Here is a 57,671-nt window from a genome sequence, read left to right on the forward strand (position 1 = left end):
TTCGTTCTAAAATCTTTCACTTGCTTCAATTGTTCAATCAGAGAAGTACCCATAATTTTCCTCCCCTCAACACTTGCAATTTTACCTGTTTTAGGGAATGAAACAGCCCTGCCCACACTCCCCTCTCTCTCCACACCCGCTACCCATACGTGAGAAATTCGGGTATTAACCCGCCCTCACGATGAGTTATATCGCAACCTTGTCAGTTGACAATTGTCAACTGATAAAAGCTGGAGGTCAAACAGCACTCATGGAACTCACTTTAAATCAAATAGGAGGATTTCTGCGCTCAGGTTGGTGCTAATTTCGAGTTTTTCCTCGCCACTGATTTGTACACCGTCACCGGCTCTGAGTTCTTCGCCGTTCAGTGTGGCTATACCTTGAGCTATTTGCAACCAAGCATAGCGATCGCGTTTCAGGTGATAATTCACCACATCACCGCTTTCTAAAACAGAGGCGTATAAATCCACATCTTGATGAATTGTTACCGCACCGTCGCGGCCATCTTTGGCGGCGATTAAGCGTAATTGACCGCGTTTTTCTTCTACAGAAAATGCTTTTTGTTCATATCTGGGAGCCAAGCCTTGCTCATCTGGTAAAATCCAGATTTGCAGTAGGTGGAGTGGTTCGGTGGGTGAAGGATTAAACTCGCTGTGCATAATTCCTGTACCTGCACTCATAATTTGAGCATCACCAGGACGAATGACTGAACCTGTACCCAAACTATCTTTATGCTCAACAGCGCCAGACAGCACATAAGTGAGAATTTCCATATCTCGATGTCCGTGGGTAGGAAAACCCGCACCAGGCGCAATGCGATCGTCGTTAATCACGCGCAGAGACCGGAATCCCATCCGATTGGGATCATAAAAATGGCTGAAGGAAAATGTGTGGTAACTATCTAGCCAGCCGATTTGGCTCCGACCGCGATTGTTTCGATCATGAATTAAATAGTTAATTGTATTTTGAGACATAAATTTACCTCAGTTGATTTAGTTTTGGTAATCTCAATAATTAATATTCTTGTGTACAGAAATATGCAAATTAATGCAGTTAATTAATTACCAAATCGATGCGCTAGATTTTAACTGCCAATTAATCACTAATCTCAGAGAGAATTTTGATTTATCTAGCTGGCTTTTGACTTATTTAAATATTAGAATATCTACCTATAAAATGAAAAGTACGCACTAAAAAGTGGCGTACTTACCAAAAGGATACTATGAAGTTTGCCAGGAATTATCTAACTGTAGCTGGTGTTTTAGCAGTAGCAGAGCCATTCTCTGCTTTAATTTCTGCTACTTGCAAATGAGCTTCTAAGAACCACAGTCGTTTGTCAATGGTGCGAGAAATTTCGGTGTAAAGGTCTGCGGTATCTGCATCACCTAAGTCGTCAGTTTTGGCGATCGCTTCTCGGATATGTTTAGCGTAAGGTGCAAAACGGTCGGCTAATGCGGTTACATGGTCTTTGCCATCCAAAATATCCAGAGGATATTCTGGCAGGATGGAGTTACTAGCCGCTAGTCTTGCGGTTCCGAAAGCATAGCCACCTAACGCGGTGACACGTTCAGCCACTGTATCAACATATTCTTCTAATTCGCCTGCAATCTCATCAAACAATTCGTGCAACTGATAAAAGTCTGTACCTTTAACGTTCCAGTGTGCTTGCTTTGTCTGGGTTTTCAAATCTAAGGTAGCTGCCAATGTTTGATTCAGAATGGCTACGATTTGAGAACGTGCTTCGGCAGGAATATCAATACGAGAGGGATAAAGACGGGATGTCTGCTTATTGTCGCTCATGGTTCTAAATTTGTTGATCGACACATTGAGTCTACAAATAGTGATGGAGTTTGGGGAACTTCCGAAAGACAGATGGTTTTTCCGCAGGAATGATTTATTATCTTGATTACTCTTGCGGATACTCAGTAATTCAAAGGCGGTGGTTGTCGATCGCATTGAATGTACCACCAAACAGGCGATCGCGGATGATGTCATTTTGCAAGAAGTCGTGGGGAAAACCTAGTTCAATTTGACTCACTTCGTTGAGGCGTTGCAGGTGTTCCGGCGATAAGGTGATATCTAAACAAGCCAAGTTATCTTGAAATTGGCTGAGTTTGCGTGCGCCGACGATAGGAATCATTACACCACTTTGGGCGCGTAACCAAGCTAATGCGACTTGCGAAGGTGAAGCGCCAATTTCCGTAGCAACTTGACTCACTACTGCTGCGATCGCTAAACTGCGTTCTGATACAGTTCCAAATGCAGTGCTGGCAAGTCTGCCCTGTTCTTCTCCTGGTTGTAGAGGCTGATTATACTTACCTGTCAGTACACCACCCGCTAAAGGCGACCAAGGTGTGACGGCTAAATCAAAGGCTTTAGCCATTGGGAGCAAATCTCGTTCTGGTGTTCGCTGAATTAAATTATACTCAATTTGCAAAGCGACGAACTTTGTCCAGCCTTGATATTGAGCGATAGTATTAGCTTGAGCCACAATCCACGCTGGTGCATCAGAAATCCCAATGTAAAGAACCTTACCTTGGCGCACCACATCATCAAGCGATCGCATTACCTCCTCAACCGGAGTGGTAAAATCCCAAGCATGTAACCAAAATAAATCAATATAGTCTGTATTCAGGCGTTTTAAACTACCTTCTAAGGATTGCACCAAATTCTTGCGATGATTGCCGCTACCATTGGGATTACCTGTATTTTCTCCCATCCGCGAGGGAAAAGAGTATTTAGTTGCAACTACAAAACGTTCTCTGTCTTGAGCAATTAATTCACCAACAATTTTTTCACTACTACCGTTGGTGTAACCATTGGCGGTGTCAATAAAATTCCCACCGGCTGCTGTAAAAGTCTCAAAAATTTTCCGACTTTCATCAACAGAAGCACCCCAACCCCAGTCTTCACCAAAAGTCATCGTTCCTAAGCAGAGTTCCGAAACTCTCAACCCACTTTTGCCTAAGAGTTTGTATCTCATATCACTCGCAATTGGTAGTTTTTAATTACCTTAGCAGTGAAAAATTAGCAGTAACAATTGACCAATGGTAGATGACACTGATTTAAAAAGGTGTTGTTGCTTGTAAATGAAGAGTTTTGGCTAATTGGGGATGGTAAAAACTGATTTCCCTGGCGTGGAGATGTAAACGATTTGCATTAGCATTACATCCATAAAGGCGATCGCCCAATATTACCACGCCTAATCCTACCGCCGCATGAACCCGCAGCTGATGGGTGCGTCCGGTGAGGGGGATAAATTCTACGCGGGTGTATTCGCCTTCTTTGGCAATTACCTGAAACTTGGTGACACTGGGTTTACCATGTTGCCAATCAACTTGTTGATAAGGGCGATTTTGCGGATTTCCCCAAAGTGGTAATTCAATCACACCGTGATTTTGAGTCACCGCACCTGCCAAAATTGCTTCATAAACTTTATGCACCTGTCGCTGTTGGAATTGTTGACTGAGGTGATAGTGCGTATTGCGATCGCGTGCTATCAACAAAATACCAGAAGTCTCCTGATCCAAGCGATGCACAGGTAAAAGATTCATCCCATCAGCTAACAAATTCCGCAAACGACTCAGCACACTATCTTGGGTGTCACGATAACGGCCGGGAACTGATAATAGTCCCGCAGGTTTATTCACAGCAATTAGCCATTCGTCTTGATAGATAATCTCCTCTCTAGTAGCGGAGGGACTGACAACTCCCCTTGAACTATTAGGTTTAATACCCGACAGCAAAAATCCCATCAACGGCTGACAACGTTCTGCACAAGCTTCATAAAATTCCCCCTGAACTTTATCGCCTGAAGATTTCCCCCACCAAAATTCCGCCATTGCGAGGGGTTTAAGGTGATGGGTGGCGGCGTAATGCAATAACTTTGGGGCGCAACAGTCGCCTGTACCCGTGGGTAAACCATCCGGCATTAATTGTTGTAAGGTGAGAGATTGACCGAAAAAATTCATCAGCGAATAAGCAGCGTGCATTTGGGCTTGGAGTTGACGAGATAAGGTTTTACGCTGTTGTTTTAATTCTCTGATTTTGGTATCTGCGGCGGTAATTAATTGTTGAAGCGGCTGTAAAACTTCATCTCGCTGACGTTTGAGTTGTCGCCGTTCAATCCCATCTTTGCGACTGGCTGCGTCAAGTTCTGCAAGTGCAGTGGTGAGAACTTCACCTGTGAGTGTTTCGCCCAGTATTTGGCGTTGGGCTTGGCGTTGATATCTGCATTCACGATGGCGATCGCTCATGACTTGCAATTGCTGTGTAAATTCAGCAGATAATATTTCATACTGCTGTCGTTCTGGTAATTCTTGTAAATTAATAATTTCTTGTTTAATTGTCTCTAATTTTGCTAAAGTCTCCGCTTCTGATAAAGCAATTGCTTCTCGTCCCGGAATTGGTGGAACCCAGCCCTCAACAACACTTTGACCGTTTAATAATCCTGAGAAAGCTTGAATAACTTTTTGTTCACCACTGGGCAATTCAACTAATAAAACACCATACATCTTGCCTTCCCTAGCATAACGCTCATCTCTAGCGAGATAGTTCATTAAACCACGGGCAATTGCTTCTATCAAAGCAGTGCGGGGTAATCTCAGCAGTTCGCCAGTTTGGGGACAACGCCCTTCATAGTAATAGTTAATTTGACACAAACTAATTTACAATCCCATTTGTGAAAGAGTTTCTCGATAAAAATCTCTCTACTTCATTGACCCTGAATGGGTAGCGTGAGGACAAAGGTAGTTCCGCATCCAAGCTGGGAGTAAACATCGATATTTCCTTTGTGTTTCTCCACAACAATTTGGTGGGCGATCGCTAATCCTAACCCTGTTCCTTTCCCAATCCCTTTTGTCGTAAATGAATGGTCAAAAATCTTTTGTTTTACTTCTTCATTCATGCCATTGCCATTATCAGCAATCATGATTTTCACAAATTTATCTATCATTGTTGTGGTAATTGTAATCTGGTTGGGATTGGTCTTGATCTCATTAAAACTACGTCCATGATTGAACTCCTCTAGTGCATCGATGGCATTCGCCAGAATATTCATAAATACTTGATTAATCTGTCCAGGGTAACATTCTACTAGAGGCAATACTCCATACTGCTTAATAACTTGGATTGCAGGTCGTTCCCCTAGTGCCTTCAGTCGATGCTGCAAAATTAGCAACGTGCTGTCAAGCCCTTGATGCAAATCAAATGGGATTTTGGATGTATTGTCCATCCGAGAAAAGGTGCGTAGGGCAAGGGATATCTCCTTGATGCGATCGGTGCTGAGGTGCATTGAACCCAACAGCTTTGGTAAGTCTTCTGCCACAAACTCTATATCTAAATCTTCTAGGGACTGCTGAAGCGACTCAGAGGGCTGCTTGACTTCAGATTGATAGAGTTCCAAAGCTTGTAGCAAAGCGGTGACATGCTCTTTAGCCGCAGGAATGTTGTTGATTAGACAGCCAATCGGATTGTTGATTTCATGGGCTACGCCTGCAACTAATTCCCCCAGTGTCGAAAGCTTTTCTTGCTGCACTAGGCGTATCTGAGCTTGCTGAAGGGATGCGGTTCGCTCTGCGACTTGCTCTTCCAGGGTCTCGGTCAGATGTTGCAATTTCTGCGTCAGTTTGTGCATACGCCAATGCAACATGACCCGCGCCAAGACTTCCTGCTGCTCAAAAGGTTTGGTAATGTAGTCCACTGCTCCTAGGGATAGCCCCTTGAGCTTGTTACCGATGTCAGACAGTGCAGTTGTAAAAATCACGGGAATATCGCGGGTTTTGGGATTATCCTTGAGGCGGGAACAGGTTTCAAAGCCGTCCATGACAGGCATCTGCACATCTAACAAAATTAAGATCGGAGGGGCGAGATTAACCTGCTCAATTGCGCTCTTCCCATCTTCTGCTAACCGCACTTGAAAGCCTGCTTCTTTTAAAACTTGCCTCAAGACTGATAAGTTAGTCGGATTGTCATCCACAACCAAAACAAATTCATTTTTTTGATTGTTGCTCATCTGATGGTCGGTTGTCATTGCTGTCCTGCATGAGTAATATATGGAATTGAGAAGATATGTATTTCAGGTGTCCTAGCGCATTTTCCTAACAGCAATAATCAAGGACTCTTGTAGCAATTCACGCATCTGTTTGATCTGACAATCTTCAGACATTTGAATCAACTTTTTGGCAAACTCAAATGATGTTGGATGAGACTTTTGAATCTGTTCGCATAAGTTAACCACTGTATCTATATCACCTTCCTGAACATGCTTTTGCAGCTGATGAAGGATTTCTATTGGTGGAGGAAACAGTTTTGTCACAGCAGGGGTATCGCGCTCTTGGCTGTAGGATTCTATGGTTGTAGTTGGTTCTTCATAAATCCAGGTCAACTTGAGATGGGTTTGAATTATCTCCAGTAGCTCATCCACTTGGATGGGTTTGGATAAGAAGCAGTTGGCTCCTGCTTCCAAGCTTTGAAATTCATCTTGGGCAAAAATGCTGGCAGATGAAGCGATCGCCAAGATGTGCGACAATTCAGTGGACTGGCGCAGTTGTTTAAGCAAATCAAAGCCGTGCATGACGGGCATCACCAAGTCAGTAATCAGTACATCGGGTTTGTGAGCCATGATCTGCTCCCAACCTTCTTTACCATTGCTGGCTTCAACCACATCAAATCCAATCGGCTCTAGCAAGCTGACAATCAGCGATCGATTTTCCCATTTGTCATCCACCACAAGGACTGTGCGCCTCTGCCCACCATAGCCCACAATGATGTTTTTCCCGTCCTGACGCTCTTGAATTGACCAGTTCAGTGATGCTGGGAGATCAACTTCAAAGCTAAATAGACTACCTTGCCCCAAGGTGCTTTCTACCTGAATTTTACTGCCCATGAGAGAGACGATTTTGAGACTAATCGCCAGTCCCAAGCCACTCCCCTCATCTTGCTTTTTCACATCCCCCACTTGCTCAAACGGCAGAAAAATCTTTTCTAGCTGTTCAGGGGTCATCCCCACACCCGTATCTTCAATTTCAAAACGGATTTTGTAAGAGTCGAGGGATTCATGATGCTGATGAGCCGTAATCCGAAAGTAAACACTCCCCTTCTGTGTGAACTTGATAGCGTTGCCCAATAGGTTAATTAACACTTGGCGCAATCGTTTTTCATCGGCATAAATGCTTTGCGGTAAATCTGCCGCAGGTTCGCACGCAAAAACAATTTTCTTTTGTTCAGCCCTGACTCGGTTCATCTCCGCAATCCCTTGCAGAAACGATGGCAGATGAATGTCTGACGGATTTAGCTCCAGTTTTCCGGCTTCGATTTTCGCCAAATCCAGCACATCATTGATCAGCATTAACAAATGGTTGCCGCATTGATAAATAACACTGATCCCCTTTTTTTCGGATGGTTGCAACGAGTTAGAACGCTGCAAAATTTGGGCATAGCCGAGAATGCCATTGAGAGGCGTACGCAGTTCGTGGCTCATATTAGCCAAAAACTCACTTTTAGCCCGATTCGCCGAATCAGCAGTGAGTTTTGCGGCTTCCAACTCAGTAGTGCGCTCTTGCACCCGATGTTCCAGTGTGGCAAAAGATTCTTGCAGTTGCTTGGCCATGTGATCAAAAGACTTAGCCAAATCACCCAACTCATCATTGCGATCGCTTGGTAACACTTGCTGCCACTGTCCGCTTGCCAGCTGTTTAGCCGCCTGATTTAATTGCAGAACAGGACGAATCACCAATGACTGAGACAGCCACCAAATCACCACTAGGGTCAACAGCAAGACTAAACAAAAAATTCCCAACGCAATAACAGTGGCTTGCCGTTCGCTTTGAATGACCGAGATGGCATTTAGTTCAATCACTAATACGCCATTAGTGCGCCCAAACTGATTTTTGATCGGGGCATAGCCGTACAGAACAGGTTTACCTAACGGACTTGACAGAATATCGGGTTCAACAAGCGGTTCCTCTAAGTCTGCAATGTCGCCTTTTAGCCCAGGGGTGATGAATTGCAAGGGGTCTCCCACCAGCGCACTAAAACGCCCTTTGTTGTCGTAATCCAACACAAAAACCAGTTTCCCGTCCGACTGTTGCCGCAGGGTGTAGATGTGGTTGATGGAGGGGCTGGCAGCTTGAATATTTTTGAGCCGTTCCTGATTGATTCTGTAAAACGGCTCCTTCATACTGTCGGGTGTTACTGTCAAGGCCAGATAATCGCTGTCGATTTGGGGGACAGATAGGCGCAAAAGTTCCATCAGGCGATCGCGCATTTCCTGACGCTGGACGGTGCGGAGTTGCCAGGACAAACCTGTAGTCAACAGCCCAGCCGCTAGGGTCACTAGCAGCGAATAGGCTAAAACAATTTTGCGGCTGAGGCTTTGTTTACGCATTCTTTTTTCCTCTAAGATTCCAATCCCAAGCTGTAGCGATACGCTGTTTTTTGGGATTCCCGTCCTACCTGATCCGTAATTTTTTCCCAACCCTGCTCAACCCGCCCCATTGTCTGTTCGCGGCTGATTTTTCCTGCCATGAAATCTTTTAGTGCTGGATCAAGAACTTCCAATTGATAACGTTTGGCGTGGGGTAATTTCAAATCTAAGGCCATGTTGGGATTGCTCAAGGTAATGCCAATCGCTCCTAAATAGTTATTGGCTGCTTCCTCTGACATCCCAGACTGAATCCAGGGCGCTACGTCCTTAAACTGTGAAACCCGATAGGGGTTAAACCCGGTTGCACCAATTGTCACATCCACATTTGCCTGGGCGGGCTGACTCATATAGGACAGAAAGGCGTAGGCAGCGTCTTTTACCTTGGGTGCGGCTTTGGCGGAAATGACTCCGGTGTAGCCCAGGTTAGCCGCGAAAGGGGCATGATTAATGCCGTCAATGGCGTAGGGACAGATAAACTTATCGCAGACCGTGAATTTACCCGTGGTTTGATCAAGCACTTTAGAGCTACCGGGTGTCATGGCTGCCCCAACCTTATTCGTGACTTTTGAAACAGTTGAATCAAGTGCCAGCGTGGGAATGTCGCCCCAGTCGATCATCAAGGCACACCGCCCGGCGAGAAAAACATTGCGGGCTTCAACAAATTGCAAGTTGGCATCATCAGGCACTCCATAGGTCATCGTTTGTTTGTAAACATCCAAGGCCTTGGCAAACGCCTCATTTTTCACCTGTGGTTTCATGGTTGCCGCGTCAAAAAATGCCCCCTGCCCTGTGCCTTTGGATTGTAGATAGGATGTGGCGATCGAGCTAAACATGAAAAATCCGACGTGTCCCGGCTCTTTGGCAATACAAGAGCCGTAGTCTGGGGTTCCATCCCCATTCAGGTCTTTGCCATGAAAGTTTTGCGCTACTTTCAAATAATCATCCCAAGTCAGGGGCGGCGTTAATCCGGCTTTTGAGAGCAAGTCGGTGCGATAGTAGAGTAGATGATAATCCCCATCTACCGGAACACCGTAAATGCGCTGATTGTGAATGGCATTGGCATTGCGAAAGAACGGTGCAATGTCTTCCCACTGCAACGCTGCATCAGCCTCGACACGAGCGGTTAAATCTTCCAGATAATCAGCATTCACAAAATCAATTAACCACTGCGGCATAGCCACCGCCATGTCATATTTAGGAGATGCACTCGACCAGTCAGCTTGCAACATATCATAGACCTTGCCAAAGTCGTGCATCGTCAAATTGACTTTAGCTCCCGTCAGCGATTCAAACTCAGGAATTCGTCGTTTTAGCCCTGCACCAATTACGCCTGAACGAGTGACAACATTGACTGTTATCCCGTCAAATCGTTGTACAGGGGCTGTAGTTTTTGTGGATTGAGTGGAGGCATTTGGAGATACATTGGCTGGGAACAAGCTGCATCCGGGAAGAGAAATGCTGAACCACAGTGCTGTCAGCAGTATTGTTAGATATTTAAGGAATTTCCAGCCAGCGCGTAAATGTTGCCGGAATGAGAGGTGCATATTTGATTAACCTTTTAATGAGTACATTCAGTTGGCTTGGTGTATCTCAGATGAGTGGAAATTTCCACAGAGGTTGTCAGCTTTTATATAGGGTTTAGGAAATTCATGGGATTATTTTTTCTGTAAGCATTAAAAATAGAAAAGCTGTTTTTAGTGCCATATAAAAACTGAAAACCTTGTCTCACAAAGGACTCTAGAAGACAGCACAACAAACAAGGCTGTCCATATCTACCTTGCGTTTATAAAACTCTTTGCAGTATCATTTAAAGTTCCTGATTATCTGGTGTCACCCATTAGTATTCCAACAACAGACGGCATTCTAACAGTCCCAGGAAAGCAAGATAAAACTCCTTGCTGCATCGTCTAGAACACTTGGAGTGGGTGTCACTGTAAGCATAAGATGAGCAACTTGCCCACTTTATGCTTACAAAAAGGAAAGGGAAGCACAGTCCAGTAGTTCTGGTCTGGGTTCAACTGAGTACATTCGGTATAATTAAGAGAATTTCCAAAACCTCAACAGGATTAATCAAGACTTACGCATAAAGATTAAAGGTTCGTAGTTGCGCTAAATCGCAACTACGAACCTTATGCACGACTTTAGTCTAGACACGCAACTAGTCCGAGGGGTTTATGAGTCAGGACTTACGCACAAAGATTATCTGTGGAGATTGGGTGTTAGGGTGAAAGGGTTTGGGGCTTCGCCGTGAGCGTCAGCCGAACGGTGTAAGGATTTTGAATAAGTACACACGCCACTTGGCTTAATTCGGGAAACCCGCCCACGCCAGTGGCTCCCCTATACCCTCGCCGAAACCATTGATTTTTCGTTTTGATGCGTAAGTCCTATGAGTGAACCTCAAGCTCAAAGTTAGCTGTAACTGTCTTCATTTCCAAGGTATGAGGACTCTTAAATGAAAGTTGTGCATTAGTTTGTTGGCAAGCTTCCATAGTTCTGACGTGTTCCATTTCATCATCTCGAATTGCCACAAACACATCATAAAGATGATCAATTTGAGGACGGCGTTCAGTGGGTTGATGAGATGTTTGAAACTCATCAAACATATATAAGTCGCCATCACGATAGTAACGGATTGCTACTAATGGAGCCGGTTGGGCTTTCAATTCCACTTCATTTGCTGTCAAGAATTTGTGATAACTGCTGTATGCGTGTTTTTCCACCAGTTCCATAAAATGATAGGCAGAACGCGGTGAAAAGAAATACACACAAGTAATAATCCAGTAATAAATTAATGCTGTAGTTTTGGCTAATAGTCGATCGCCCCAAAATGCGTCTCCACCTAAAGATTCCATAATTAATAGGTGATGCAATTCATTCCAAGATTCGGCAAAATGAACCTTCAGCCAATCAGCTTTGCGCCATAATCCCAAAGTTTCATAAAGATGCAACACTGAGAGATAAGAAAAGTAAGGTACACGCGCTACTGTTTCTAAAACATAAAAACGAGGATAAGGGCGATCGCGATAAACAGTATTGATCACAAATACCAAAATATTCACAAGCAAACGAATCATAGCTGTCTCCATGTATGCTTAAAAGATTAGGAGTAGTTGAGATAGCTGGGTTAGTTATCTTACCTGTGCAATTTTTTATACAGCTAAAATTTGAGGAACTTGTGAGGAATATTGAAATTGAACATAGTAAAATGCGATCGCTCAATTGTGGTTCATTACATCAAGCGATCGCATTTGTTTGACTCAACTAATAGCAGATATTAAAAACTGTTTTAAAGTTCAGATCCCCGACTTCTTCAAGAAGTCGGGGATCTTGTTCCTCATGGCTAAATTTCAACCTAATTGTCAGATTTTGGCGCGAACTACCGGATAAGGGAACAGTCGCTTAAATCCTTCCTGACGTTCTGCTACTGTTTCAGGAGCAACATCCCACAAACTTTCGTAATAGAAAAAGGCTACACCTAAACCCCGTTCTTGAGTAGCCCGTACTTGAGCCTTAATTTGTGGCATTGGGACTGGGTTATTGCGTAACCCTGCCATAATTCCGATTCCGGTGGGAATTTTTTGTTGTGCTTCTTGAATTTCGCTACGGCCGATATTGGCAACAAAACTCTGGAAATCAGGACGATAAACTTGCACAATTAGCTCATCTACAATATTTTGCCGTATCCAAGCCAGCCAATCTTGCAGGTGGAACTTATAAGCAAAATCATAATAATTTGGTGATACAGAAAAAATGCTATTGGGTTTTCTGGCTTTCACTGCTTGGTTCAGTCTCACCATGAAAGCTGTAATTTTATCTGCCCGCCATTTTACCCAAGCTGAATCATTAGGGTTTGCAGGAGGATTGTTTTTGGTTTCTTGGGTATATAAAGCTACTGTATATTTGTCATAACCAAATTCATGGGGCAAACTCATGTGGTCGTCAAACTGAATACCATCAGCATCATATTGGGTGACGACTTCTAACACCAAGTTAGTAATAAACTGTTGTACTTGGGGATGGAAAGGATTTAGCCAAACAACTTCACCCGCCGCGCTGATAGAAGTTTCACTACCATTGCGCTTTTGCGTTAACCACTCTGGATGATTTAATGCTAACTCGGATGTTGGCGGAGCCATGAACCCAAACTCAAACCAGGGTATAACTAACAAACCTTTACGATGGGCGTGATTAATTAAGTCTGCGAGGATATCTTGCCCCTCTAAACCACGGGTAATAAAAGGCTGAATACCTGCACCTTGGGCGGTTGCACTGGGATACATCGCATAGCCAGAGTTCCACACCACAGGATAGATAGTATTGAAATTGAGGCGTTGTAGGTGTTTTACAGCGTCCCGCACCTTGACGCGATCGCGCAAAACATTAAAATCATTGTTAGTCATCCACACACCGCGAATTTCTTGGCGTGGTAGTTGAGCGATCGCAGGTTTTAGCCCATCTACTACCAATACTGCCACAAAAGAAACTAACATCAGCACAGGCACTAGCCGTTTTAGCTTGCGCCCCAAACCTAAGAAAGTCAAGAGTTTCATCGGGTTGAATGATTTGTCACCTACCCACTCACGCCATCGCCTATTTTTGTGATGGAATTTATTAGCCATATAGCCTTGAAGTATTGATGTTTACTAGAGGAATGGTTAATTGGTAGTTGTTCATTCAATGCTGCACATCGAACTTCTGCACCGGGGAAACTCAAATAGAATTCATACCGTCAATTCAGGATGACGTAACCAGTATCCATTAGTGTCCAATATACATCGCGTCTAACAGGTAGTTTACCAAGTCTTTATCTTACCTGACATTCGTGGAATCATTACCAAAAATTACTGATACTATACTGTGTTATTAATAACTTAAGATAATGAAAATAGGAAGCGATACTGCGTTTTATGACAATCGACTACAGCAATAATACTCAGATTTATCTTGAATGAGAAAATTGCTGTGATGAATTTTAATCAGCCTTTACAGGTAGTTATATAACAAACTCAAACCTATACCCTTGGGTTTCTTGAAAGATGTGTTTTAGCTGAGTCCGAAATTTATCATCCCTCAATATGTCCATCAAAGCAACTGCATTCCACCTAAGACTGTTGTTAATCAGCTAATTCTGTGACAATGATTAACAATAAGCCAGAATACTTAATCTCAGCTACTCATGCGCCAGAGTTCTCAAAACAGCCTTTTAGCAAGCAAACCGCAGCCATTTAATTGGTTATATGCCTTTTGGAAGTTTTCTCGTCCACACACAATTATTGGCACCAGTCTGAGTGTTTTGGGTTTATATGTGATTGCCATTGCCATTAATCATCGAGTTGATTTTCTATTGCCAATTTCTAATTCCCTTTTACCAGTTTTAGGTGCATGGATAGCTTGTTTATGTGGCAATGTTTACATTGTCGGCTTAAATCAGCTAGAAGATGTAGAGATAGATAAGATTAATAAGCCGCATTTACCACTAGCATCTGGGGAATTTTCTCGACGTATAGGACAATTGATTGTCATTACAACAGGGATTTTAGCTTTAGTAATTGCCTGGTTAAATGGCCCCTTTTTATTTGGGATGGTAGCATTAAGCTTGGCAATTGGTACAGCTTATTCCTTACCACCAATTCGCTTGAAACAGTTTCCATTTTGGGCAGCACTGTGCATTTTTTCGGTACGTGGAACAATTGTGAATTTGGGTTTATTTTTGCATTTTAATTGGGTACTGCAAAGCAAAGAATTAATTCCGCCAGCCGTGTGGGTACTGACGATATTTATCTTAGTGTTTACCTTTGCGATCGCCATTTTTAAAGACATCCCTGATATCGAAGGCGATCGCTTGTACAATATCTCTACTTTTACAATTCAACTCGGAACGCAATCTGTATTTAACTTAGCACTTTGGGTACTCACCCTCTGCTATTTGGGGATGATGTTGGCGGGTGTATTGCGGCTAGAGGCTGTCAACTCAGCATTTTTGGTGATTACCCATTTATTATTGCTGTGTGGGATGTGGTTTCGCAGTTTAACGGTAGACTTACAAGATAAACGTGCGATCGCCCAATTTTATCAATTCATTTGGAAACTCTTTTTCTTAGAATATTTAATATTCCCCATCGGTTGTTTGTTGGCTTAACACAATGCTAGACACCCCTCCAGTAATTGATATTCTTGCCACGTTGGTAGTGATTGCGAGTGTTTTTCTACTGATTTATTTTGCTGTGAAAACCTTAATCACCTCCAACTACTTTCAAAAAGGCATCAATCTTTATCAGCAAAAAGACTATGCAGGCGCAGAAGCAGAGTTTCGCAAAGTGATTGCTATCAACTCTACGAATGATGTCGTGCGTCTATTTTTAGGAGATGTTGTATATCAGCAAGATAGAATTGCCGAAGCCACAGAATTATTCCAAGAAGTCATTCGCCGCAGTCCCAAAAACCCCGAAGCTTATTTACGTCTAGCTAATGTCTTAATGCAGCAAAATCAACCAGAAGCAGCTAAGACTAATTTGCAAACAGCCCAAAAGTTATTTCAAAAACGCCAACCAGAAAAAGCCCAAAAAGTTGCTCAGTTATTGGCAAAAATCAACGCCAAATCAACTTGAATATTGATTAATCATTTTAAATTGAGTCTCTATGGTACAAACACCAAAGAAAACATTCACCTTAGAAGAGTTTCTCACACTACCAGAAACTCAGCCAAGCTCAGAATACATCGACGGTCAAGTAATTCAAAAACATATCCCGCAAGGAAAGCATAGCACTATTCAAGGAGAACTCTGTCCCAAAATTAATGCTGTTGTAAAAGTCAAAAAAATGGGTTGGGCTTTTCCTGAATTACGCTGCACATTTGGCGGAATTTCTCTAGTTCCTGATGTTGCTGTGTTTTCTTGGGTAAGGCTTCCTGTTGATGAAAATGGTGATATTGCTAATACGTTTACTATCGCACCCGATTGGATGATCGAAATTCTTTCCCCAGAACAAAGCCATACGAAAGTTACAAAGAAAATCTTACACGCTCTCAATCACGGCACTCAAATGGGTTGGTTAATTGACCCTGACGAGCGATTTATTGCTGCTTATCCTGCGGAAAAACAACCTTTAGCATTTGAGGCAATTGATAGTGTTTTGCCAGTGCCAGATTTCTGCCAAGGTTTACAGTTAACAGTAGGTGAAATTTTTGGCTGGTTAAAGGTAAATTTGTAATAAAAATTAATAATTTTTAATTGCGGATATCCTGAATAAATTGCTGTACAGCATCGTACTGGTCAGGTATGGTTATATACTTTAGCAGTATGCTTGGATCTAAATTAGGAAAAAAGCCACTTCTTTCTACTTCCTCATATTCACCCTGTTCGCTCAGGCGAAATATTTTGATAGAGTTAGATTTCCAAAACCAAACTTCTGGTACTTTTTTAGGTTTATATAACTCTTTTCTATTAATAGTTCCACTGGTGATGATAACTTCAATAACTATATCTGGGACTTCTTTTTTCGTGCCAATGCTATAGGATTCATCTGGTGTACCTGAAGCATATCCAGGTTCTTCTAAAGTGTAGCCACCACGACCATAAAAACGTATATCCAACTCTCTCATATAAGCTTCTAATAAATAACCGAGAGTTCTTTTCACATATTCATGTTCTTCACCAATTGGCGACATAATTTCTAACATTCCTGATAAATAAGACAATCGAACATTGTGGTTGTCCAAGAGCTGGGCTTCAATTCCTTTAAACTGCTCCCAAGAAACATCTTTGAGAGTTATCAGTTTTTCTTCTGCGGACTGTTCTACAAGTGGGATACTCATATCAACACTTCCTTAAAAAACTAAATTAGACGGGGCATACCTTAACAAAACCTTCTGTAAATAGTAATGTTATTTCTTGAGGGTTAAGGATTTCGTCTTTGCCGAAGTAATCTATCTGTATATGAATTATTCTACGATCACTAACTCATCGCTAATTATCTTGCCTTCTGGGATGAAATTTTTATGCCCGATCGCATTAATCTCAGATCATGACTAAACAACAAGGCAAAGTTTACCTCGTCGGTGCAGGGCCGGGAGATGTGGCGTACCTGACAGTTAAGGCTTATCATCTCTTGGCTGTGGCTGAGGTGCTGGTCTATGATGCTCTGGTGGATGAGCAATTGTTAAACTGTGTACCAGCGAATTGTTTAAGGTTAGATGTGGGTAAGCGTGGTGGTAAACCAAGTACAACCCAAGGGGAAATTAATAAATTATTGGTGCAGCACTGTCAAGCTGGTCAACAAGTTGTCAGGTTAAAATCAGGCGACCCGTTTATTTTTGGACGCTGTACTTCGGAAATTGAAGCTTTAAAAGCAGCAGGTTGTGAATTTGAAGTTATACCGGGAATTTCCTCCGCTTTAGCCGCGCCGTTGTTTGCGGGAATTCCATTAACAGATGCGGCGATGAGTCGGTGTTTTGCTGTGTTTACCGCCCACGAACCAGATACTTTGGACTGGGAGGCGCTGTCAAGGTTAGAGACGCTGGTAATCTTGATGGGTGGACAACATTTGCCGGAAATCATACATCAATTATTGCGGCGTAAGCGATCGCGCCTCACTCCCATTGCCATTATCCGTTGGGCAGGAACACCAAATCAACAAGTTTGGACTGGTCAATTAAACAATATCCTCGAAAAAATCACAGGATTATCCCTCTCGCCAGTGGTAATTGTAATTGGTGAAGTGGTCAGGCTGCGGCAGTACTTACAATCTGAGAAAATAAATGCTGAGGATTCCACTACAGCAATTATTCCCAGTCTGCCAACTATGTCCAACCACCTCCCCCTCGCTGGAAAAACTATCTTAGTCACTCGTTCTGTGGGACAGTCAAGCGAATTTAGCGATCGCCTCCAGGCGGTTGGTGCTAAAGTCATTGAAATGCCAGCTTTAGAAATTGGCCCGCCTGCGAGTTGGGCAGATTTGGATCATGCGATCGCTAGTTTATCTGACTTCGACTGGTTAATTCTGACTTCTACCAATGGTGTGGAATACTTTTTTGCCAGATTAACCGCATTGGGTAAAGATTCTCGCGCTTTAGCTAATGTCAAAATTGCCGTTGTTGGTGAAAAAACAGCCCAATCTCTCAAACAACAAGCACTCAAACCAGATTTTATTCCACCGAACTTTGTAGCCGATTCTTTAGTAGAACATTTTCCCGAAACCTTGTCTGGTAAAAAGATTTTATTCCCCAGAGTTGAAACCGGTGGTCGAGAAATTTTAGTCAAAGAATTAACCGCCAAAGGTGCAGAAGTTATCGAAGTTGCAGCTTATCAATCTTGCTGTCCTAGTAGTATTCCCGAATCAGCCAAGTTAGCCTTACAAAATCACCAAGTCGATATTATTACCTTTGCCAGTTCTAAAACTGTGCAGTTTTTCTGTCAAATTATTGATCGCACATTTGCGAATCATGCTGTGATCAATTTAGCAGATGTTTGCATTGCTTCCATCGGCCCCCAAACTTCTAAAACTTGTCACGCTTTATTTGGCCGGGTAGATGTGGAGGCTGAAGAATATACCTTAGAAGGACTAACTCAAGCTTTGGTGAAATGGGCGGAGGGAAGTAGGGAGTTTCGATGAACATAATTATTGATGTCTAGGCAACATCAAAGTTGATACGCCGAGGATCACAGGAGGTTTTTTGACCGAAAACAAGTTAATTGACTTTCGTCTCTGTTTTTAAAGCAGTAGATGATTCTGCGGATTTGGTAATTCTTCTACCCCAAGGTTTCAATACAGAAACAGCAATAATCGCCAGTATAAAGCCAGTTTGAATAGCACCACCGATTAAAACACCTTTGATATCAAAATTGTACAGGGGATTACTCAAGGCTTGCGATCGCTCAATATCTGAAATACTTGTAGCAGCATTCAACCAAGGCCCTAACCACACAGTTCCAGTCGTAATCAAACTAACTGTCACCACCCATTTGAAGATTACCCAGTAATGTTTAAAAAATCCCCAAATGGTTAGCCAGCAAAGCAGTCCACCAGTTAGTAAAGACAAGTTTGCCGAAGGAATAATTACAAAATCATCCAGCAATTTCAAAGCAGCATTAACCGCATACAATTCATCGCCGTTAGTAGTATGACTATTTTTTAAGGCGATCGCGATCATACACACAGCCGTACCAAACCAAATACTACCGAATGCAACATGGGCTGAAAGTAACCAGTTTTTCTGTTTAACGTTGAGCTTGGGCATAAATTCTCCAAATTTTACTATTTTTGAGGAATAATTGCTGTTTATGTCTAGATTTTATCAACTTATCTGCTACAGCCGTTCACATGATGACACTACAAGAGAATATCATCAATTGTAAAGAAAAATTACAGTTAACGTAATTATTACTTAATAAGCAGTATTTAATGACAAGCCACAAACATACAGCAAAATTCAGAATCAAATGAGATTCTGAGAAGTTATCTCAGCACAGCATATTTTTTTCGGCGTGTTCTGATTCATCAGCACACCCTCAATTCCTATTGTTTATCAAGCACAAACATGACAAACTTAAAATTGAGATTTAAACCTGTTTCCTTTAGCTGGGTAGCACTACATCCCCAACCTAAAGGCGTGATTCAATTCATTGGTGGAGCTTTTTTCGGCACATTTGGGCCAATGTTTTTTTATCGCTATTTGCTGGAATGTTTATATCAGCAAGGCTATACAATTATTCTCTTACCGTTTAACTTTACCTTTGACCATTATAGAGAAGCAGGTTTTCTCATTCGAGAACAATATAAGATCATCCCAGAATTAGTCAGAATGGCAGAAGTAGCAGGTTATGACTATAAAATCTATCTAGATGATTCTAACTTTTCTTGGATAGGTCACAGTATTGGTTGTAAGTATATTGCACTTTTAGAAGCGTTTAGTGCTTTGCCGAAAGAGCCAGAAAAAATAGAAGCTTTTGTTTGGAAAATCGTCAAAGAAACTTCAGGAAATTTACCGCCAGAAAAACAAGCCAAAAAAGTTAAAAGTATTGTCAACGATTTATTAAACCTGATTCGTGACTTAGAAAAGCAACGTACCAATGCTAAAGAGTTAACTTCCTATTACGTTAATCAAGATGTAAACCAGAATCAAACAGATTTTGATTCCTCAAATGTCAAGATTAACAGCATCTTTATTAAAAGCCAAGCATCTCTATTATTAGCACCAGTTAATACTGGATTAGACAGCGCCATTAAACCCAAAGCCTTAGCAGATTTTATTATCAGTCTGGGTTTTAACGTTAAACCAACACCCCAAGAAACTGAGGCTTTAATTAAAAACAGTAATTTGTTTAATTTGCTGGGGTTAATTTATTTTCCTTTAGACAATATCGGCAAATCTACCAGGGAATGGTTCTTTAATAGCTTGCAAAAACCCCCAGAAAATTTCCGCGACAAACTCAAGGGTGGACATTTAAGACCATTAGGAATACGTATCGGTGATTTAGTTTTTAATTTTCCCGATACTCTTTCTGTACCACCTATTGAAGCCGTCAAAAAGAGAAATGCTGAATTTGAAGCGCCTGTGCTGAAACTACTGGCTGCTTTAGAACAAAAGCGCCGAGAAATGCAGAACAAATAAGGTAAGTATCGAAATACTATTGGTATTGTTGAATGCGGGGATAATTTTTTGCATCGGTTCACACTGCTTTCAGCAATACCAATAGATAATCTATCTTATTTCCCTTGTCTCCCTTCTCACCCCTGTTATTCTACATACCTACACCCATTCTCAAAAAACAGTAAGTTCTGACAATTATTGGATTTGCTAGGAGTCTGCGCTGAGAAATAGCGTTGAAATCTAATGATTTTTCCCCCTGTGGAACAGGCAGGCAGGTTTACAATATTAGGAAAAACTTGATTGCAAACCTCAAACAGCCGTGAATCAAAACGGGGCAATGCCACAAAGTAGTGAAACCTCCTACTATTCTTTATTAGGACTGCATCCCTCAGCATCGGTAATCGACATTCGCCGTGCTTATCGGGAAATGAGTAAACGCTATCATCCAGACACTACAGAATTACCTGCGTCCCTTGCTACTGCTAAATTTCAGCAAATTAATGAAGCTTATGCTACGTTAAGCCATCCAGAAAGGCGACTCAGTTATGATTTGAAAATTGGTTATTCCCGCTTTGGTGTAATTCAAGCGCCTGCGGATTTGCATCGTCCGGTGCGTTATTCTTATGATTACTCGAAATCGGCTTACCTGGATGCCAGCGATCGCCCTCTTTCTTCTGGGGAAATTTTCGCTTTATTTATTCTGGGGCTGACTTTTGTGGGATGTTTATTACTGGCGATCGCTATTGGCTTCGCCCGTGGTGAGGCGGCTTTTCAAACTCAATCACCCCAACTAACCCCAAAAGTTCAACAGCAAATTTCTTCTCTCTCCCACTTCCCTAGTTCTGGGGAATGCCAAAACTATAACTTTCCCATCTTCAAATCAACCATTTCTTAACGCACCATCTCAAATTCTTATGTCTCTTCTGCCAGCCGATACCCCTTTATATAATCATCCTCTGCCACAAATTGAGCAATGGTTAAAAGACCAAGGTTGTCAACAAGATGAAACACAACTTCATTGTTGGCGCGTGCAAAGACCTGATTGGCAAGCTGAACTGTGGCTAGATATTGAACAAATCGTAGTGAGATATCTCGAAGCTGGCGAAAATCGCCAAGAAATCCAACGCTCATTCAAGTATTCTCTCAGCCGGGAAGATATCGAACAAGCCGTATTTTCTGGCCCGTGAACTGGGGAGTGGTAAGAGGAAATGGGGCTGGGGACAGGGAGAAGAGGGAAAATCTCTGCCTTTACCCCATGTACCTTATCTCCCTTGTATCTTCTTTCACTACTCCCTATTCCCCATTCCCTACTCCCTTTGCTACACTTTCCCAAATCTCCGGTCGCGTTGCTGATATGCACACAAAGCCCGGTGAAATTCAGCCCGGTCAAAATCTGGCCAAAGCGTATCAGTAATGTAAATTTCACCATAAGCCATTTGCCAGAGCAGGAAATTTGAAAGACGCATTTCACCACTAGTACGAATTAATAAATCAGGGTCATCAATTCCAGCTGTATACAAATGGCTTTCAAACACCGCTTCATCGATTTCATCTGGTTTGAGGATACCTTGCTCGACTTTTTCGGCGATCGCCCGACAAGCTTGTAAAATTTCCTGCCGTCCGCCATAATTAGTTGCCACAGAAAATTTAATACTGCGATTATTCTTTGTCGCTTCCATTGAACGGGTAATTTCTTCTTGCAGTGACTTTGGTAAAGCCTGCAAATTGCCCACAAACTGAATTTGCACATTTTCCTCGACCATTTCCCGCAGTTCTTGACGTAAAACTACTTGGAATAAAGTCATCAAAAAATCCACTTCTTCCTGCGGTCTTTTCCAGTTTTCCGTAGAAAAAGCATAAGCTGTCAGTGCCTCAATTCCCCAGTCTTTGCAACAACGCAGCAAATCCTTCAAAGCATCAACACCACGCTTATGTCCCATAATTCGCGGTAAACCTTGACGTTTAGCCCATCGACCATTGCCATCCATAATCACCGCAACGTGTTTGGGCAGTAGTTCCCGTTTCAAGTCGGGAGGCAAATATAGCAGTTCAGTTGGTTGTACAGTCATTTTTTGTCTCGTGAAGCGGTCGATGGTAATCCAAGTAAACGTGAAAATAGTACCAGTCCCTTACTACCAATCTGACGCACCCAGCTTAACAGACCCGGAGCAACTGCTTCCCGATCTACAGTTGGAGATAATCGAGCCTCTAAGGACTCTTTTAGTTTTCTAATGGTCAGTGGTCTATTTAGAGTTCCCCGTTCCGCTAAGGAAATAGAACCTGTTTCTTCTGATACAACTACACAAATACAATTTTCGACCCGCTCAGTAATTCCCATCGCTGCCCGATGGCGTGTACCCAACTGGCGCGAGGCTGTGCGTCCCGAAAGTGGTAGAATTATACCTGATGATACAATTCGTGAGCCGCGAATTAACGTTGCTCCATCATGTAACAAAGTTTTTGGCTGAAAAATTGTTTGTATAAGTTCCTTAGATACCTCAGCATTCAGCTTAACTCCAGGCACAGAAAAATCTCGCTCGTCAATTGGGCCTGTGGTTTCCAGAATTAGCAAAGCTCCAATGCGATTTTTGGAAAGTTCTTTCACTGCATCCACAATTTCATCAATCACACTATCAGATTTGGGGATGGATAAACTTGATGTTTGAAACAACTGGCGTAACTCTCCCCGCCCTAGTTGTTCCAAAAAACGCCGAAATTCTGACTGTAAGGCTACCGCCATCGCCACAGCGCAACCAATCACTAATTTTTCTAAGACAAAGTTCAGCAGTGGTAAGCCCAATCTACCACTGAGAGCCGAGGCCAACATTAAAATAATAAATCCTCGCACCATCCAAAGTGTCCGGCGCTCACTAATAATCACTAGTATCATGTACGTCAGCGCCAGCACTAATACTATATCCAGAGTCCCAAGTAGCAAGGACTGCGACCATCCTAGGTTTGTCAGCCAATGCTTTGACCAATCTTTCATGACATCTGGAATCAAGTATGAAGTATGAAGTATAAAGTATGAAGTGTAAAGTGTGAAGTATGAAGTATGAAGTGTGAAATATAAATTTCATCATTGAGTTTTTAACCTAGCCTGGGGCAATTTCCTTTGGTCTACAACCTTTAAGTTTTCAGACTTCAGACTTCACACTTTTTCAGACTTCAGACTTTTTTAGTCTTTCTGGTAGACAATCTTGCCGAATTAAGTCTTGATAAGTTTCGCGTTGCAAAATCAAATTTGCTTCGCCATTGGCTACGACTACGGCTGCGGGTCGGGGTAAGCGGTTGTAGTTAGATGCCATACTGTAATTGTACGCACCAGTCGCCATAACCACGAGAATGTCGCCTGGTTCAGTTTTGGGTAGTTGGGCATTTTTAATTAGGATATCTCCTGATTCACAATGTTTACCAGCTACGGTGACTGTTTCTGTTACATTAGCAGACATTTTATTAGCAACTACCGCCCGATAAACAGACTGGTAAGTGATGGGGCGGGGATTATCGGACATCCCACCATCAACAGATACGTAGGTACGAATGTCTGGTACTACTTTGGTTGCGCCAATAGTATAGGCAGTAATACAAGATGTGGCAATCAGCGATCGCCCTGGTTCACATAATAGCTTTGGTAAAGGCAAATTTTCCGCCGCACAAGTTTCTTGAACAGCTTCACAAATTATTTTTACCCAATCTTCAATACTTGGGGGATCATCTGATTCTGTATAACGAATACCTAATCCACCACCAATATTGAGTTCCGTTAAACTTAAACCATACTTAGCAGTATCGCGGAACCACTGCACCATAACAGCCCCTAAATCTTGATGGGGTTGCAGTTCAAAAATTTGGGAACCAATATGGGCGTGCAAACCTACACAGTTTAAGGAAGGTTGCTTGCTGACAAAGGTAAATACTTCGTCTAAGTCGTTGGGATCAAAGCCAAATTTACTATCTAAGTGTCCGGTGCGGATATATTCGTGGGTATGGCATTCAATACCTGGGGTTAGCCGTAGCATGATCCTAGTGCTGAGTGCTGAGTGCTGAGTGCTGAGTTCCACCAAGGTTTTTAACTCATACCAGTTATCGACAACAATTGTCACACCAGATTCAATTGCTAAAACTAGCTCTGGCTGGGATTTATTATTACCGTGGAGGTAAATTTTTTCAGGACTAACGCCAGCAGCTAAAGCTGTGTAAAGTTCGCCACCAGAGACGACATCAATTCCCAAACCTTCCGAGGCAGCGATCGCACAAACGGCTAAACAATTCCAGGCTTTAGAAGCATATAATACTTGAGATACACCAGGGTAATATTGCTTAAAAGCATCTCGGTACTGCCGACAAGCCGCACGCAGAGTTTCTTCATCTAAAATATATAATGGCGAACCAAACTGCTGGACTAGGGTTGTGACATCACACCCACCAATTTCCAGACAGTCATTACTGTTAACCTTAGCTGTTAAAGGTAACAGTTCCTGATTCGGCGAAATAGTTTCGTTTGGGTTGCGCTTTTGAGGCAAATACTGAGTTCCAGCATGTTGAACCTCAGTGGGGTGAGTCGATACCATAACTATGTAAGTTGTCCTTATACAAATTAAGAGCTTGAGGAAGTGTCCCGATTTTCAGTTTACCAACTCAGTGCTGAGTAAAAAGTACAAGAAAAGTTTCCCATAGCCGGAAATCAACTCTTAAGGTCAGTTAGTTTGAATGCAGCACTTTTGATCAACGCTGTTTCAGTTCACCATAATTCTTTTAATCTATTGATTATTAGGGTTTATGGCTCAAAGTCGAAGTTTTGGAGAAAAAATTATGACCCTTAGTTCTCCTATGACTCTTTTAGTAACTCTGCCACCTTTGGAAAACGGCGATAAACTCACCCGTGGAGAATTTGAGCGTCGTTATCATGCTATGCCGGCAGTGAAAAAAGCGGAACTGATTGAAGGAATTGTGTATATGGCATCTCCCTTACGTTTTAGAAGTCATGGTAAACCCCATGCTTATGTTATGGCTTGGTTGGGCTTATATGAATCTGCTACGCCTGGGATAGAATTGGGAGATAATGCCACTGTCCGCTTAGATGCAGATAATGAACCTCAACCAGATGCTTGTTTGCTAATTACTCATGGAGGACAGGCAAGTGTCAGCGATGATGATTATATTGAAGGTGCGCCAGAGCTAATTGTAGAAGTTGCCGCTAGTAGTGTTTCTTTAGATTTACACGATAAGTTAAAAGTATACCGCCGTAATCAGGTGCAAGAATATTTAGTCTGGCGCGTGTATGACGGGGAATTTGATTGGTTTAAGTTAGAGCAAGGGGAATATATTAAACTTGCGCCTAATAGTGATGGTGTGATTTACTCTCGTGTCTTTCCGGGTTTATGCTTAGATAAAGCGGCATTATTAGCCGGGAATTTAGCAAAAGTTTTAACAGTTTTGCAGCAAGGTTTGGCTAGTGCGGAACACCAAAGTTTTGTGGAAAAACTCGCTACCAAACACTCATCATAAAAATATGATTACACGTCCTAGTGCAATTATCACTCTTCTATCAACCCTGCCACCTTTGGAAAACGGCGACAAACTCACCCGTATAGAATTTGAGCGTCGTTATCATGCTATGCCGGAAGTGAAAAAAGCGGAACTGATTGAAGGCATTGTTTATATGGCATCTCCGTTACGAGTGACAGGTCATGGTGAACCCCATGCTGACGTTATCATTTGGTTGGGACTTTATAAAGTAGCTACACCTGGAGTTAAACTGGCTGATAATTCCACTGTCCGCTTAGATGCCGATAATGAACCTCAACCAGATGTATGCTTGAGAATTGCCAATGGCGGACAGACGCGCGTTAGTGACGATGATTATATTGAAGGTGCGCCAGAGTTAATTGTAGAAGTTGCCGCTAGTAGTGTTTCTTTGGATTTGCACGAAAAGTTAAAAGTATACCGCCGCAATCAAGTGCAAGAATATTTAGTCTGGCGTGTGTATGATAATGAATTTGATTGGTTCAAGTTAGAGCAAGGGGAATATATCAAACTTGCGCCTAATCAGGAGGGTGTGATTTATTCTCATGTTTTTCCGGGTTTATGCTTAGATAAAGCGGCATTATTAGCCGGGAATTTAGCAAAAGTTTTAGCAGTTTTGCAGCAAGGTTTGGCTAGTCCAGAACACCAGAGTTTTGTTGAAAACCTTGCCACTAAGTCCTCCTTATAATTTTGATCAGTTAAATGTGATTTCATCAGAATTAAAATTGCGATCGCTCACAACCGATGACCTTAGTACCATCCTCGAACTCGATCAAACTTGTTTTGGTGGTCTTTGGACTTTAGCCGGTTATCAACGCGAATTAGAAAGCCCAAACAGCGAGTTACTGGGTTTGTTTGCGCCATTGTCGAGCATTAAACTTTTGGGTATGGGCTGTTTTTGGTCAATTGTTGACGAAGCCCACATTACTATATTGGCGATTCATCCCCAATATCACCGTCAGGGTTTGGGGCAGGCTTTATTGTACGCTCTCTTGAAGGCAGCCTGCGATCGCGGTTTAGAACGCGCCACCCTGGAAGTGAGAGCTTCTAATATTGCAGCCATATCCTTATATGAGAAATTTGGCTTTAAAACGGCGGGGCGGCGACGGCGTTATTACAAAGACAACGACGAAGATGCTTTGATTTTGTGGTTATCAGAATTGCAATATCCACATTTTCAACAAACTTTAGACCAGTGGCACACCATTGTCAGCCAACAGTTGAGCGAATTTTCTTGGCAATTGATTTAGTTAGAGGCTAGTCCCTAGCCTCTAACCTCTAGTTAATTCATTAGAATTTTTAATAAGAAAAATTTTTATATTTTAAATAAAAAATACTTTTAGAAAAATTTTGACTTTTAGATTCAAAATGTGCTAATAATTAGTATTTGTGACTGGTAAAATTAAACTATCATAACAACGGCTAACTATTTACAACTCAAGCTGAAAAGCCAGTAAATCAAAGCTCCTCAAGTCAGTAGCCGTAGCAAAATTCATCAACAGTTGACAAATCCACCCATCAATTTGAGTAGTCTCCCTTGGATGTCTATTATCTCTGATACAGACACCCAAAACCTTAGCCTGTGCTAAAATCAGCGTACCGGCACGACGCAGGTGATGGGAAAAATGCCATGTTTGAACGCTTCACAGAAAAAGCCATTAAGGTAATCATGCTGGCCCAAGAAGAGGCCCGCCGTTTAGGTCACAACTTTGTGGGAACCGAGCAGATCCTCCTGGGTCTGATTGGGGAAGGCACAGGAGTTGCGGCCAAGGTGCTGAAATCAATGGGTGTCAATCTCAAAGATGCCCGTATTGAAGTAGAAAAAATCATAGGCCGGGGTTCAGGCTTTGTGGCCGTGGAAATTCCGTTTACGCCACGGGCAAAGCGGGTTCTGGAACTATCCCTAGAAGAAGCGCGCCAATTAGGGCATAACTACATTGGCACCGAGCATCTGCTGTTGGGCCTGATCCGGGAAGGGGAAGGTGTAGCAGCCAGGGTGCTAGAAAACCTTGGGGTGGATCTATCTAAGGTAAGAACCCAAGTCATCCGAATGCTGGGAGAAACAGCAGAGGTTTCGGCGACCGGTCAATCGGGACGCACTAAGACTCCTACCTTGGATGAATTCGGCTCGAACCTAACCCAGATGGCGACGGACAACAAACTTGATCCAGTCGTAGGACGCGCAAAAGAAATTGAGCGTGTAATTCAAATCTTGGGTCGCCGGACAAAAAATAACCCAGTGCTGATTGGTGAACCAGGGGTTGGTAAAACCGCGATCGCCGAAGGTTTGGCGAGCCGCATTGCCAACAAAGATGTCCCCGACATCCTGGAAGACAAGCGTGTAGTCACGTTAGACATCGGTTTGCTGGTAGCAGGTACCAAATACCGGGGTGAATTTGAAGAACGCCTGAAGAAAATCATGGACGAAATTCGTCAGGCGGGTAACGTCATTCTCGTAATTGACGAAGTTCACACCCTAATTGGTGCAGGTGCAGCCGAAGGTGCGATCGACGCAGCAAATATCCTCAAACCCGCCTTGGCAAGAGGTGAATTGCAGTGTATCGGTGCCACCACCCTCGACGAATACCGCAAACACATCGAGCGCGATGCAGCCTTAGAACGCCGCTTCCAGCCAGTCATGGTAGGTGAGCCGTCAGTCGATGAAACTATAGAAATATTGCATGGACTACGCGATCGCTACGAGCAGCATCACAAGTTGAAAATTTCTGATGAAGCTTTGATTGCAGCAGCGAAATTGTCTGACCGTTATATCAGCGATCGCTACTTGCCAGATAAAGCCATCGACTTGATTGATGAAGCAGGTTCGCGCGTGCGGTTAATCAACTCCCAACTGCCCCCCGCAGCTAAAGAGTTAGATAAAGAACTGCGCCAAATCTTAAAAGAAAAAGATGATGCAGTGCGTTCCCAAGACTTTGACAGAGCCGGGGAACTGCGCGATCGGGAAATGGAAATCAAAGCCGAAATCCGCGCGATCGCCCAAAGCAAAACCAACGGTGCAAGTGGTGACGGTGTAGAACCCGTTGTTACCGAAGAAGACATTGCTCACATCGTCGCTTCCTGGACAGGTGTACCAGTCAACAAGCTCACCGAGTCTGAATCCGAAAAGCTGCTGCACATGGAAGACACCTTGCATCAGCGACTCATCGGACAAGAAGACGCAGTGAAAGCAGTTTCACGGGCAATCCGTCGGGCGCGTGTCGGTTTGAAAAACCCCAACCGACCCATCGCCAGCTTTATCTTCTCCGGGCCGACTGGGGTAGGTAAAACTGAGTTGGCAAAATCCTTGGCTTCCTACTTCTTCGGTTCTGAAGAAGCAATGATCCGCCTGGATATGTCGGAATATATGGAACGCCACACCGTCAGCAAACTAATTGGTTCGCCTCCAGGTTACGTTGGTTATAACGAAGGCGGTCAATTAACCGAAGCTGTGCGCCGTCGTCCATATACCGTGGTGCTGTTCGACGAAATCGAAAAAGCCCACCCCGATGTCTTCAATATGCTGCTGCAAATTTTAGAAGACGGTCGGTTAACCGATGCCAAAGGTCGCACCGTTGACTTCAAGAACACCTTGCTGATTTTGACATCCAACATTGGTTCTAAGGTAATTGAAAAAGGCGCTTCCACCATCGGCTTCGAGTTCACCGAAGATGCTGGCGAGTCGCAGTATAACCGGATTAAAACTCTGGTTAACGAAGAACTCAAGCAGTATTTCCGTCCAGAATTCCTCAACCGTTTGGATGAGATTATCGTCTTCCGTCAATTGAACCGCGAAGAAGTCACCCAAATCGCCGACATCATGCTCAAAGAAGTGTTTGGTCGCCTGACAGAAAAAGGTATCACCTTAGAAGTCACCGAACGCTTCAAAGACCGACTCATCCAAGAAGGTTACAGCCCCAGTTACGGTGCAAGACCGTTGCGTCGGGCAATTATGCGCTTGTTGGAAGATAGCCTCGCAGAAGAAATTCTGTCTGGTCGCATCAAAGATGGCGATACCGCCGTTGTTGATGTTGATGAAAACGGCAACGTGCAAGTTAGTTCTCAACAGCGCCGGGAGTTGTTACCTCAAGGAATTGAGTCGTAATTAACGTTTGGGATTGAGTCTCAAATAAATATTAGCAAGCGGTAGAGGATAAATTTCTCTACCGTTTTTGTTTTCTTGGCATTATGGCTAGGCTGTGTAATAAGAGGCAAAACAATACTCTTTAAATTTCTACAACCTCTTTAAAATCGAAAATGTTAAACGAAACAACAATTCAACAAGCCGCTAGAGATATTCAGCAGCTAATACCTGATTTAAATACCTGGGAATTATCGGTTGCCAGGATCAAATCTGAAGAATCACAGGTTTTTAGTTGGGTGGTTGAACTGACTGAGCATTTAGTAACTAGGGTTTATCCCTTCCGTTATATAAGGGTAACTTTTGATATGGATACATACCAAAATATAAGTCTTGTATCTCTTGATTATGGTTTGATGTTTCAGCAGTCAGGAAAGTTTAGCGTTGAGGCAGTGCTTGATGGAAGAACATTTAATAACCATACTGAATCAACATCATCTACGTTTCCACCTAGCGATGTTGAAGCAAAAATTAACCTGATATCATTAGCTTATGAGTTTATCTCAAAACTAATTCAAACACTGACATCACCAAATCATCCAGAGAGCATTAGCAATTTAGGTTAAGCAACAGCGAAACCCAAAAACACGCTACTGTTGTTGGGTTTCGTTCCTTTACCATTTAAGTTTAGGTATATTTGTAATATTGCTTAGTGGAAAGTAGTCAAACCCTAGTAGATACAGTTGAACTCAAAAATGAGGTTAAATTAATTCACAAGCTATTGATGATGCAAAATCTTAAGGATATAAATAATGTGGGTTGAAAGCATAACACTTAGTAATATCAAGTGCTTTCGAGAAGAAAAAATACTCTTTATTCGCAATCGTGAAACTGGTAAAAAGGCAAAACCCTACTCTTGGATTACCTTACTAGGTGAAAACGGTGTAGGAAAAAGCACGTTACTTCAAGCATTAGCACTACTTTTAGCCGGGCCTGAAGCTGCAAAAGAACTTCTCCCCCGTCCTACAGGTTGGGTTAGTGACTCCTCTAAACCAGGGAAACTGAGTGCTGTGCTACATCAAGATCCACTTGACGCTGGTACTTATGGTAAAGAAAAAATCAGTAGAAGTTTTACTTATTCATACTTTGTTACTGGTGACACACCTACAACTATTAAAATTAGTCAAGATAAAACAGAAACTTATACTGAACCTGCACTAATTGAAGAATATTCGAGATTTCTAAGTTGGTTACGAACTAATGCCTTTGCTTCTAACACTAAAGGATGGTTTGCAGTAGGTTATGGTGCGTTTCGTCGGCTAACCCGTATTAGCCAAAGAATGTTACCTAGTTTAGATACCCCAAAGCGTTCTAGTAACTTCATTACACAGTTCAATGAAGACACACCTATAAGTTCATTTGAGCAGTGGATGGTTTACCTAGATTTTCGCATAGCCAAAGGGGATCAGGAAGCAAGTAAAAAGCTGGAAATAGGAAAAAAAGTAATTGAAAGTCTCATTCCTGGAGATACTAAAATTGCTGAAATCACTGCTGATGGTCAAATCAAATTTTTTGTTAATGGTCGTAAAGTAGCAACTATTGGTTTATCTGATGGTTATCGGAGTGTAATAGCCTTAGCTGGAGATTTAATTTGGCGATTAATGCAAGCTTTTCCTGATTTAGAAGACCCCACTCAGGCTTCAGGTGTAGTTTTAATTGATGAATTAGATATTCATCTTCATCCATATTGGCAAAGAAAAATTGCTGGTTGGTTGCGAAATATTTTTCCAAATCTACAATTTGTTATCGCTACTCATAGTCCACTTATCGCTGCGGGTGGAGGAGAAGATGCACTTACTCTTCGTTTAGAATTGGTAGATGGTGAAGTAGAAGTAAGACAAATAGATAATATTTCTGCTTATGATGCTGATTATATCCTCAGAAGTCCAGCTTTTGGTTTAGAGTCTACTCATTCACCTGCTACACAGGAGAAAATACAACGTTTCTATGAATTAGATAACAATAAAGACAACCTCAGTGAAAAAGACAAGCAAGAGTATGAGCAACTCAGGAACTTTATGAAAACCTTACAGCCAATTGCTGGGCCACCTGAACCTGGGAGTTTAGAAGCTAGAATAGATGCGTTCTTGGAGGAAAATTTGCCTTGATTCCTGTGCCAAGAAGTCCCCAACCAGATATCTTAATAAGATTGGGTGCTAAATGGTTAGCAAAACTAAAAACAACTAAAGCTAATCCTAATGCTACTAAGAAACAAATTGAAAATGCAACTAATAAATATAATCATCCAGAAATTAAAAAAGCTTTAGAAGAAATGTTTCATGGCAAATGTGCATATTGTGAAAGTAAGATTTCAGTGGTTGATTATGGAGAAATCGAACATTTTCATCCTAAAAGTATATATGAAAGTTTGACATTTGAGTGGACTAACCTTCTGTATTCATGCACTATTTGTAATAGTATAAATCATAAAGGAACTAAATTTCCACTGGACGTAAATGGTAAGCCTCTATTACTTGACCCTAGCAATGACAAAATTGATCCATTTTTGCATTTAGATTTCTATTGGGATCATTCTACTAAGTTGGCTAATATAAAAGGACATGATGATTGTGGAAACCAAGTAACACAAATTTTTGATTTAAATGGAATTATTAGACGAAAAGAGTTAATCAAGAACCGCAGTAAATACATCGAAAAGCTATTAACTCTACTGATAATGGCATTAAATACTATTGATATAGAAGTAAAATTACAAGCAATTCAAATGTTAAAAGATAGTTGTAAGACTAGTGAAGAATATAGTGCTTTTGCGCTTGTGCATATCCTTCCACATCTTGCTCATCATTTTCGTGATCCAGAGGCGATCGCTCTTTTGAAAAAAGTGAGTACGCGTAGTCCTGCTTATGCTGTATTTTCTCGTGTTCACCAACTACCATAGCTGCTAAATCAGCAGGGGTTTTTATTTTCTCAGTAGAGACAGTTTAACAAATAGGATATGAACCAATTGTAGACAGGTTGTTGGCTAATGAATTATTCTAAATAGAGCGATGAGTTAGGTAGCACGAGAGGCAATACAACAGTAAGCTAAACTAACATACTCAAATACTTGATATCATCAATTGTAAAAAGCTATTTAAACTCCTCAAACATGACTGAATTACTACAGCTTGCGATCGCAGAAATTGAAAAATTACCAACAGAAGAACAAAATGCGATCGCTACTCCATAACTCTTGACTAAACCTCAGCTTTCATCTCATCAATTTCAAATAAAGATACAATTACTCCCGTAATTGGAATAGAAATGAAAACTCCTAATAAGCCTGCGACTCTAGCACCTACTAATAAGGCGAAAAATACCACAACCGGATTGAGATTTAGCGCACCTTGCATAATCCGAGGTGCAATGAGATTGTCTTGAATTTGCTGGAGGATAATACAAGCAATCAATACTTTCAATGCCAGCCAAACATTTTGAGATAAGACAATTAAAGTAATTGTGCTAACACCTAAAGTTGCTCCAATACCTGGAATGATATCTAAAAAACCGACAATTACAGATAATAGTAAGGCAAAAGGTACTTGCAAGATTACAAAGACAATGAAAGTAGTTGTGGTTAAAAACAAACTCAGTAATAGCTGACCACGAAAAAACCCTAAAAAGCTGCGTCTAATGATATTGGTAAATCTGATGCGGCGTTGTTTAGGGACTATCTTTAAGATAAAATTCCATAGTTTTTCGCCATCTAGTAGCATGAAGAATGCTACAACAGCAATTAAAATAAAGGTGACAAAATTAGTTAATAACTGTTGTAGAAAAGTTAAGCTGGTGACTAAACCTGATATAGCCTGATTCCGCAATTGTTCTTCAATTAAACTCAAGTCTATTTGCAGATTGCGGTTACGGAGAAATTCTTCGATTCTTTCTAAAAAAGGCGCAAGAGAAGTTAAAAATCCCGAAATACTATCAATTAATTGCTGTCCTTGGGATAATACTGCTATCCCAACGGTGATTAATAATCCGCCTAAAATCACAATGCTGATTAAGAAGACAACAATTACAGCTACCCCATGAGGTAAAAACCGCCGCAACCAATTTACAGGATAGCTGAGTAAAAAAGCTAAAATTGCCGCAAATGTAAAAATAACAATGACGGCTTCAAAGTATGCTAAAAGTTGTACGAAAGCCCAGCCAGAAGCCACTAACAACAAAAAGCGGACTAACGCCGAATTATTCAAGCGATTCCAAAAGTTCTTGGCATCAGAGCCGGTCATATAATATTTTAAAAATTAGTTAATTTAGCGATCGCTAGTAGACATTAGCAACATATAAAAATACAGTGGCGATCGCTACTACCGAAAAGCATATTTCTCATCAACGCCCTAAATCGTGCATTTCGTTGATGACCTTTGCACACTTTTGGGTTACACGGTCTAATTCATCTTTGTTAGTAGAACTTGGCGGTGCAATTACCTCACCAATTCTAATCGTCAGGGGAACAGCACGCGGTATGGATGAGCCTTTTTCTAAAATTCCTTCACTTCCCCACAAACTCACAGGTAAAATTGGTGCTTGCGCCTTTGCGGCTAAGAGGGCTGCGCCTTTTTTCGGGTCAGTAATTCTGCCATCGGGTGTGCGAGTCCCTTGTAAAAACACTCCCACAGCCCAACCATTTTCTAAACATTCTAAAGCAGCCCGAATGGCATTGCGATCGGCACTACCGCGACTCACGGGGTAAGCACCATATAATTTAATAGCTTGTGCCAAAACCGGAATTTCAAATAACTCCTGTTTCGCCATATATGCTACCGGACGGCGCACACAATTAGAAACAATTGGCGGGTCAAAATAACTAGCATGATTACTCACAACTACCAAAGGATCTGATTGCGGCACATTTTCGACCCCATAAATCTTCCCACGAAAGTAAGTATGAAGCATGGGGCTGACAACCGACCATTTGAAAGCGTGGTAAAGCGCCAGACTAATTAACGGTTCACGACTGCGAGACATAGGACATTAGGGAGTGGGGAGTAGGAATTAGGAAAAGGGGGACAAGGGGGACAAGGAAGACAAGGTGGATAGAGGTAGTCAACAAATGGGATAATTTCTTTTTTGGAATACCCTTCACAAACTAAAAATTAAAAATTAAAAGTTAGTATATTTTTTACTTTTGCCTTTTAACTTTTGATTTTTTCGTCCCTACTCCCTATTCTGTTAATTCAGCAGCATTACGGACGTTCTTTAAGATTAAATCAGTAACGGTGCGTTTAATTAACCCAGTTAAAACATTGCCAGGGCCAATTTCTATGACTTGTTCAATGTTGTTAGCTGGTAATTGCAGCGAAATTTCTCGCCAACGTACTGAACCAGTCATTTGCTGCGTAAGACGCTGTTTTAAAATTTCTGCGTCAGTGGCGGGTGTAGGTTCAACATTCGACATTACAGGTACAGTTGCAGACTGAAATTCTACTGTCTCCAGAATTTCTTGGAACTCAGCCGCAGCAGCCGACATTAAATGTGAGTGAAACGCGCCAGAAACTTTTAAGGGTGTCGCACGTTTGGCTTTAACCTGCGACATTACCGCTTGTACCGCATCAGGAGTTCCAGAGATGACCACTTGTCCTGGACTGTTATCATTTGCCAAAACTACATTTGGCGTTTCGGCTATAACTGTATCTAATTGTTCGCGGTCAAAGTTCATTAAAGCCGCCATCATTCCACCAGCCGCACTATCCATTAGTTCAGCACGGCGTTTAACTAAACGCAAACCTGCTGACCATTCAAAAACCCCAGCAACGTAAAGGGCAATATATTCACCTAAACTATGTCCAGCCACCACATCTGGTTGATGTCCCCGTTCTCGCATCAAGTCAGCGAGAATACTTTCCACTACATAAAGACAGGGCTGAGTATAAAGAGTTTGTCCTAGCTTTTCTTCTTGGTTTTGGCAGATATCGCTAACAGACCAGCCTAAGATTTCTTCAGCTTGAGTAAATTTTGCTTTAGCACTTGGTATATCTAATAAGTCTGTTCCCATTCCCAGTGCTTGGGAACCTTGTCCGGGAAACACCCATACGGTTTTAGTCATTGGTCAATCGTCAATTAAAAAGTCAAAAGGAAAAAAGCAAAAGTAAAAAGTTTTACGTTTTTACTTTTTACTTTTTACTTATTAATACTTATCTTCCCCATTGGAAGATAGCTGCACCCCAGGTCAGACCTGCACCAAAACCGGATGCAGCAATGATGTCATTGGGTTTAATTTTGCCTTGTTGCACTGCTTCATCTAAGGCGAGGGGGATAGAAGCGGCGGAGGTATTGCCGTAATTGGCAAGGTTACTAATAACTTTTTGTTCGGGAATTTCTAGACGTTGGGCAACAGCATCTAGAATGCGTTGATTAGCTTGATGCAAGACTAACCAATCTATTTGATCAACGGTCAAGTTGGCTTCAAATAAAGCTTTATCAATAATTTCCGGCACTTTTTGGACAGCAAAGCGGTATACTTCTTTGCCATTCATACTGATGGGTTGGTAAGTGCCTTGAGAAACGTTGATGCCTGGGAGTAGTTCTTGGGGAGTGGCTGCATAGCCGAGGTTAAGCTGATGATTGAGGCTACCGTCGCTTTTGAGGGCAAATCCTAGCAAGCGATCGCTTTCGGCTGCTTGTAATACTACCGCACCTGCCCCATCACCAAATAACACGCAAGTTTTACGGTCTTGCCAATCTACCCAACGGGAGAGGATGTCTGCCCCAATCACCAGTACATTCTGATATACCCCTGTGCGGATGTATTGAGCAGCTGTTACCAGCCCAAATACAAAGCCAGAACAAGCGGCGGTTAAATCAAAGGCAACTGCTTTGGTTGCGCCTAACTGGGCTTGGACTTTACAAGCCGTGCCGAACAAATCATCTGGGGTAGATGTTGCCAGCAAAATCAAATCTAAGTCCGTAGCTTGAATGCCGGCGGCGGCGATCGCTCTTTCCCCTGCGGCCGCCGCCAATTCAGTCAATGAACCTGAAGAAAGTGATACTCGTCGTTGACGAATACCCGTTCTTGTGGTAATCCATTCATCTGATGTTTCAACCAGTGCTGTTAGTGCCTGGTTGTCGAGGGAAGTTTCGGGAACTGCCGAGCCACTTCCTGTAAATGCGATGCCTAACTTTTGCACTCCTGCTCTCCCAAGCTCTCAGCGTTTTCATCATTCATCCTTCTGGGGACAAATCACGGATGACAATATCAACTATGACTAACCGTTCTCACGCTGTAGGATTTCGTACTGCGATTTAAGTCTGTGCAGCACTTGGTTATCAACTGCTTCTTTTGCCATACGTATTGCACTAAAAATTGAAGGTGCTTGTGAACTACCGTGGCCGATAAAACAAACTCCAGCCACACCTAACAGTAAAGCACCTCCATGCTCCGCATGATCCATCCGTTGCTTAATTCGCTTGAGATTTGGTTTTAACAGGGCAGTCCCTATTTGACCGTGCAAGCCTTGGGGCAGTTCTTCACGTAAGATTTGCAGAATTACTCCTCCCAGAGATTCGGCAAATTTGAGTAACACATTGCCCACAAACCCATCACAGACAATTACATCAAATTGTCCCGAAAGTACATCACGTCCTTCGGCATTACCAATAAAATTGATACTAGAATTTTCCCGCAGCAGTTGATGGGCGCGGAGTGCTTGCTCATTGCCCTTGGTATCTTCTTCACCAATATTGAGTAAGCCTACCTTTGGTGTATCCATACCCAAAACATATTGGCTGTAAATTGAACCCATCACAGCAAACTGCTCTAAAAATTTAGGGCGGCAGTCTACATTTGCACCGACATCCAGTATCAATACTGGCTTGCCAGCCATAATCGTGGGGAAAACTGTACCAATGGCTGGGCGATCAATTCCTGGCAATCTTCCTAAACGCAGCAATGCTGATGCCATAGCTGCCCCAGAGTGTCCAGCAGAAAATACAGCGTCTGCCTGTTGATTTTTGACCAAATCCATCGCTACATTAATCGAAGCCTTACGTTTGCGTCTAACCGCATTTAAAGGCTCCTCATCCATAGCGATCGCTTCTTCAGCAGGAACTATCTCCACCCGCTCCAAAGTAGTTTTTGGCGGCATGACAGCTTTAATTTGTTGGGGATCACCAACTAGCAAGACTTTCACACCCAATTCTTCACTGGCGCGTAATGCACCAGCAACGATTTCTTTGGGTGCGTGATCCCCCCCCATTGCGTCAATTGCTATCCGTGCGCTAGTCGATCCCATTGCTCAGAGCTTATAGAAACCTTACAAATTTTACCAGATTGGCTTTGTTAAAAAACCGTAACTTCTTCACTGCCAAATTACCATACTCAGTAATGAGTGCTGAGTGCTGAGTGCTGAGTCAATTAAAAATGAGTCAGTACTCCGCATGGTTTGTCATTATTGCAACATAATTTTGGCGGCAAGCCCAAGATAACACGCGAGAAGTTAAAAGTAAAAAGGCAAAAGTCAAAAGACAGAGCCTTTTGCCTTTTTATTTTTGATTTTTTTAGGACTTACGCACAGGCCACGGAAAATCGAACCACAGAGACGCAGAGTTCACGGAGAAATGAGAGTTTGAGAGGTTTTTTGCGTAAGTCCTATTTTTATTGCTCAAGTACCCAGTTAACTAACATCCGTACACCGTAGCCAGTTGCGCCGGGGCCGTTGTAGCCGTTTTCTTTGTCTGCCCAGACTGGCCCTGCAATGTCTAAGTGCGCCCAAGGGGTATCTTTGACGAATTGCTTGAGGAATAGGGCGGCGGTAATTGAACCACCAGGACGCGGCCCGGTGTTTTTCATATCGGCAATCCCCGATTTCAAGCCTTCAAAATATTTTTCTTCCATTGGCATCCGCCAAATTTTTTCGCCGGATGTGCCAGCAGCTGTTTCTAACTGCGAAGCTAAGGCATCATGGGGAGTGTATAACCCGGCGATATCTTCACCCAAAGCAATGACGTTTGCACCTGTGAGGGTGGCTAAATCCACGATCGCATCTAAGCCCAATTTATCTGTATATACCAAAGCATCAGCCAAGGTTAAACGCCCTTCAGCATCGGTGTTATTCACTTCGATTGTTTTGCCGTTAGAAGCTTTGAGGATGTCGCCTGGGTGCATAGCGCGACCGCTAATCATGTTTTCTGTAACGGCAGAGATGAAGTGAACTTCGGCATCAGGCTTGAGTTGGGCAATTGCTTTTGCTGCACCCAAGGTAGCAGCTGCACCACCCATATCAATTTTCATGGTTTCAATTCCACTACCTGCACCTTTAATATTCAACCCACCAGAATCAAAGGTTAAACCTTTACCGATAATGGCTAGTTTCTTGGTGGGTGTACCTTCTGGTTTGTAGGTGAGGTGAATGAATTTGGGTGGTAAATCAGAGGCTTGGGCGACTCCTAAAAAGGCACCCATACCCAATTTCTCACAATCTTCTTTTTCCAAGATTTGTAATTGCAAGCCGTAGTCTTTGGCAATTTCTTGGGCAGTCTCGGCCATTGTAATGGGTGTAACTGTATTGGCTGGGGCGGCTACCAACTCTCTGGCTAAAATGACCCCAGATACAATTTGATTGGCACGCTTGATTGCATCCTCTTGACCTTCAAAGCCCAGTAACTCGACAGTTTCAACTTTTGCGCCTTTATCATCTGGTTCTGATTTAAAGCGCACATCTTGATATAAAGCTAACTCTACACCTTCTGCGATCGCTTGGGCTGTGGCGGCTGGGTCGTTATTCCATAAGGGAAAGCTAAATCCGAGAGTTTTGCTTTTTTGCTTTTTGGCTACCTTCGCCGCCGCCGCCGCCGCCCGCCGCAGACTATCTACTTTCAGTGCGTCTGATTTTCCTAAGCCAACCAAGATTACTTTTTTAACCGCACCGCCGCCAGCGACACGAATAAAGACAGTGCTGTTGGCTTTGGCTGTAAATTCTTCTTCGGCAATGACTTCTTTTAAGATGCCAGCGAACTTTTCATTCAAAGTCGCCAGTTCACCTGTTAACTCTACCGCATCTTCAAATAATCCAATTGCCAAACTATCGCCTGCCCACTCCAGCAGAGGCTGATTACTAAGTTTAATTGTTGCCATTTTGGGATTTTGTTTAAAGATTCCTTCTTGTACCAGTATTGCTCAAAAATTTGAAGTGTGAAGAGAAGTTAGAAGTATGAAGTGTGAAGTATGAAAGGGCGAATCACCACTGACTTTTATAATTAAAACATCCTAACCTTCTGTATGGCATGACTATGACCTCAGCCTTGACTCCAAATCAACGCTCAGAAGTGTTCTATCCTAGTTCCGATGGTGAACCAGTGGCAGAAAGCTATGCTCATTTATGTGTGTTACTGGCGACACTAGAAATTCTGCGTCAGTATTTAGTAGGACAACAAGCAACAGTCCTTGCCAATCAATTTCTCTACTACGCTCAAGGGTTTCCTAAGTTGCGTGTTGCCCCTGATGTGATGGTAATTTTTAATGTCGCACCTGGTGGTCGAGATAACTATAAAGTGTGGGAAGAAGGGGAAGTTCCATCGGTGATTTTTGAGATGACTTCGGCGGGGACGAAAAATCACGATCAGGAATTTAAGAAGACTTTGTACGAGCAACTTGGTGTTAAAGAATACTGGTTATTTGACCCCAGAGGCGAATGGGTACAAGGACAGTTGCGGGGTTATCGGTTGCGCCAAGATTCTTATGAGTTGATTACCGACAATCGCAGTGAACCATTAGGTTTGCGCTTGCAGGTAGAAGGAGAACTGATTAGTTTTTACCGAGAAGATACAGGTGAAAAGTTGCTGAACCCCACAGAACAGGCGCAAGCACTACGTGAAGCACAACAAAGAATAGATGCAGAAGCTTTAGCTCGACAGCAAGCTGAACAGCAAGTAGAGCAATTAAAGCAACGCCTCAGAGAACTGGGTATTGATCCTGAGCAGGTTGAACAGGAATAGAGGCTAGTACAACAAGGCAAAAGTAAAAAGGCAAAAGTAAAAAGAAAGAATAACGATAATACAAGCCTTTTAGCATTTTCTTATGGTCTGTTTATTTACGCCGACCTGTACTAGGGACTGGAGGCTAGAGGCTAGTTTTGGAATCACAATTCAGTGGTGTCAATGTCAAATTTATTGACGATCGCATTAATTATTTCTTGTTCTACTCCTGTGGTTTGCTGGTCAAGTTGAGCAATTCTTTGGCATTGTGCCAACAGTGGGATTGCAAAATCACGGTTGAGTTGGTTGAGGAGTGTATCTAATGGTTGCGGTGACTTGATATTGTTGGCGATCGCATCTAGGGAATTTGGGCTGAGGTTCAATGCTTGCAATTCTGGTAAAATTTCCTCCCAGGTTTTTTCGGGATGGCTGGCAAGAATTACATGAACGAGAATTTTATCCATGATGGCTTGTTGAGCGATCGCAGTTTCTAAGTAATTTTCACTTTCTGCTTTCAGGGTTGCTAAAGTTTCTGGTGATGTTAAGGAAACAGATTCATCTAGTTTGGCTTCATAAAATCGACAAGCTGCATACCCTAGAGAATAGCTTAAGGCCGCATTAGAACTAGTGGCGATCGCTGCACCCGCAAACGGCACATTTCGCAGTAACGCCAATCCAGCAGCTTTTAACAAACGATTACCACCCAACCCCAAACCAAAAATTGTTAAAACTTCGCCTTTCCTGGCTGGATCTTTTAAATCTAAGTCGTAAGCGGCCGCAATTTTATACAGCATTTCCGATTGCAATTTCAGCGTCGCAGCTAAATCAACCGCTAATAATGCTGCTGCTACCCCTGGTAAAATACTACTGGCAAACCCAATCCCCCCAGCTTTGGTGGCTGTGTCTAGCATGATGCGGTGAGAAATCTGGCTAGGCGATTCCTGGGGATATTTTTGTTTAAGTTTGTTAACGGTGGTGGCGGCTTTTTCTAGATCAACATTTTCACTAGCACCAATCAGCCAATTCAGATTTAAAAAACCCGATAGCCTTCTAATCAGCCAATTTTGACTGAGGCGATCAACTATTTGGCCAGTAGTTTGAGTTGCTTGTCCAAATAACTTATGTGTTTGTTTAGCTGTGGCTACACCCACGCCCAAGGCTGTATCAAACAATGTTTTACCAGTCGTCGCCAAAGAGTCAAATAACGATGATTTCTCTTTAGCGGATGTTTGATTAGTGATTTCTACTTCTGGTTGTTTTTGGGGTTGGTTTGTCATTGTTATGCCAGTCGCTCTAATCTGTTTGTAGCGAAATCAAGACTAACTTGACATCTTCCAACAAGTACAAGTTTGAGTGCCGTACACTGAGCGACTTGTACCGAGCGAAGTCGAGGTAAGTCGAAGTGTGAGTGCTGAGTACTGAGTACTGAGTGAAAAACTTTTTGTCTACTCCCTGCCTCAACCGCTTAGTGGTAAGTAAAAAGGCAAAAATGAAGAATACTTTTGACTTTTGATTTTTTACTTTTGACTTTTGACTTCTCCGGCTTTGCCAAAGTGCCTCCGGTTGGTGAGCGTAGCCGAACCACTGCCTCCTGCTCAACCGAATTCCTTCACTGGTAGCTTGTAAAGCTTGTGATTCAAAGTTTCTAAGAAGTTGTTGTTTTGCAGAATTTCATACAGACTGACATCTTGTTCTAGCAAACAGGCGTGGCCGCTATTGGGCAGGATGAAAACCTGAGATTTAGGTAAAATAGCAGCGATTCGCTTCACTTCTGTCACAGAAGGTAAAAGCCGATCGCTTGCACCAGCAATTAACAATACTGGTTGGGTGAGACGGCGTAATTTGTCATCGTCAACCTCAAATTCTCGCAATAAAGTCAATCGCCAATTTACTGTTACGGATGGGACAGAACGCATAGTTTTTAGCAACTCATAGCGATCGCTTCTGTCTAGGCGTTCTAAAGATGCCAGAAACGGTAATAAACCCAATGCACCAATATCATACAAAGATTCTGGTATTAAGCATGATAAATGGGATGCCCAATCTAAAAACGGACGCAGGCGAAAAGCTGAGGCGGGGTTAATCAAAATAATCCGTTTAAATAAATGCGGGGCTTTAGTAGCTACCTTCATCGCCAAGCAGCCACCAAATGATTCTCCACACAAATAAATTGACCTTTGGGAACTTTTCTCCAATTCTGCGTGAATTAAGTCCAAGACGTTATTAGTCAACTCTTCCCAAGTCGTTAAGTCTTTTCTGGGGATCGCCAAACAGCGAACATCAAAGCCTGCTTCTAGTCCCGATGTTTGCGATCGCAGTAACTCACCAGTACCATCCATTCCCGGTAAATAAACAAACAACGGATACTCTGGTTGGACTCGTTTCGGAGTCAGAAAACACGGCTTTAACTCAACTTCTGGCATTGTACAACTTTAATTTTCTTGAGGATTTTTATCGTTTTACCTGCATACAATTATTATCCTTTGAGATTTTTTTTTAAATGATTCCCATAAACAGACAAAAATTATCAGTTCAAAATAGTGAATTTAAGTTTTCGACAGTATTACAGGTAAAAGTCTGTTAAAATCATAACTCAGCTAATAAAAACTCACTTAAACCTGCAATCAAATTATTGTAAATATAATTTAGTCTTATATAAAGATTCTGTCAGATCATATTTAGCAATATATATCTAAAATCAGCAAAAAAATTACAATTAAAACACCAGCAAAGTCATCTTTAAAATTCTGCCGTGGTGTTGTATATCAATAACATCCTTGTTGTAGTAAATTTGCGATTTCACTGTGGCAGTGTTGTGTGAGTTCAGCTATAACTTTTCTGGCTTGTTTGCCGTGATATTGACTTTGATGATCGTTTGTAATCCAATAAGGGCGACCAATGAGTACAGCTACCCGTTGATATATCACTAATGGATGCCATCCATATTGGTTAAATAAAGGTTCGGAAGGGTCAAACAAACTCAACAGTTTTAGGGGAAAAGCTGTGGTGTTGACTTCTTCTAAAGAGGCGATCGCAATTGGTAAAATTGCTAAGTCTGGTACGCCAGTCCGCAACGCTAAATGGGCAAATCCGCGCTGAAATTCCCCCACCGCCGATGCTGGAGTTGATTGCACCATCGGTTCAGCCCCTTCAGGAAAAACGCCTACCATCTGCTTAGACTTTAATAGCATCTGTGATTGAGCAAAAAAGCTTTGCTGCCGATTCTCCACTGTTTCTAACGGAAAACAACCTAATTGTCCGGTGACAATTTCGCGCAAAATTGGCACTTGTCCCATGTAGTGATGACAAGCAAAACGAATCGGACTTGATAACGCCTTCATTAAAATCATGGCATCCATAAAGCTGCGATGATTGCTCACTATTAACAAACTTGCATCACGAGGAATGCGATCCTCGTAATAGCAAAACATTCGTGTGGAAAAAGTTGCTAAAAATAAGCGAGAAATATCTAAGGGGCTATTTAGACTCATATCTAAATATATTTTTGGGAAAATATCGTAGTTTATCTTGATTTAATTTTTACATTTCTTTACTGATACTACGACCCTCTTAGGATAGAAATGTCTTATCTATAAAAGCAAACGATTTTTCTATGTTTAGAGCGTTGTACTTTTGGTCACAATCTATGTAAGAAACAACCTCAGATCAACCTTATGAAATTCTCCTTTCTGTTTTTAGAGCCGAAATTAGCCAAATTTGTACTTATTACAAAACATTTCTGAACTCTAGAAATTTGCTAATATTAAGGTGAACTTTGAAAAAGAGATAGTAATGTAATATAATTGCGTAGTTTTGCCTTCATAACTAAGTATAAAACGTTTTAATAATTTGTTTTTTATTCTGCATGAACCTAGTGGATAAAACAGACCAGACATTTGCACTGACAACACCCCTTTACTATGTAAACGATGTCCCTCATATTGGAAGTGCTTATACAACCATCGCCGCAGACGTAGTGGCTAGATATCAGAGACTCAAGGGACATCGTGTCCTGTTAATTACAGGTACAGATGAACATGGGCAGAAAATTCAACGTTCAGCAGAGTCTTTAGGCAAAGCGCCCCAAGAATTTTGTGATGGGATTGTTCCCAGTTTTGTTAGCTTATGGGAGAAATTAAACATTCAATATGATCGCTTTAGCCGGACAACTGCGCCGCGACATGCAGCGATTGTTAAAGAATTTTTTGGGCGCGTTTGGCAAAAAGGCGATATCTACCAAGGGCAGCAAAAAGGCTGGTATTGCGTAGCCTGCGAAGAATTTAAAGAAGAAAGAGAATTATTAGATGGTAAGCGTTGCCCAATTCATACCAATAAAGAAGTTGAATGGCGAGACGAACAAAATTATTTCTTTCGCTTATCTAAATACCAAACTCAATTAGAAGAGTTTTATCAATCGCACCCAGATTTTATTCAACCCGAAAGCCGTCGTAATGAAGTTTTAAGCTTTGTCAGCCGAGGTTTACAAGATTTTTCCATTTCCCGGATTAATCTTGACTGGGGTTTTCCTGTTCCGACTGATCCTAACCAAACTTTATATGTCTGGTTTGATGCGCTGCTGGGTTATGTCACAGCATTATTAGAACCCGATGCTGAACCAACCTTAGCCAACGCTTTAGCAACATGGTGGCCGATTAACTTGCATTTAATTGGCAAAGATATTCTGCGGTTTCATGCAGTTTACTGGCCAGCAATGCTCATGTCGGCAGACTTACCTTTACCAGACAGAGTATTTGGGCATGGATTTTTGACCAAAGATGGGCAGAAAATGGGGAAGGCGCTGGGTAATACCCTTGATCCGATCGCTCTAGTTGAGAGATATGGTAGTGATGCCGTTCGTTATTACTTTCTTAAGGAAATCGAATTTGGCAAAGATGGCGACTTTAATGAAAGTAGATTCATCAACGTTTTAAATGCAGATTTGGCAAATGATTTAGGTAATTTGTTAAATCGCTCCTTGAACATGGTGAAGAAATACTGTGCTGGCAATCAAGTGTCAGTTTCAGATGAAACCATTTCTGCGGCAAATCCTTTGAAAACGATTGGTTTAGGTCTAGGGGAACAGGTACAACAAGCATATCAAGCACTAGCTTTTAACCAAGCCTGCGAAGCTGTTCTGTCATTGGTACAAGCCAGTAATAAGTTTATTGATGATCAAGCCCCTTGGTCACTATATAAACAAGGACAGCAGCAGGAAGTAGAAAAAGTGCTTTACGCAGTTTTGGAATCAGTTAGACTGTCAGCATATCTTCTTTCACCAGTTATTCCCAATATCAGTAGCGAAATTTATCAGCAACTGGGTTTTGGAATCAACTTTAACGAACAAAATCAAACAGCAACTGCTGCCCCATTTTCCATTCATTCCCAATGGGGGTTACTATCTAATAAACAACTGTTGGGGAATCCTCAACCAATTTTTAAACGCATAGAACCTCCGAAAAACGATTAGTTTTTTTAATTTCTTTCAGAACATTTTCTAATCTCTCAAATCTCTCAAAAAATTTATCGGGGCTGAACTTAAATCATTAGCCCCGGAAAATTATCATAAAACTCTCTAGCTAAAAGTCAAAGTTGGAAATTTGTATCAAAAATATCAAGATAAAAATGAGGTATGACAACAATGTTGAATAATTTAGAAAACGACTCGATATTTACGCCGGAACAAGTTTTAGAGAATCGAGGCCGAGTCGCTATATTTATTGATGGCTCAAATCTATTTTATGCGGCTTTGCAATTAGGAATTGAAATTGATTACACCAAGTTGTTGTGTCGTTTAACAGGTGGATCTCGGCTGTTGCGGGCTTTTTTCTACACTGGTGTCGATAGAACCAACGAAAAGCAGCAAGGTTTTTTGTTGTGGATGCGTCGGAATGGCTATCGCGTCATTGCCAAAGACTTAGTACAACTCCCAGATGGTTCCAAGAAAGCCAACTTAGATGTCGAAATCGCCGTTGATATGATGGCGTTGGTTGATTCCTATGATACGGCGGTGTTGGTGAGTGGAGATGGCGATTTAGCCTACGCTGTCAATTCTGTAAGCTATCGTGGTGTCAGGGTAGAGGTTGTGAGTTTACGCTCCATGACCAGTGATAGTTTAATTAATGTGAGCGATCGCTACATTGATTTAGAAGCTATCAAAGAAGATATCCAAAAAACCCCACGCCAAAGTTACCCCTATCGCCCCTTATCGGGAATGGGTTTTTTGGATGACCCAACAGACCATGACGGACATCTAGAAATTCAGGATACATGAAGCAGCAAGGTAGGCACATAGCAAAAATAAATTTTAGATTTCTGGGGGGAATAACAAATAAATCCCCCCACTTTCATGACTTGAGTTTTTGGAAGTTCCAATCAATTACAACCAAATGGTCTTACCTACTCTTGAGTTTACTGTTAATGCTCAGTTTAGGGGCTTGTGGTAAACCTGCAACCAACTCCAATCAAAATAATCAAAGTTCCTCGCCAGAAGATTCTGAGAGTAAATTAACTTTTTTTGATGTCACCCTAGAACAAGCCGATGAAGTCGGACGACCGCTTTGGACAGTCAAAGCCAAAAAGGCAAGATACACTAAAGAAAAAGAAATAGCTCAAGCCGAAAATCCTTATGGAGAATTATATCAAGATGGCAAAATAGTTTATCAAATTAAAGCCGACTTAGCAGATATTGAACAAGATGGTAAACGGCTATTTCTCAAAGGTAAAATTGTAGCCACAGACCCTACTAATGGTGTGGTTTTGCAAGGTAACGAAATGGAATGGCTACCCAAAGATGGTTTACTGATTATGCGGAATCAAATCAATGGTAGGCATAAACAGTTACAAGCCATAGCCCAAGAAGCACGAGTCAAAACCCGCGAACAAGTAGCCGAATTTATCGGTAAAGTCGTTGCTAATGCGACTGATCCCCAAATTAAAATGCGGACAGAACATTTAATTTGGCAGGTTAAACAAGAAAAATTAATTGGCGATCGCCCTTTACAATTTGAACGGTATAAAAATAATCAAATTACTGACCGTGGTCGCGGTAATTCTGCTGAATTTAACTTAAAAACTAAAATTGCTACCATCAACAAAAATGCCCAAGCAGATTTATTAGAACCACCAGTGCAGATCATTGGTAACTCTATGGTTTGGGATATGAATACAGAAAACATCAAAACAAATTCTCCTGTGCGGGTATTTCACCGGGCGGAAAAACTGACGGTGACGGGTAATCAAGCTGAGATGAAAATCCCCCAAAAAACAGTTTATGTAGTAGGAAATGTCAACGCCATCGGTCAGCGTCGTCAGTCTTTAACTTCTCAAAATTTAACTTGGTATCTCGATAAAAAATTATTAGAGGCGCAGGGAAATGTAGTTTATCGCCAAGCCAGCCCAGCCTTAACATTTAATGGAGATACAGCCGTTGGTAATTTGGAAACAGACAACATTGTTGTGAGTGGTGGTAAAACAGGTAATCGAGTCGTGACAGAAATTATTCCTGAATCACCAAAACCGAGGAATTAAAAGTAAAAAGGAAAAAGTGCGATCGCACTCAACCTACTATGATGCTGTGTAAGGTGGCGATCGCTGTTTTTATGTAAAATATTGCATAAATACGGGATGAATTTTCTCACGCAGAAGCGCAAAGGCACGGAGAGAATCAAGAGTTTTGTAATTATTGTGTAGGTTGGGTGTAGCGATAGCGTAACCCAACATTCTCAAGACTCTGTTGAGTTCCTAAAACTTTTTGTTAAATTCATTTTTTTAACGAACCACAAAGGGCGCAAAGAGCGCGAAGAGAAGAAAAAAGTAATAACTGAACCGTATTGGTTTATATTTAGGGATTTTCATAAAAAAAATAGCTAATCGCTAGGTTTGAAAATCACCAATAATTAGCTATTAATTATAGTTTTTTAACTACGGCATAGCATCTATTTTTTGCCTTTTGCCTTTTACCTTTTGCCTTATTTACGGTTGATTTGGTGCAGTACAAGCACTATTAAAACCATAGGCTTCTTGCCAATGTTTTACAGTTCCTTTACCGATGGGAAAGACTTTGGTATCACCATTGGCAAAAGTTAACCGAACCCGGACTTCTTTGGGTTGAGCTTTGCGTAAAATGTTAGCAGCATCGGCATTAATAGCAAACAAAGTGTCTGACATATACCAAGTATTGCTATATGAAACATTTTGATTGTTTTCATATTCGGTATATGTATATTTGCCAGAAAAGCCTCTGACTTTGCTATTAGGGCTAGGAGTTAATTGCAGAATTTGACCATCAATACCTAACTCGATGGTGGTGGGGGCGATTTGTTCTAATGTTGCTTGGCCATCGGCTGGGGCGGTTTGGACGACGACTTTAGCAAAACAGCCTTCAATTTTGCTTCCCCACAGAGACACAACTACAAATCTGCCAGGACGAGGGCCGCTAAAGGGACTTTTAATTAAACTGCTTAAAGGGTCTTCACCGTGGGCATCAATAACTACTTTGCCTAAAGCGGAATTGACTAGGGTATCTTGGATATTTACGAGTTTACTAAAAGGCAAACCACCGCCAGCCCAAGGCATCCCATTCACTGTATTGAGTTTATCTTCATCGATCGCAGTTTGGGCGATCGCTTGTTCACCAGTAAAATTTAGCAAACTTGGCAATAGTAATACAGTTACAAGACTAAGATTTAAAATTTTTTTCATCTGAAAAAATGTGTAAATTAAAATGTTTTATTCTAAATTCTGCCATCTTTAGCAAATTCTACCAGGGCAAGAACCTGCGGCTCCGCCAGAACCATTGATTACTGATGGTCTGCCAATGGCGGGAACATTCGCCGATGCAGGTTTATCTTTTGGTTGAGAAATCGGTATTGCTAATTTCAAAGTTCTGACAGCTTTGGAATTAACAAAGATGTTGATAGGAATGCCTAAATTAAACCCAACTTTTTCCCCGTCGGATCTCGCACCTCGTCCGTGAATCCCAATTAAACGGCCGTTATCATCTAGCACAGGGCCACCACTCATTCCGCGATAAGTCGTGTTGCTATAAATTAAGGTGTAACCTTCTTTATCTTGTGAATTAGTCCCAATAATTTGTCCGACTGGTACTAACACAGTACGGTTTTCAATGCCGTGTAATGGTTCTGGTGCGCCGGATACATATACTGTGGTGCCTTCCCTGGTGGCATCGGAATTGCCAAAAATCGCCACGTTGTAGGCTTGATCGCTGTTAAACTGTAAAATTGCTAAATCTGCCTCTGGAACACGGGTGATAGACGTGGGTTGAATTTGATATTGGGTCTGACCTCTTGTTTGGATGGTGTAAGTTCCTGGCGCATCAACTACATGCCAATTAGTCAGCACGCTGTAGGTTTTGCCTTTGCGGTAAATAATCACTCCAGAGCCAAGTTGCGGGCCACTAATCATGACAGTAATATTTTGAGCAAGATTAGTGACATCCTGTGCAGTTAAAGATTGAGCAATTTCTGGTTGCGTAAAGGCGATCGCTACCCCGACAATTGCTGTTGTAAATCCACGATTAAGTCTCATAATCTCACACCAATGTAAAAAATGATGACGGTAGATTGACAGAACGTTAGACATCTTAAATCCAAAATTTTTCGCCCGCTAATCAGCTTGACTAAATACAGTAGTAACTGTAGTGTTTTCGGCTTTTGGCATCATCTGTCTCACCTTTGTCATCGGTACAGCCCAACTGAGGCGAATAATCATTTGATGCAATCTTGCATCAACTTTAGAACCATCAGCAAATACTGATGGTTGATCCCACAATGGATAAGCTTGCATTCCATTGATTCCCACCACTTGACCCCGAACATTTAATAAAGGGCCGCCACTCATCCCGTTTTTAATATTGTTGGTGTAGCCTAGTTGATAACCGCCCTCTAAAGGTTTGGCTAGAACTAAACTCACCTTGCCTGTGGTAAAGGCCAAGCTTTGTTTTTTACCTCGTTCTTCCACAGCCGGATAACCCGCAGCAAATACTTCATCTCCTGATGCGGGAAATGCACCAGGAGATGCTATTGCATAGATACTGCCTGCACTTTTGAATTGCAACACAGCTAAATCGTTTTTTCCGAAGTTTAAGTTTTGAGGTAAATTAGCTCTATAAATCCTACCATCTGGCGCTTGTACACGATAGGGAGGATCACCAGCTTGTAATACATGAGCATTGGTCAGTACTGTATATGTTGCACCACTACGCCGCAACAAAATACCGGAACCCAAAAAATCTTGAGATAGAACTTTGACAGTAATTGAGCGAGCAATGTAATTTGGTGTAGGAATACTGACAACTGGTGCTGATGCCGACAAAATCACGGAAATACTGCCAAGACAGACAACCAGTGTCAACGGAGAACCATTCATTGGGGTTTACAACAGATAAAAAATAGCGATCGCATTATTCATTAATATCTTGATTAATATCGCTATTTTGGTCATTTGTCGCGTTATTTAAATATGTATCAAAATCAATGTTCAATGAGTCTCCCCCACTTTCATTCAGAACATTCCCCGCGACTAACCCCCGACGATTCATCAGTCTTCTCAAAGTTGCTTTCGCATTACTACCACGTTTGAGAGTAAACAACAAAGAACTATCAGTACAAGGCGCACTTTGATTTACCGCCGCACACACTACAGGTTGTCCGCGCAAAGTACCTGTTTTAATGTACTTGAGTCTGCCATTGTCATAACTTCTTTGAAATCTCCGCGACACTTCATAACAACGACGTTCTGAGTTCCATTCTCTAGGAAAGTAATCTTGAGATGACCATTGAATCATCGGGACTTTCCTACCATCTTGAGTTTGAGCAACTGTCACAGGTACACCTTGACGCTTTTCACACTTAAAAATCGTCCCGCCTGCATAACTAGGCTGGTCAATAGTTGCAACCATACTCAACGCCGCTACAGAAGAGACTCCGATTCCCATCAAGCCTTGGCCAAACAACCTCAATTTCATGGTTAACACCTAACTTCCTCAAAAATATCAGGTATCTTACTGAAAGTGTAAAACATCATTGACCGTAAAATCACGGTGATAGTTCCCACTAGAAAATAAATTTAACTTAAACCGAGTTTCTCTGAGTATGAGCAAAGTCTTGTTGTAGATAGGGATTTGCTTTAATTAACTACTGAAATTTTCATGTGTGTACCGATCAGCAAGTGTATTCTTGAGCTAATTCATAGCAATGACATATAAAAAACACACCTTGGTCACAATGTTGAAATATATTAACCGCAAATAGTTAATCTTTTGTTACAGAGATTATATTCATGAATCAATCGGCTAGTTTTTTGGTTGTTCTTCATAATCAATATCAGGGGTGCTAGACATGAATTCCAGTTTAATTCTGTCCAATATTTTAAACCCGCCAGTGTTATTTTTCTTTTTAGGAATGCTGGCAATTTTTTTGCAATCTGACCTGGAAATTCCGCAGCCTTTACCTAAATTGTTTTCCCTTTACCTATTACTAGCTATTGGTTTCAAAGGCGGATATGAAATTACCGAAAGTGGCATCAATCCTGAAATTGCCATCACACTTTTTTCAGCAATTTTGATGGCTTCGGCTGTACCTGTTTACTCATTTTTCATTTTAAAAGTCAAATTAGATGCGTACAATGCAGCCGCGATCGCAGCAACTTATGGTTCTATTAGTGCAGTGACATTTATTACTGCTCAATCATTTCTCAAAATTTTGAATATTTCTTCTGGCGGACACATGGTAGCCGCTTTAGCATTAATGGAATCACCAGCAATTATTGTAGGGATTTTGCTAGTGAGATTGTTTGCACCACCAAAAGAAAACCAAAAAGGAGAATTTTCTTGGAGTGAAGTTTTACGGGAAGCTTTCTTAAATGGTTCAGTTTTTCTCCTGATTGGTAGCGTGATTATTGGTACACTCACAGGTGAAAGAGGTTGGGATAAATTACATCCATTCACCCAAGAAATTTTTTATGGAGTCTTAGCCTTCTTTTTACTCGATATGGGGATGGTTGCGGCCAGAAGAATCAAAGATATGCGGAAAACTGGTTCTTTTTTAATTGCATTTTCGATATTAATGCCTGTAGCTAATGCCATTTTCGGCATAATTATTGCCAAATTAATTGGTATGTCTGCGGGTAATGCTTTGCTATTTGCAGTCCTTTGCGCCAGTGCTTCTTACATAGCAGTTCCCGCAGCGATGCGAATGACAGTTCCAGAAGCTAATCCTAGTTTGTATGTATCTATGGCCTTAGCACTGACCTTTCCTTTCAACATTATTATTGGCATTCCTTTGTATTTCAACATTATCAAAGCTATCGGAGTTTAAATAAGTGGAAGCCATCAAGAAAGTTGAGATAGTCACAAATTCTTTAGAACTACCAAAAGTTCTAGATATTTTAGAGAAAATCGGAGTTTCCGGTTACACTGTAATTGAAGATGTTACAGGTAAAGGAGATAGAGGTAGAGTTTTTAATGATTTAGAAAGTCATATACTCACTAATGGCTATATTATGAGTGTATGCACACAAGAACAAGAAGAAGAATTAGTAACAGAAATTGAGCCGATTTTAAAAAAAATCGGAGGTGTGTGTATTGTCTCTGATGCCAAGTGGATTGCACATTAGATAAGCTCTGAAGAGACGTATTGATAGTATCAACGTCTCTAAAAATCCTATTTATCTGATTACTCAGGAGTTTTTAACCGTGCCAATTAAACGCATAATTGCGGGGCTGAATGAATTTCACGATAATTATTTTATTACACACCGCGAATTATTTGAAAATTTATCGCAAGGACAAACACCAGAAGTATTATTTATTACTTGTTCTGACTCTCGGATTGATCCTTTTTTAATTACCCAGAGTCAGCCAGGAGATTTATTTGTTATTCGTAATGTTGGGAATATTATTCCTCCGTATGGCTCCCATCACGGTGCTGAAGGTGCAGGAATTGAATATGCAATTCAGGCTTTAGATATCAACGATGTAGTTGTTTGTGGTCATTCTCATTGCGGAGCCATGCGAGGACTATTACAGATAGGTAGCTTGGCACAGCAAATGCCATTAGTTTATGACTGGTTGAGGCAGTACGCTGAACCAACTCGCCGTTTGGTGATGGATAACTATAAAGATTGCCCCAGCGATAAGCTTTTAAGAATTGCCATTGAACAGAATGTACTGACACAAATAGAAAATCTCGAAACTCATCCAATTATTCGTTCTCGACTGCATAGTGGTCAATTGACTCTTCATGCTTGGATTTATGAAATTGAGACTGGTGAAGTTTTTGCTTATGATGCCGAGATTGGTCAATTTAAGATTTTAGAAAATCGTCCCTTCCCTGTACCAAATCCGTTGATTGGTGTATATTCAGAGTAATTAATTATTAATGCTTGATAGGGTAATCGTGAGATTTTAAACTCATGATTACCCTATCTTAATTCTAGTTTACACTGAATACGGCAATGAAGAATTTTTTGTTTACAAAGAATAGTGATTTGCTGCGGCAAAAGGTATATGAATATTGGGAAGTGGTGAAACAATGGTTTGTCAATACACCGGAGCGATCGCTTGCCCAAGCTTATGATGCTGCCAAGACAATCAGAAATATTGAAATAGAGCATTTTAACAATCAAATCATTTCTGCCGCATCCGTAAATGAGACACCAAATGTCATGTCTTATTGGCAGAACGTACTGAGCCAAAATTTAACTATTATTAAACTGAGACTCGCAGAATTCCAGTCCAGCCGCGCACTATTAGAAATTTCCAACCCTGTTTTATTAGAGAAACTCCAGTTTATTGATGAAGTTATTGAAAAGTATCAGCAACAAACCTTAATAATTAGCAAAGTAAATCAACAATCGGTATCTCAGCCCCTAAAAATTGACAGTGAAATTTATCAAAATACATCTAATGTTGTCAATCCTGCCGGCAACAATCAAAGTATAGGTTTTCTCCCCAGTTCTATCGGGAGAACCATTAATCGAATTACCACAGACTTTTCGCCCAACGCCGAAGCCGATTTTATTCGGAATTACCACATTTCCCAAAATCGCACCCGAACTTCCGTGCGGTTCTTGTTACTGTTAATTGTGATTCCGTTATTAACACAAAGGTTGTCTAAAGAATTTTTAGTGAGTCCTATAGTAGAGCGTGTTAGAAGTCAACAACTCGCTGCTGTTTTTATTAATTCTGAAATGGAGGAAGAAGCTTTCAAAGAGTTAAAAACCTTTGAAGAACAGTTGAAATTTCAAACTCTCCTCAAGAAATCGCCTAGTTTATCTCCAGAGGAAATTGAGTCTAGTGTTAAAGAAAAAGCTATTGAAATAGCTCAAGAATTCCGCAAAAAAAGTAAAGAAGCGATCAGTAATGTTTTTGCTGATTTAATTTCTTTAGTCGCCTTTGCTATTGTAGTTGCTAATGGTAAAAAAGAAATTGCAGCCATCAAGTCTTTTATAGATGACCTGATATTTGGCTTGAGTGATAGTGCTAAAGCCTTTGTGATTATTTTGTTTACTGATGTATTTGTGGGTTTCCACTCACCACACGGTTGGGAAGTCATTCTCGAAGGGTTAGCCGAGCATTTGGGACTAGCACCTAATAGGAGTTTGATATTTCTATTTATTGCCACGTTTCCCGTGATTTTAGATACGGTTGTGAAATACTGGATATTCCGTTACCTCAGCCGCTTGTCACCTTCAGCACTGGCTACATATAAAGAAATGAACGAATAAGATTAGCGAATTACGTATAATAGATTGTCAATCTCTTTCTTCTGTTGGCTGAACATTGCCACTAAAAATTATTTGCAATAGGTTTTTCATAAACCAAAAAGTTGCTGCTATTAGCAAAACAATCATTAAACTAGCCAGCGCAGCAAAAGGAGAAAAAATCAACAAAATTAACATTGCAAAAATCACACTAGTGATTAATGTTTTATTCATATCTTGGCACTTGTTTTAGTATCTGGTTTTAGCTTAACTAGCAATAGAGTGAATGGTCATATATCTAAAAGTAGGGATTTAAATAAATTTAAATCCGTTTTGTAACTTATTAAATAGCTGTTATGAACTACGTACACAAGAAAACATAAAAAAGTAACCCTTCTTTTTACTCAGCACTCAGTACTTTAAAATCCAATACGGTTCAGTTAAGAAAATAAATTAACTGCTACACATAAAACATATCTATTTTTTGGAGGGGGTTTGGGGGACGCAACCGTCTCCCAATCGGGGGTTTGGGGAGCCACTGCGTTGGGCGGCTTTGCCGACTTGAAGCAAGTGGCGTGGAGAATCCCCCAAGTCTTGGTTCTTCTGAAATCAATAAGCTGACAACGTTAACTGAACAGTATTGCTTTAAAATCAGGTTGACAGAATTATTTAGAAGGCGCATTTCGACTTCTCCCCAAGGGAGACGCTACGCGAACGCTCAATGCTCGATAGTCTTACTAAAAGAGGGTTGAGCGCAGTCGAAACCCGTCAATTGCAAGTTAGGTTTAATTCCGTCATTGTAAGTTAATTATTCACTCCCAGTTGACTAAGCTTATGCTTTTCTGGGGTAGTTTCCAGTTCCACAGATAGAAAATCAATGCCTTCTTTTTCTAACAGTTCCAGAATGGCTAGATTTAAGTTTTTCTCTGCGGCAAAATAGAGTTTGTCATCATTAACAAAGCTCACAATGTTAATCACACGGGCATTATTCTCTATCTGACTAAAGCGGACAATAATTTCTTTTGATAAGCCTTTAATAGATTCTGGCATTACTTGAATTGCATCGCAGATTCTAGCAGTTTGCTGGGCGGAAATATTATCAATTTTTAGGGTTAAGCTAATGCCCCATTTTAATTCCTCACCGGGATTTTGTGACCAATTCTCAACAATGCCAGTAATCATTCTAGAGTTAGGCATTTTTAAAATAGAACCCCATTTGTATACGTGTAAGGTTGTGGTTCTAAATCCAATATTGAGAACTTGAACAAAACCTTCAACGCCTGCTACTCCTACCCAGTCACCTTCTCGATAAAGGTTATCAGAGTAGATAATAATTGTACAAAACCAGTCGTAGACAATATCTTTGAACAACAAACCTAGAGTAATACCAGCACCACCTAATAAACCAACTAAGGCGGCGGCTGATTGTCCTAAAAAGATTTCACTGACTTTAATCGTAATGACTATAACTGCTGCCGATTGAAATATTTTCGGCATTAATGGTCTCAGCAATTCATCAAGGTCGGTGTCAGTATGCAGTACTAAGTTAGCAATAATCTGACCTAAAATGGAAGCGGCTCGATAAATAGCATAAGCAACGATAAAAACGACGATTAAGTTAAGAGTTTTACCAATTGACTCGCTTAATTGAATGCCTAATTCTGGTGACAGAATTTCTTTGACAAACCATAGTCCAGCAATCAAAATTAACCAACTTAAAGACGGTTTGATAATCCCTACTAGTTCATCATCGAGGTCGGTTTTGGTTTGTTTTGTAAAGCGTTCAATAGTTCTAACTATTAATTCCACTACGAATCGTCTTAAGGTCTGTGTCAAAGTTAAGACAACAATGACAGTCACTATTTTGCCGATAGGTATGCCAGAGTAGTCAATGTTTTTCAGTAAGTTCAAAATTTCTTGCATAAGATTAGCCAACCAGTAATAGCTGTTTATACTTAATCGCCATGTGCTTTTTGTATAACAATCATTTAATGCTGAGAAAGACTCATGCTGTGTGTTTGTACAACACTATCTGAGTAGGGGAAGGTGAATTTGACGTTTCGCCCTTAACTCAGCATTTGATATGGTGTTATGAGCTAAATGTTACTCGTGCTAATACTGGTTGTAATCCGGTGATATTCTTAAAAATATTAGTGAATTTGCTAGGTAATTCAGTATTTATACTAGTAAGTATAGTAAGTGTATTTTTGATTACTGGGCTTGGTTGGGTTTAACCAATCTACTGTTCTGAAGATTTGCGATCGCACCACATAACCCCTCAGACTGGAAGTATGGGGCTATATAATCAATAAATTAGCCGTCATCAACTGCATACATCACCACGCAGTTAATGA

At 41.5% G+C, this 57,671-nt stretch carries 53 protein-coding genes; 24 read left to right on the top strand and 29 right to left on the bottom strand.

Features of this window, described 5'->3' with window-relative positions; genetic code table 11:
* Window positions 1-257: 257 nt before the first annotated feature.
* From H6G28_RS12500 to H6G28_RS12535, 8 genes are all read right to left on the bottom strand, one after another.
* Window positions 258-974 (bottom strand): pirin family protein, encoded by a 717-nt coding sequence (locus H6G28_RS12500; protein WP_190591373.1) that lies wholly within the window; start codon window positions 972-974, stop codon window positions 258-260.
* 265 nt (window positions 975-1,239) lie between these two features.
* A complete protein-coding gene (dps, locus tag H6G28_RS12505; RefSeq protein ID WP_190671088.1) occupies window positions 1,240-1,800 on the bottom strand; it encodes a DNA starvation/stationary phase protection protein Dps in 561 nt (186 codons plus the stop codon).
* 130 nt (window positions 1,801-1,930) lie between these two features.
* Window positions 1,931-2,983 carry an aldo/keto reductase gene (locus H6G28_RS12510; protein WP_190671090.1) on the bottom strand — a complete coding sequence of 351 codons (1,053 nt, stop codon included), beginning with the start codon at window positions 2,981-2,983 and terminating at the stop codon, window positions 1,931-1,933.
* A gap of 82 nt (window positions 2,984-3,065) precedes the next feature.
* Window positions 3,066-4,661, bottom strand: a complete 1,596-nt coding sequence (locus H6G28_RS12515) for an RluA family pseudouridine synthase (protein ID WP_199332837.1) — start codon at window positions 4,659-4,661, stop codon at window positions 3,066-3,068.
* Window positions 4,662-4,714: 53 nt separating this feature from the next.
* Window positions 4,715-6,013: a sensor histidine kinase gene (locus tag H6G28_RS12520; protein WP_190671315.1), complete on the bottom strand. Its 1,299-nt coding sequence runs from the start codon at window positions 6,011-6,013 to the stop codon at window positions 4,715-4,717.
* Between the two features lie 72 nt (window positions 6,014-6,085).
* Window positions 6,086-8,386, bottom strand: a complete 2,301-nt coding sequence (locus H6G28_RS12525) for an ATP-binding protein (RefSeq protein ID WP_190671093.1) — start codon at window positions 8,384-8,386, stop codon at window positions 6,086-6,088.
* An 11-nt stretch (window positions 8,387-8,397) separates the two neighbouring features.
* Entirely contained in the window at window positions 8,398-9,969 is a 1,572-nt protein-coding gene (locus tag H6G28_RS12530) for an ABC transporter substrate-binding protein (protein ID WP_190671100.1), read from the bottom strand.
* 840 nt (window positions 9,970-10,809) lie between these two features.
* On the bottom strand, window positions 10,810-11,499 hold the full coding sequence (locus H6G28_RS12535; protein WP_190671102.1) for an alternative oxidase: 690 nt from the start codon (window positions 11,497-11,499) through the stop codon (window positions 10,810-10,812).
* A gap of 14 nt (window positions 11,500-11,513) precedes the next feature.
* Between H6G28_RS12535 and H6G28_RS12540 the strand changes: the two genes are divergently transcribed.
* Window positions 11,514-11,681, top strand: coding sequence for a hypothetical protein (locus tag H6G28_RS12540; RefSeq protein WP_190591367.1), 168 nt, complete (start codon window positions 11,514-11,516; stop codon window positions 11,679-11,681).
* 103 nt (window positions 11,682-11,784) lie between these two features.
* On the opposite strand, the gene H6G28_RS12545 is transcribed toward H6G28_RS12540, so the two are convergent.
* Window positions 11,785-13,044 (bottom strand): glycoside hydrolase family 10-like protein, encoded by a 1,260-nt coding sequence (locus H6G28_RS12545; protein WP_190671104.1) that lies wholly within the window; start codon window positions 13,042-13,044, stop codon window positions 11,785-11,787.
* A gap of 557 nt (window positions 13,045-13,601) precedes the next feature.
* Here H6G28_RS12545 and H6G28_RS12550 point away from each other — a divergent pair.
* The 3 genes from H6G28_RS12550 to H6G28_RS12560 are packed head-to-tail and all read left to right on the top strand — an operon-like array spanning window position 13,602 to window position 15,634.
* On the top strand, window positions 13,602-14,564 hold the full coding sequence (locus H6G28_RS12550; RefSeq protein WP_190671105.1) for a homogentisate phytyltransferase: 963 nt from the start codon (window positions 13,602-13,604) through the stop codon (window positions 14,562-14,564).
* A gap of 4 nt (window positions 14,565-14,568) precedes the next feature.
* Window positions 14,569-15,033: a tetratricopeptide repeat protein gene (locus H6G28_RS12555; protein WP_190671107.1), complete on the top strand. Its 465-nt coding sequence runs from the start codon at window positions 14,569-14,571 to the stop codon at window positions 15,031-15,033.
* Between the two features lie 31 nt (window positions 15,034-15,064).
* A complete protein-coding gene (locus tag H6G28_RS12560) occupies window positions 15,065-15,634 on the top strand; it encodes a Uma2 family endonuclease (RefSeq protein ID WP_190671109.1) in 570 nt (189 codons plus the stop codon).
* 16 nt (window positions 15,635-15,650) lie between these two features.
* On the opposite strand, the gene H6G28_RS12565 is transcribed toward H6G28_RS12560, so the two are convergent.
* On the bottom strand, window positions 15,651-16,238 hold the full coding sequence (locus H6G28_RS12565) for a Uma2 family endonuclease (RefSeq protein WP_190671111.1): 588 nt from the start codon (window positions 16,236-16,238) through the stop codon (window positions 15,651-15,653).
* Between the two features lie 209 nt (window positions 16,239-16,447).
* Here H6G28_RS12565 and cobA point away from each other — a divergent pair, with 209 nt between their 5' ends.
* Window positions 16,448-18,034 carry a uroporphyrinogen-III C-methyltransferase gene (gene cobA, locus H6G28_RS12570; protein ID WP_190591361.1) on the top strand — a complete coding sequence of 529 codons (1,587 nt, stop codon included), beginning with the start codon at window positions 16,448-16,450 and terminating at the stop codon, window positions 18,032-18,034.
* A 76-nt stretch (window positions 18,035-18,110) separates the two neighbouring features.
* On the opposite strand, the gene H6G28_RS12575 is transcribed toward cobA, so the two are convergent.
* Entirely contained in the window at window positions 18,111-18,659 is a 549-nt protein-coding gene (locus H6G28_RS12575) for a hypothetical protein (RefSeq protein ID WP_190671113.1), read from the bottom strand.
* Between the two features lie 300 nt (window positions 18,660-18,959).
* Here H6G28_RS12575 and H6G28_RS12580 point away from each other — a divergent pair, with 300 nt between their 5' ends.
* The 3 genes from H6G28_RS12580 (at window position 18,960) to H6G28_RS12590 (ending at window position 21,199) form a co-directional block, all read left to right on the top strand.
* The gene (locus H6G28_RS12580; protein ID WP_190671115.1) at window positions 18,960-20,033 is read left to right on the top strand and encodes a DUF1350 family protein; all 1,074 of its coding nucleotides are present in this window, start codon (window positions 18,960-18,962) and stop codon (window positions 20,031-20,033) included.
* A gap of 316 nt (window positions 20,034-20,349) precedes the next feature.
* Window positions 20,350-20,907 carry a J domain-containing protein gene (locus H6G28_RS12585; protein WP_190671318.1) on the top strand — a complete coding sequence of 186 codons (558 nt, stop codon included), beginning with the start codon at window positions 20,350-20,352 and terminating at the stop codon, window positions 20,905-20,907.
* 19 nt (window positions 20,908-20,926) lie between these two features.
* Window positions 20,927-21,199, top strand: coding sequence for a DUF3143 domain-containing protein (locus H6G28_RS12590; RefSeq protein ID WP_062289537.1), 273 nt, complete (start codon window positions 20,927-20,929; stop codon window positions 21,197-21,199).
* 132 nt (window positions 21,200-21,331) lie between these two features.
* On the opposite strand, the gene uppS is transcribed toward H6G28_RS12590, so the two are convergent.
* From uppS to lysA, 3 genes are all read right to left on the bottom strand, one after another.
* Complete coding sequence (uppS, locus tag H6G28_RS12595) at window positions 21,332-22,081, bottom strand: polyprenyl diphosphate synthase (protein WP_190671116.1); 750 nt, start codon at window positions 22,079-22,081, stop codon at window positions 21,332-21,334.
* Window positions 22,078-23,001 carry a diadenylate cyclase CdaA gene (cdaA, locus tag H6G28_RS12600; RefSeq protein ID WP_190591356.1) on the bottom strand — a complete coding sequence of 308 codons (924 nt, stop codon included), beginning with the start codon at window positions 22,999-23,001 and terminating at the stop codon, window positions 22,078-22,080. Before cdaA ends, uppS begins: the two co-directional genes overlap by 4 nt.
* 172 nt (window positions 23,002-23,173) lie before the next feature.
* Complete coding sequence (lysA, locus tag H6G28_RS12605; protein ID WP_190671118.1) at window positions 23,174-24,586, bottom strand: diaminopimelate decarboxylase; 1,413 nt, start codon at window positions 24,584-24,586, stop codon at window positions 23,174-23,176.
* Between the two features lie 241 nt (window positions 24,587-24,827).
* On the opposite strand from lysA, the gene H6G28_RS12610 reads away from it, so the two are divergent.
* From H6G28_RS12610 to H6G28_RS37355, 8 genes are all read left to right on the top strand, one after another.
* The gene (locus H6G28_RS12610) at window positions 24,828-25,523 is read left to right on the top strand and encodes a Uma2 family endonuclease (RefSeq protein WP_242054551.1); all 696 of its coding nucleotides are present in this window, start codon (window positions 24,828-24,830) and stop codon (window positions 25,521-25,523) included.
* A gap of 4 nt (window positions 25,524-25,527) precedes the next feature.
* Window positions 25,528-26,229: a Uma2 family endonuclease gene (locus H6G28_RS12615; RefSeq protein WP_190671120.1), complete on the top strand. Its 702-nt coding sequence runs from the start codon at window positions 25,528-25,530 to the stop codon at window positions 26,227-26,229.
* Between the two features lie 16 nt (window positions 26,230-26,245).
* Window positions 26,246-26,791 carry a ribosomal protein S18-alanine N-acetyltransferase gene (gene rimI, locus H6G28_RS12620; protein ID WP_190671121.1) on the top strand — a complete coding sequence of 182 codons (546 nt, stop codon included), beginning with the start codon at window positions 26,246-26,248 and terminating at the stop codon, window positions 26,789-26,791.
* Window positions 26,792-27,171: 380 nt separating this feature from the next.
* Window positions 27,172-29,643 (top strand): ATP-dependent Clp protease ATP-binding subunit, encoded by a 2,472-nt coding sequence (locus H6G28_RS12625; protein WP_190591353.1) that lies wholly within the window; start codon window positions 27,172-27,174, stop codon window positions 29,641-29,643.
* Window positions 29,644-29,795: 152 nt separating this feature from the next.
* Entirely contained in the window at window positions 29,796-30,245 is a 450-nt protein-coding gene (locus H6G28_RS12630; RefSeq protein ID WP_190671123.1) for a hypothetical protein, read from the top strand.
* Window positions 30,246-30,431: 186 nt separating this feature from the next.
* Window positions 30,432-31,787, top strand: a complete 1,356-nt coding sequence (locus H6G28_RS12635; RefSeq protein WP_190671125.1) for an AAA family ATPase — start codon at window positions 30,432-30,434, stop codon at window positions 31,785-31,787.
* A 5-nt stretch (window positions 31,788-31,792) separates the two neighbouring features.
* Window positions 31,793-32,578, top strand: a complete 786-nt coding sequence (locus H6G28_RS12640; protein WP_313949914.1) for a retron system putative HNH endonuclease — start codon at window positions 31,793-31,795, stop codon at window positions 32,576-32,578.
* Between the two features lie 168 nt (window positions 32,579-32,746).
* Window positions 32,747-32,869, top strand: a complete 123-nt coding sequence (locus tag H6G28_RS37355) for a hypothetical protein (protein ID WP_277883228.1) — start codon at window positions 32,747-32,749, stop codon at window positions 32,867-32,869.
* Between the two features lie 7 nt (window positions 32,870-32,876).
* On the opposite strand, the gene H6G28_RS12645 is transcribed toward H6G28_RS37355, so the two are convergent.
* The 6 genes from H6G28_RS12645 to H6G28_RS12670 all read right to left on the bottom strand — a co-directional run bounded on the left by H6G28_RS12645 (window position 32,877) and on the right by H6G28_RS12670 (window position 39,757).
* Entirely contained in the window at window positions 32,877-33,914 is a 1,038-nt protein-coding gene (locus H6G28_RS12645; RefSeq protein WP_190591345.1) for an AI-2E family transporter, read from the bottom strand.
* 100 nt (window positions 33,915-34,014) lie between these two features.
* The gene (locus H6G28_RS12650; protein ID WP_190671129.1) at window positions 34,015-34,653 is read right to left on the bottom strand and encodes a lysophospholipid acyltransferase family protein; all 639 of its coding nucleotides are present in this window, start codon (window positions 34,651-34,653) and stop codon (window positions 34,015-34,017) included.
* Window positions 34,654-34,849: 196 nt separating this feature from the next.
* Complete coding sequence (gene fabD, locus H6G28_RS12655; RefSeq protein WP_190591343.1) at window positions 34,850-35,731, bottom strand: ACP S-malonyltransferase; 882 nt, start codon at window positions 35,729-35,731, stop codon at window positions 34,850-34,852.
* An 88-nt stretch (window positions 35,732-35,819) separates the two neighbouring features.
* Window positions 35,820-36,812, bottom strand: a complete 993-nt coding sequence (locus H6G28_RS12660) for a beta-ketoacyl-ACP synthase 3 (protein ID WP_190591342.1) — start codon at window positions 36,810-36,812, stop codon at window positions 35,820-35,822.
* Window positions 36,813-36,890: 78 nt separating this feature from the next.
* Window positions 36,891-37,916 carry a phosphate acyltransferase PlsX gene (plsX, locus tag H6G28_RS12665; RefSeq protein ID WP_190591341.1) on the bottom strand — a complete coding sequence of 342 codons (1,026 nt, stop codon included), beginning with the start codon at window positions 37,914-37,916 and terminating at the stop codon, window positions 36,891-36,893.
* 362 nt (window positions 37,917-38,278) lie between these two features.
* Window positions 38,279-39,757 carry a leucyl aminopeptidase gene (locus H6G28_RS12670; protein WP_190671131.1) on the bottom strand — a complete coding sequence of 493 codons (1,479 nt, stop codon included), beginning with the start codon at window positions 39,755-39,757 and terminating at the stop codon, window positions 38,279-38,281.
* A 155-nt stretch (window positions 39,758-39,912) separates the two neighbouring features.
* On the opposite strand from H6G28_RS12670, the gene H6G28_RS12675 reads away from it, so the two are divergent.
* Window positions 39,913-40,617, top strand: coding sequence for a Uma2 family endonuclease (locus H6G28_RS12675; RefSeq protein WP_190671132.1), 705 nt, complete (start codon window positions 39,913-39,915; stop codon window positions 40,615-40,617).
* Window positions 40,618-40,760: 143 nt separating this feature from the next.
* Here the strand turns inward: H6G28_RS12675 and H6G28_RS12680 are convergent, their stop codons facing one another.
* The 3 genes from H6G28_RS12680 to H6G28_RS12690 all read right to left on the bottom strand — a co-directional run bounded on the left by H6G28_RS12680 (window position 40,761) and on the right by H6G28_RS12690 (window position 44,087).
* Complete coding sequence (locus tag H6G28_RS12680) at window positions 40,761-41,873, bottom strand: hypothetical protein (RefSeq protein WP_190591338.1); 1,113 nt, start codon at window positions 41,871-41,873, stop codon at window positions 40,761-40,763.
* A 318-nt stretch (window positions 41,874-42,191) separates the two neighbouring features.
* Window positions 42,192-43,019 carry an alpha/beta fold hydrolase gene (locus H6G28_RS12685; protein WP_190591337.1) on the bottom strand — a complete coding sequence of 276 codons (828 nt, stop codon included), beginning with the start codon at window positions 43,017-43,019 and terminating at the stop codon, window positions 42,192-42,194.
* Window positions 43,020-43,361: 342 nt separating this feature from the next.
* Window positions 43,362-44,087, bottom strand: a complete 726-nt coding sequence (locus H6G28_RS12690; protein ID WP_190591336.1) for a lysophospholipid acyltransferase family protein — start codon at window positions 44,085-44,087, stop codon at window positions 43,362-43,364.
* A gap of 374 nt (window positions 44,088-44,461) precedes the next feature.
* Here H6G28_RS12690 and metG point away from each other — a divergent pair, with 374 nt between their 5' ends.
* The 3 genes from metG (at window position 44,462) to lptC (ending at window position 48,123) form a co-directional block, all read left to right on the top strand.
* Window positions 44,462-46,063 carry a methionine--tRNA ligase gene (gene metG, locus H6G28_RS12695; protein WP_190591335.1) on the top strand — a complete coding sequence of 534 codons (1,602 nt, stop codon included), beginning with the start codon at window positions 44,462-44,464 and terminating at the stop codon, window positions 46,061-46,063.
* 171 nt (window positions 46,064-46,234) lie between these two features.
* The gene (locus tag H6G28_RS12700; protein ID WP_015112605.1) at window positions 46,235-46,867 is read left to right on the top strand and encodes a LabA-like NYN domain-containing protein; all 633 of its coding nucleotides are present in this window, start codon (window positions 46,235-46,237) and stop codon (window positions 46,865-46,867) included.
* Window positions 46,864-48,123 carry an LPS export ABC transporter periplasmic protein LptC gene (lptC, locus tag H6G28_RS12705; protein ID WP_190671134.1) on the top strand — a complete coding sequence of 420 codons (1,260 nt, stop codon included), beginning with the start codon at window positions 46,864-46,866 and terminating at the stop codon, window positions 48,121-48,123. Before H6G28_RS12700 ends, lptC begins: the two co-directional genes overlap by 4 nt.
* 444 nt (window positions 48,124-48,567) lie before the next feature.
* Here the strand turns inward: lptC and H6G28_RS12710 are convergent, their stop codons facing one another.
* From H6G28_RS12710 to H6G28_RS12725, 4 genes are all read right to left on the bottom strand, one after another.
* On the bottom strand, window positions 48,568-49,296 hold the full coding sequence (locus tag H6G28_RS12710; RefSeq protein WP_190591333.1) for a hypothetical protein: 729 nt from the start codon (window positions 49,294-49,296) through the stop codon (window positions 48,568-48,570).
* Between the two features lie 48 nt (window positions 49,297-49,344).
* Entirely contained in the window at window positions 49,345-50,142 is a 798-nt protein-coding gene (locus H6G28_RS12715) for a S1 family peptidase (protein ID WP_190591332.1), read from the bottom strand.
* Between the two features lie 78 nt (window positions 50,143-50,220).
* Window positions 50,221-50,982, bottom strand: a complete 762-nt coding sequence (locus H6G28_RS12720) for a S1 family peptidase (protein ID WP_190671136.1) — start codon at window positions 50,980-50,982, stop codon at window positions 50,221-50,223.
* A gap of 34 nt (window positions 50,983-51,016) precedes the next feature.
* On the bottom strand, window positions 51,017-51,580 hold the full coding sequence (locus H6G28_RS12725; protein WP_190591330.1) for a COP23 domain-containing protein: 564 nt from the start codon (window positions 51,578-51,580) through the stop codon (window positions 51,017-51,019).
* A 373-nt stretch (window positions 51,581-51,953) separates the two neighbouring features.
* Between H6G28_RS12725 and H6G28_RS12730 the strand changes: the two genes are divergently transcribed.
* From H6G28_RS12730 to H6G28_RS12745, 4 genes are all read left to right on the top strand, one after another.
* Entirely contained in the window at window positions 51,954-52,931 is a 978-nt protein-coding gene (locus tag H6G28_RS12730; protein ID WP_190671137.1) for a sodium-dependent bicarbonate transport family permease, read from the top strand.
* A gap of 4 nt (window positions 52,932-52,935) precedes the next feature.
* The gene (locus H6G28_RS12735) at window positions 52,936-53,229 is read left to right on the top strand and encodes a P-II family nitrogen regulator (protein ID WP_190671139.1); all 294 of its coding nucleotides are present in this window, start codon (window positions 52,936-52,938) and stop codon (window positions 53,227-53,229) included.
* 79 nt (window positions 53,230-53,308) lie between these two features.
* The gene (locus tag H6G28_RS12740; RefSeq protein WP_190591327.1) at window positions 53,309-53,983 is read left to right on the top strand and encodes a carbonic anhydrase; all 675 of its coding nucleotides are present in this window, start codon (window positions 53,309-53,311) and stop codon (window positions 53,981-53,983) included.
* Between the two features lie 86 nt (window positions 53,984-54,069).
* On the top strand, window positions 54,070-55,341 hold the full coding sequence (locus H6G28_RS12745; RefSeq protein WP_190671140.1) for a proton extrusion protein PcxA: 1,272 nt from the start codon (window positions 54,070-54,072) through the stop codon (window positions 55,339-55,341).
* A gap of 27 nt (window positions 55,342-55,368) precedes the next feature.
* Here H6G28_RS12745 and H6G28_RS12750 read toward each other — a convergent pair whose 3' ends face one another.
* Both H6G28_RS12750 and H6G28_RS12755 read right to left on the bottom strand, forming a co-directional pair.
* The gene (locus tag H6G28_RS12750; RefSeq protein ID WP_190671142.1) at window positions 55,369-55,551 is read right to left on the bottom strand and encodes a hypothetical protein; all 183 of its coding nucleotides are present in this window, start codon (window positions 55,549-55,551) and stop codon (window positions 55,369-55,371) included.
* A 570-nt stretch (window positions 55,552-56,121) separates the two neighbouring features.
* Entirely contained in the window at window positions 56,122-57,240 is a 1,119-nt protein-coding gene (locus H6G28_RS12755) for a mechanosensitive ion channel family protein (RefSeq protein ID WP_190671143.1), read from the bottom strand.
* Window positions 57,241-57,671 lie beyond the last annotated feature (431 nt).

The sequence above is a fragment of the Nostoc sp. FACHB-190 genome (assembly GCF_014696905.1).
Lineage (GTDB): Bacteria > Cyanobacteriota > Cyanobacteriia > Cyanobacteriales > Nostocaceae > Nostoc_B.

What these genes read in the sequence shown, in the direction of transcription:
- H6G28_RS12720 (WP_190671136.1), bottom strand. Translation starts at nt 50,982, where the DNA reads ATGAATGGTTCTCCGTTGACACTGGTTGTCTGTCTTGGCAGTATTTCC.
- H6G28_RS12500 (WP_190591373.1), bottom strand. Translation starts at nt 974, where the DNA reads ATGTCTCAAAATACAATTAACTATTTAATTCATGATCGAAACAATCGC.
- H6G28_RS12580 (WP_190671115.1), top strand. Translation starts at nt 18,960, where the DNA reads ATGACAAACTTAAAATTGAGATTTAAACCTGTTTCCTTTAGCTGGGTA.
- H6G28_RS12675 (WP_190671132.1), top strand. Translation starts at nt 39,913, where the DNA reads ATGACCTCAGCCTTGACTCCAAATCAACGCTCAGAAGTGTTCTATCCT.
- H6G28_RS12755 (WP_190671143.1), bottom strand. Translation starts at nt 57,240, where the DNA reads ATGCAAGAAATTTTGAACTTACTGAAAAACATTGACTACTCTGGCATA.
- lysA (WP_190671118.1), bottom strand. Translation starts at nt 24,586, where the DNA reads ATGGTATCGACTCACCCCACTGAGGTTCAACATGCTGGAACTCAGTAT.
- H6G28_RS12525 (WP_190671093.1), bottom strand. Translation starts at nt 8,386, where the DNA reads ATGCGTAAACAAAGCCTCAGCCGCAAAATTGTTTTAGCCTATTCGCTG.
- plsX (WP_190591341.1), bottom strand. Translation starts at nt 37,916, where the DNA reads ATGGGATCGACTAGCGCACGGATAGCAATTGACGCAATGGGGGGGGAT.
- H6G28_RS12610 (WP_242054551.1), top strand. Translation starts at nt 24,828, where the DNA reads ATGACCCTTAGTTCTCCTATGACTCTTTTAGTAACTCTGCCACCTTTG.
- H6G28_RS12625 (WP_190591353.1), top strand. Translation starts at nt 27,172, where the DNA reads ATGTTTGAACGCTTCACAGAAAAAGCCATTAAGGTAATCATGCTGGCC.
- H6G28_RS12615 (WP_190671120.1), top strand. Translation starts at nt 25,528, where the DNA reads ATGATTACACGTCCTAGTGCAATTATCACTCTTCTATCAACCCTGCCA.
- H6G28_RS12645 (WP_190591345.1), bottom strand. Translation starts at nt 33,914, where the DNA reads ATGACCGGCTCTGATGCCAAGAACTTTTGGAATCGCTTGAATAATTCG.
- H6G28_RS12710 (WP_190591333.1), bottom strand. Translation starts at nt 49,296, where the DNA reads ATGAAAAAAATTTTAAATCTTAGTCTTGTAACTGTATTACTATTGCCA.
- H6G28_RS12555 (WP_190671107.1), top strand. Translation starts at nt 14,569, where the DNA reads ATGCTAGACACCCCTCCAGTAATTGATATTCTTGCCACGTTGGTAGTG.
- H6G28_RS12635 (WP_190671125.1), top strand. Translation starts at nt 30,432, where the DNA reads ATGTGGGTTGAAAGCATAACACTTAGTAATATCAAGTGCTTTCGAGAA.
- H6G28_RS12550 (WP_190671105.1), top strand. Translation starts at nt 13,602, where the DNA reads ATGCGCCAGAGTTCTCAAAACAGCCTTTTAGCAAGCAAACCGCAGCCA.
- uppS (WP_190671116.1), bottom strand. Translation starts at nt 22,081, where the DNA reads ATGACTGTACAACCAACTGAACTGCTATATTTGCCTCCCGACTTGAAA.
- H6G28_RS12670 (WP_190671131.1), bottom strand. Translation starts at nt 39,757, where the DNA reads ATGGCAACAATTAAACTTAGTAATCAGCCTCTGCTGGAGTGGGCAGGC.
- H6G28_RS12575 (WP_190671113.1), bottom strand. Translation starts at nt 18,659, where the DNA reads ATGCCCAAGCTCAACGTTAAACAGAAAAACTGGTTACTTTCAGCCCAT.
- dps (WP_190671088.1), bottom strand. Translation starts at nt 1,800, where the DNA reads ATGAGCGACAATAAGCAGACATCCCGTCTTTATCCCTCTCGTATTGAT.
- cdaA (WP_190591356.1), bottom strand. Translation starts at nt 23,001, where the DNA reads ATGAAAGATTGGTCAAAGCATTGGCTGACAAACCTAGGATGGTCGCAG.
- H6G28_RS12680 (WP_190591338.1), bottom strand. Translation starts at nt 41,873, where the DNA reads ATGACAAACCAACCCCAAAAACAACCAGAAGTAGAAATCACTAATCAA.
- H6G28_RS12585 (WP_190671318.1), top strand. Translation starts at nt 20,350, where the DNA reads ATGCCACAAAGTAGTGAAACCTCCTACTATTCTTTATTAGGACTGCAT.
- H6G28_RS12715 (WP_190591332.1), bottom strand. Translation starts at nt 50,142, where the DNA reads ATGAGACTTAATCGTGGATTTACAACAGCAATTGTCGGGGTAGCGATC.
- H6G28_RS12725 (WP_190591330.1), bottom strand. Translation starts at nt 51,580, where the DNA reads ATGAAATTGAGGTTGTTTGGCCAAGGCTTGATGGGAATCGGAGTCTCT.
- H6G28_RS12650 (WP_190671129.1), bottom strand. Translation starts at nt 34,653, where the DNA reads ATGTCTCGCAGTCGTGAACCGTTAATTAGTCTGGCGCTTTACCACGCT.
- H6G28_RS12745 (WP_190671140.1), top strand. Translation starts at nt 54,070, where the DNA reads ATGAAGAATTTTTTGTTTACAAAGAATAGTGATTTGCTGCGGCAAAAG.
- H6G28_RS12560 (WP_190671109.1), top strand. Translation starts at nt 15,065, where the DNA reads ATGGTACAAACACCAAAGAAAACATTCACCTTAGAAGAGTTTCTCACA.
- fabD (WP_190591343.1), bottom strand. Translation starts at nt 35,731, where the DNA reads ATGACTAAAACCGTATGGGTGTTTCCCGGACAAGGTTCCCAAGCACTG.
- H6G28_RS12545 (WP_190671104.1), bottom strand. Translation starts at nt 13,044, where the DNA reads ATGGCTAATAAATTCCATCACAAAAATAGGCGATGGCGTGAGTGGGTA.
- H6G28_RS12685 (WP_190591337.1), bottom strand. Translation starts at nt 43,019, where the DNA reads ATGCCAGAAGTTGAGTTAAAGCCGTGTTTTCTGACTCCGAAACGAGTC.
- H6G28_RS12530 (WP_190671100.1), bottom strand. Translation starts at nt 9,969, where the DNA reads ATGCACCTCTCATTCCGGCAACATTTACGCGCTGGCTGGAAATTCCTT.
- H6G28_RS12690 (WP_190591336.1), bottom strand. Translation starts at nt 44,087, where the DNA reads ATGAGTCTAAATAGCCCCTTAGATATTTCTCGCTTATTTTTAGCAACT.
- H6G28_RS12750 (WP_190671142.1), bottom strand. Translation starts at nt 55,551, where the DNA reads ATGAATAAAACATTAATCACTAGTGTGATTTTTGCAATGTTAATTTTG.
- H6G28_RS12565 (WP_190671111.1), bottom strand. Translation starts at nt 16,238, where the DNA reads ATGAGTATCCCACTTGTAGAACAGTCCGCAGAAGAAAAACTGATAACT.
- lptC (WP_190671134.1), top strand. Translation starts at nt 46,864, where the DNA reads ATGAAGCAGCAAGGTAGGCACATAGCAAAAATAAATTTTAGATTTCTG.
- H6G28_RS12520 (WP_190671315.1), bottom strand. Translation starts at nt 6,013, where the DNA reads ATGAGCAACAATCAAAAAAATGAATTTGTTTTGGTTGTGGATGACAAT.
- H6G28_RS12540 (WP_190591367.1), top strand. Translation starts at nt 11,514, where the DNA reads ATGCTTAAAAGATTAGGAGTAGTTGAGATAGCTGGGTTAGTTATCTTA.
- H6G28_RS12630 (WP_190671123.1), top strand. Translation starts at nt 29,796, where the DNA reads ATGTTAAACGAAACAACAATTCAACAAGCCGCTAGAGATATTCAGCAG.
- H6G28_RS12510 (WP_190671090.1), bottom strand. Translation starts at nt 2,983, where the DNA reads ATGAGATACAAACTCTTAGGCAAAAGTGGGTTGAGAGTTTCGGAACTC.
- H6G28_RS12535 (WP_190671102.1), bottom strand. Translation starts at nt 11,499, where the DNA reads ATGATTCGTTTGCTTGTGAATATTTTGGTATTTGTGATCAATACTGTT.
- H6G28_RS12700 (WP_015112605.1), top strand. Translation starts at nt 46,235, where the DNA reads ATGTTGAATAATTTAGAAAACGACTCGATATTTACGCCGGAACAAGTT.
- H6G28_RS12730 (WP_190671137.1), top strand. Translation starts at nt 51,954, where the DNA reads ATGAATTCCAGTTTAATTCTGTCCAATATTTTAAACCCGCCAGTGTTA.
- cobA (WP_190591361.1), top strand. Translation starts at nt 16,448, where the DNA reads ATGACTAAACAACAAGGCAAAGTTTACCTCGTCGGTGCAGGGCCGGGA.
- H6G28_RS12590 (WP_062289537.1), top strand. Translation starts at nt 20,927, where the DNA reads ATGTCTCTTCTGCCAGCCGATACCCCTTTATATAATCATCCTCTGCCA.
- metG (WP_190591335.1), top strand. Translation starts at nt 44,462, where the DNA reads ATGAACCTAGTGGATAAAACAGACCAGACATTTGCACTGACAACACCC.